Source organism: Paenibacillus solanacearum (assembly GCF_910593845.1).
In the GTDB taxonomy this organism is placed as follows: Bacteria; Bacillota; Bacilli; order Paenibacillales; family NBRC-103111; genus Paenibacillus_G; species Paenibacillus_G solanacearum.
This window is the reverse complement of sequence record NZ_CAJVAS010000003.1, coordinates 115,343-173,013: the sequence shown is the minus strand read 5'-3', so window position 1 is coordinate 173,013 and position 57,671 is coordinate 115,343. Positions and strand designations below refer to the sequence as shown.

The 57,671-nt window shown below is 53.2% G+C and carries 42 protein-coding genes (2 of these 42 running past the window's edge); 8 read left to right on the top strand and 34 right to left on the bottom strand.

Translation table 11 applies throughout. From position 1 onward, the window contains the following. A protein-coding gene (locus KXG62_RS05165) for a phytanoyl-CoA dioxygenase family protein (protein WP_218090861.1) crosses the window boundary here: on the bottom strand, positions 1-625 show its 5' portion. It extends 359 nt beyond the left edge of the window; 625 of the gene's 984 nt are visible here — the first part of the coding sequence; it begins with the start codon at positions 623-625; its stop codon lies off the left edge, out of view. 125 nt (positions 626-750) lie between these two features. Next, positions 751-1,641 carry a helix-turn-helix transcriptional regulator gene (locus KXG62_RS05160; protein ID WP_218090860.1) on the bottom strand — a complete coding sequence of 297 codons (891 nt, stop codon included), beginning with the start codon at positions 1,639-1,641 and terminating at the stop codon, positions 751-753. 236 nt (positions 1,642-1,877) lie between these two features. On the opposite strand from KXG62_RS05160, the gene KXG62_RS05155 reads away from it, so the two are divergent. Beyond that, positions 1,878-2,180, top strand: coding sequence for a hypothetical protein (locus KXG62_RS05155; protein WP_218090859.1), 303 nt, complete (start codon positions 1,878-1,880; stop codon positions 2,178-2,180). A gap of 210 nt (positions 2,181-2,390) precedes the next feature. Here the strand turns inward: KXG62_RS05155 and KXG62_RS05150 are convergent, their stop codons facing one another. Together KXG62_RS05150 and KXG62_RS05145 are read right to left on the bottom strand one after the other, a co-directional pair. Next, positions 2,391-5,405, bottom strand: coding sequence for an FAD-dependent oxidoreductase (locus KXG62_RS05150; protein WP_218090858.1), 3,015 nt, complete (start codon positions 5,403-5,405; stop codon positions 2,391-2,393). 21 nt (positions 5,406-5,426) lie between these two features. Further along, entirely contained in the window at positions 5,427-6,713 is a 1,287-nt protein-coding gene (locus KXG62_RS05145; RefSeq protein ID WP_218090857.1) for an ABC transporter substrate-binding protein, read from the bottom strand. 223 nt (positions 6,714-6,936) lie between these two features. Between KXG62_RS05145 and KXG62_RS05140 the strand changes: the two genes are divergently transcribed. Beyond that, a complete protein-coding gene (locus KXG62_RS05140; RefSeq protein WP_218090856.1) occupies positions 6,937-7,974 on the top strand; it encodes a LacI family DNA-binding transcriptional regulator in 1,038 nt (345 codons plus the stop codon). A 170-nt stretch (positions 7,975-8,144) separates the two neighbouring features. Here KXG62_RS05140 and KXG62_RS05135 read toward each other — a convergent pair whose 3' ends face one another. The 6 genes from KXG62_RS05135 to KXG62_RS05110 form a co-directional block, all read right to left on the bottom strand. Next, on the bottom strand, positions 8,145-9,101 hold the full coding sequence (locus KXG62_RS05135; RefSeq protein ID WP_218090855.1) for a 3'-5' exoribonuclease YhaM family protein: 957 nt from the start codon (positions 9,099-9,101) through the stop codon (positions 8,145-8,147). Between the two features lie 193 nt (positions 9,102-9,294). Then, a complete protein-coding gene (locus KXG62_RS05130) occupies positions 9,295-9,906 on the bottom strand; it encodes a uridine kinase family protein (RefSeq protein WP_246627310.1) in 612 nt (203 codons plus the stop codon). Positions 9,907-10,163: 257 nt separating this feature from the next. Continuing rightward, a complete protein-coding gene (locus KXG62_RS05125; RefSeq protein ID WP_218090853.1) occupies positions 10,164-11,279 on the bottom strand; it encodes a type I phosphomannose isomerase catalytic subunit in 1,116 nt (371 codons plus the stop codon). Between the two features lie 89 nt (positions 11,280-11,368). After that, positions 11,369-12,367 carry a hydroxyacid dehydrogenase gene (locus tag KXG62_RS05120; protein WP_218090852.1) on the bottom strand — a complete coding sequence of 333 codons (999 nt, stop codon included), beginning with the start codon at positions 12,365-12,367 and terminating at the stop codon, positions 11,369-11,371. A gap of 262 nt (positions 12,368-12,629) precedes the next feature. Further along, positions 12,630-13,244: a PH domain-containing protein gene (locus tag KXG62_RS05115; protein ID WP_218090851.1), complete on the bottom strand. Its 615-nt coding sequence runs from the start codon at positions 13,242-13,244 to the stop codon at positions 12,630-12,632. A gap of 180 nt (positions 13,245-13,424) precedes the next feature. Continuing rightward, positions 13,425-14,375 carry a LysR family transcriptional regulator gene (locus KXG62_RS05110; RefSeq protein WP_218090850.1) on the bottom strand — a complete coding sequence of 317 codons (951 nt, stop codon included), beginning with the start codon at positions 14,373-14,375 and terminating at the stop codon, positions 13,425-13,427. A 216-nt stretch (positions 14,376-14,591) separates the two neighbouring features. On the opposite strand from KXG62_RS05110, the gene KXG62_RS05105 reads away from it, so the two are divergent. Then, positions 14,592-15,896 carry an MFS transporter gene (locus KXG62_RS05105; RefSeq protein ID WP_218090849.1) on the top strand — a complete coding sequence of 435 codons (1,305 nt, stop codon included), beginning with the start codon at positions 14,592-14,594 and terminating at the stop codon, positions 15,894-15,896. A 93-nt stretch (positions 15,897-15,989) separates the two neighbouring features. On the opposite strand, the gene KXG62_RS05100 is transcribed toward KXG62_RS05105, so the two are convergent. Genes KXG62_RS05100 through KXG62_RS05090 form a run of 3 tightly spaced genes read right to left on the bottom strand, consistent with a single transcriptional unit; the run spans position 15,990 to position 19,145 of the window. Beyond that, positions 15,990-16,589, bottom strand: coding sequence for a hypothetical protein (locus KXG62_RS05100; protein WP_218090848.1), 600 nt, complete (start codon positions 16,587-16,589; stop codon positions 15,990-15,992). Next, positions 16,577-17,524 (bottom strand): serine hydrolase domain-containing protein, encoded by a 948-nt coding sequence (locus tag KXG62_RS05095; RefSeq protein ID WP_218090847.1) that lies wholly within the window; start codon positions 17,522-17,524, stop codon positions 16,577-16,579. Before KXG62_RS05095 ends, KXG62_RS05100 begins: the two co-directional genes overlap by 13 nt. A 31-nt stretch (positions 17,525-17,555) precedes the next feature. Beyond that, the gene (locus tag KXG62_RS05090; RefSeq protein ID WP_218090846.1) at positions 17,556-19,145 is read right to left on the bottom strand and encodes an MFS transporter; all 1,590 of its coding nucleotides are present in this window, start codon (positions 19,143-19,145) and stop codon (positions 17,556-17,558) included. Positions 19,146-19,240: 95 nt separating this feature from the next. On the opposite strand from KXG62_RS05090, the gene KXG62_RS05085 reads away from it, so the two are divergent. Continuing rightward, positions 19,241-19,873: a CGNR zinc finger domain-containing protein gene (locus tag KXG62_RS05085; protein WP_218090845.1), complete on the top strand. Its 633-nt coding sequence runs from the start codon at positions 19,241-19,243 to the stop codon at positions 19,871-19,873. A 150-nt stretch (positions 19,874-20,023) separates the two neighbouring features. Here KXG62_RS05085 and KXG62_RS05080 read toward each other — a convergent pair whose 3' ends face one another. The 9 genes from KXG62_RS05080 to KXG62_RS05040 form a co-directional block, all read right to left on the bottom strand. Then, positions 20,024-20,416, bottom strand: a complete 393-nt coding sequence (locus tag KXG62_RS05080; RefSeq protein ID WP_425517331.1) for a nuclear transport factor 2 family protein — start codon at positions 20,414-20,416, stop codon at positions 20,024-20,026. Between the two features lie 74 nt (positions 20,417-20,490). After that, positions 20,491-22,233 (bottom strand): ABC transporter ATP-binding protein, encoded by a 1,743-nt coding sequence (locus KXG62_RS05075; protein ID WP_218091031.1) that lies wholly within the window; start codon positions 22,231-22,233, stop codon positions 20,491-20,493. Next, positions 22,202-24,037 carry an ABC transporter ATP-binding protein gene (locus KXG62_RS05070; protein ID WP_218090843.1) on the bottom strand — a complete coding sequence of 612 codons (1,836 nt, stop codon included), beginning with the start codon at positions 24,035-24,037 and terminating at the stop codon, positions 22,202-22,204. The genes KXG62_RS05075 and KXG62_RS05070 overlap by 32 nt, the downstream gene beginning before the upstream one ends. Positions 24,038-24,121: 84 nt before the next feature. Continuing rightward, positions 24,122-25,609 (bottom strand): carboxylesterase/lipase family protein, encoded by a 1,488-nt coding sequence (locus tag KXG62_RS05065; RefSeq protein WP_218090842.1) that lies wholly within the window; start codon positions 25,607-25,609, stop codon positions 24,122-24,124. 203 nt (positions 25,610-25,812) lie between these two features. Next, entirely contained in the window at positions 25,813-27,165 is a 1,353-nt protein-coding gene (locus KXG62_RS05060) for a sensor histidine kinase (protein WP_218090841.1), read from the bottom strand. After that, a complete protein-coding gene (locus tag KXG62_RS05055) occupies positions 27,158-27,841 on the bottom strand; it encodes a response regulator transcription factor (protein ID WP_218090840.1) in 684 nt (227 codons plus the stop codon). Before KXG62_RS05055 ends, KXG62_RS05060 begins: the two co-directional genes overlap by 8 nt. Before the next feature lie 361 nt (positions 27,842-28,202). Then, positions 28,203-30,380, bottom strand: a complete 2,178-nt coding sequence (locus KXG62_RS05050; protein WP_218090839.1) for a glycoside hydrolase family 43 protein — start codon at positions 30,378-30,380, stop codon at positions 28,203-28,205. 179 nt (positions 30,381-30,559) lie between these two features. Continuing rightward, positions 30,560-31,549, bottom strand: a complete 990-nt coding sequence (locus tag KXG62_RS05045; protein ID WP_246627298.1) for a Gfo/Idh/MocA family protein — start codon at positions 31,547-31,549, stop codon at positions 30,560-30,562. Positions 31,550-31,581: 32 nt separating this feature from the next. Beyond that, entirely contained in the window at positions 31,582-33,654 is a 2,073-nt protein-coding gene (locus KXG62_RS05040; RefSeq protein WP_246627309.1) for a sulfatase-like hydrolase/transferase, read from the bottom strand. A 307-nt stretch (positions 33,655-33,961) separates the two neighbouring features. Between KXG62_RS05040 and KXG62_RS05035 the strand changes: the two genes are divergently transcribed. Then, positions 33,962-34,876, top strand: coding sequence for an AraC family transcriptional regulator (locus tag KXG62_RS05035; protein WP_218090836.1), 915 nt, complete (start codon positions 33,962-33,964; stop codon positions 34,874-34,876). 9 nt (positions 34,877-34,885) lie between these two features. Here KXG62_RS05035 and KXG62_RS05030 read toward each other — a convergent pair whose 3' ends face one another. Then, positions 34,886-36,217: an ABC transporter substrate-binding protein gene (locus KXG62_RS05030; RefSeq protein WP_218090835.1), complete on the bottom strand. Its 1,332-nt coding sequence runs from the start codon at positions 36,215-36,217 to the stop codon at positions 34,886-34,888. A gap of 447 nt (positions 36,218-36,664) precedes the next feature. Continuing rightward, positions 36,665-38,536 (bottom strand): bifunctional metallophosphatase/5'-nucleotidase, encoded by a 1,872-nt coding sequence (locus KXG62_RS05025; protein WP_218090834.1) that lies wholly within the window; start codon positions 38,534-38,536, stop codon positions 36,665-36,667. A gap of 226 nt (positions 38,537-38,762) precedes the next feature. On the opposite strand from KXG62_RS05025, the gene KXG62_RS05020 reads away from it, so the two are divergent. Further along, positions 38,763-39,746 carry a serine hydrolase domain-containing protein gene (locus tag KXG62_RS05020; RefSeq protein WP_246627297.1) on the top strand — a complete coding sequence of 328 codons (984 nt, stop codon included), beginning with the start codon at positions 38,763-38,765 and terminating at the stop codon, positions 39,744-39,746. Positions 39,747-39,868: 122 nt separating this feature from the next. Here the strand turns inward: KXG62_RS05020 and KXG62_RS05015 are convergent, their stop codons facing one another. The 6 genes from KXG62_RS05015 to KXG62_RS04990 all read right to left on the bottom strand — a co-directional run bounded on the left by KXG62_RS05015 (position 39,869) and on the right by KXG62_RS04990 (position 51,107). Continuing rightward, the gene (locus KXG62_RS05015; protein WP_425517332.1) at positions 39,869-40,831 is read right to left on the bottom strand and encodes a phage baseplate protein; all 963 of its coding nucleotides are present in this window, start codon (positions 40,829-40,831) and stop codon (positions 39,869-39,871) included. A 464-nt stretch (positions 40,832-41,295) separates the two neighbouring features. Then, positions 41,296-42,711 (bottom strand): sulfatase, encoded by a 1,416-nt coding sequence (locus KXG62_RS05010; protein ID WP_218090832.1) that lies wholly within the window; start codon positions 42,709-42,711, stop codon positions 41,296-41,298. Between the two features lie 212 nt (positions 42,712-42,923). Further along, entirely contained in the window at positions 42,924-43,916 is a 993-nt protein-coding gene (locus KXG62_RS05005; protein ID WP_218090831.1) for a phage baseplate protein, read from the bottom strand. Positions 43,917-44,444: 528 nt separating this feature from the next. Further along, a complete protein-coding gene (locus KXG62_RS05000; RefSeq protein ID WP_218090830.1) occupies positions 44,445-46,403 on the bottom strand; it encodes an FAD-dependent oxidoreductase in 1,959 nt (652 codons plus the stop codon). Between the two features lie 277 nt (positions 46,404-46,680). After that, entirely contained in the window at positions 46,681-47,733 is a 1,053-nt protein-coding gene (locus tag KXG62_RS04995) for a LacI family DNA-binding transcriptional regulator (protein WP_218090829.1), read from the bottom strand. A gap of 185 nt (positions 47,734-47,918) precedes the next feature. After that, positions 47,919-51,107 carry a bifunctional cytochrome P450/NADPH--P450 reductase gene (locus tag KXG62_RS04990; protein WP_218090828.1) on the bottom strand — a complete coding sequence of 1,063 codons (3,189 nt, stop codon included), beginning with the start codon at positions 51,105-51,107 and terminating at the stop codon, positions 47,919-47,921. A 189-nt stretch (positions 51,108-51,296) separates the two neighbouring features. On the opposite strand from KXG62_RS04990, the gene KXG62_RS04985 reads away from it, so the two are divergent. Beyond that, the gene (locus tag KXG62_RS04985) at positions 51,297-52,202 is read left to right on the top strand and encodes a LysR family transcriptional regulator (protein WP_218090827.1); all 906 of its coding nucleotides are present in this window, start codon (positions 51,297-51,299) and stop codon (positions 52,200-52,202) included. Positions 52,203-52,263: 61 nt separating this feature from the next. Here KXG62_RS04985 and KXG62_RS04980 read toward each other — a convergent pair whose 3' ends face one another. Further along, positions 52,264-53,538, bottom strand: coding sequence for an MFS transporter (locus KXG62_RS04980; protein WP_218090826.1), 1,275 nt, complete (start codon positions 53,536-53,538; stop codon positions 52,264-52,266). Between the two features lie 4 nt (positions 53,539-53,542). Further along, complete coding sequence (locus KXG62_RS04975) at positions 53,543-54,373, bottom strand: metallophosphoesterase family protein (protein WP_218090825.1); 831 nt, start codon at positions 54,371-54,373, stop codon at positions 53,543-53,545. Between the two features lie 303 nt (positions 54,374-54,676). On the opposite strand from KXG62_RS04975, the gene KXG62_RS04970 reads away from it, so the two are divergent. Then, entirely contained in the window at positions 54,677-55,444 is a 768-nt protein-coding gene (locus KXG62_RS04970) for a DeoR/GlpR family DNA-binding transcription regulator (RefSeq protein ID WP_218090824.1), read from the top strand. 58 nt (positions 55,445-55,502) lie between these two features. Here KXG62_RS04970 and KXG62_RS04965 read toward each other — a convergent pair whose 3' ends face one another. Then, complete coding sequence (locus KXG62_RS04965; RefSeq protein WP_218090823.1) at positions 55,503-56,825, bottom strand: ABC transporter substrate-binding protein; 1,323 nt, start codon at positions 56,823-56,825, stop codon at positions 55,503-55,505. 131 nt (positions 56,826-56,956) lie between these two features. Further along, positions 56,957-57,671 carry the final stretch of a hypothetical protein gene (locus KXG62_RS04960; RefSeq protein WP_218090822.1) on the bottom strand. Its footprint extends 1,586 nt past the window's final position, so 715 of the gene's 2,301 nt are visible here — the last part of the coding sequence; the start codon falls outside the window, past its right edge; it ends in the stop codon at positions 56,957-56,959.

Below are 57,671 nucleotides of genomic sequence, written 5' to 3'. Positions count from 1 at the left end.
TGTTCACCTCATCGTCCATGTTGCTGGCCGCGCTCGCGGCGAATAAGCCGTCGATTTGCTTTTGACCGGCATGCATATACGTTTTTCTTGGCTCCACGGGCGGGTAGATCGGTTCGGTATGAGAACCGGGCGCCACCCACAGGCAGCCATTCTCCGTGTCCGCCCGATCCAGCGCAATCCAGGCGCCGATGAGCGAATCCGGCTGCGTCTGAATGTAGAACGAATCCTGATGCCAGCCCTGCCCCCCTCTGCGAGGAGGATTAAAGAACAGCATCGATTGCAGCGCCAGCACATCCGGCCCGATCAATGCTTCAAGCACATCGAGCATGCCAGGATGCAGAAGTCCCCACTCGGCGGTTTCATCATGCTGGTGCGGCATATGCAATCGCGCCGACATTAAGCGGTTCGCTTGCTTCTGATCCTCCGACATCCAGGCGGGCGAAGGCGACAGATGGTCCAATTGAACGTTCCGGCCGGTGTAAATATCGTCGATCCACTGCTGAAGCCGCAAGGTATCTTCTTTGGATAGCATGCCTTTTACTACAAGGTACCCGTTTTTTTGATAACTTACATAATCATCGACAGAGACTTTGAATCTCTCTCTGGCTTCGGCTGCATGGGTCATGTTCATAGCTCCTCGTATCGTATTTCTTGAAGGTTTATAAAACTTTTTCTACCTTCATTTTGCCTTGAACGAGGCGTATCGACAATGAACGTAAGCAACCGAATGATGGACAAATTTGATATGCGTTATTTTTTTTGGCGGCTGTCCATCACGAATAAATGATTTCGCGGATAAAATCGTCCCAGGTCATTCAGCGGCGCAAGGTCGCTCATTCTGGAGTCGCCGTATTTGCGGCGGTATTCGGTTGCGGTGATGCCCATTTTTTGGCGGAACAGGCGGTGGAAGTAATATTCGTCGGAGAAGCCCGCGTTTCGGGCGACTTCTTTAATGCTGTAAGCGTTACGGAGCAGCAGCTGCGCCGCCAGATCGAGTCTGCGCTTCGTAATCCACATTTTTGGGGAAAAGCCGATGTACTGCTGGAACGTCCGCGTAAAATGCTCATGAGACCAGCCGGCCGATCGGGCGAGCTGCTCCACCTCGATTTTTTCCGTCACATGAAGATCGATGTATTGCAGGGCTTGGTCAATTTGCATCGGTATCGTCGCCTCGACGGCCGGCTTGGATCCGGGCAGCACCATGCTTTCCAGCTCTTCCAGCATCGCCAGCATAAGCGATTCCGTAAGCGGTCTCCAGCGTTCCGGACGACGATGAAAGTAGAACAGCAGCTGGTTTAACAGCTGCGGCACAAGCGAGTGGTCCTGAAGCGCAATAACCGTCGAATCGGTGGCCGTCAGTAAGGAATAGCGGCTCTGGATCGTTTCCGGATCGCAATCAAAATGAATAAATAAATGCCGCGTCGGCTTCATAGGATCAAAATGGTAAGAGTGCGGCTCCCCGGGCCTCGTCACAATGATACAGGGATCGTTCAGCTCCTCCCGGCTTCCGTCTGTCTTATAAACCGTCTGGGTGCCGATCGGAAAATACACAAGCTCATAATCGCTGAGTCTTCGTTCGGGGATGTGGTGGCCGGCTTTTACGGTCACATCACCGGCCGAATGAAATCGGAATGTATCCATTCCCTACGCCATCCTCCTTCATCGTTGATGACTGCAAGTAACCCCGGTACGGAGCGCTGCTCGCATCGCAATTCTACTACAGCTAAACAAAAAATAACAAAATTAGCAAGCGCAAATGTATAAAAAATAATCTCGGACGCAGCCCTGTCTGTGTCAAATGTCACAGATTTCAAACCGTTTTTACCATACAATGGAATAAACCACAACGAATCGAGTACTTCGCGGAGGGAAGCGTAATGAAAAAAGAACATATCGTCCATTTTAAAATCATCCACAAGACAGGAACAAAGCAGCTACGAGGACTTATTTTTTTGGAGGAAAATCAGGAGCCGACGTTGCAAGACTTTGAACAGTGCCTTAGAGACTGCGGTCACGATGTGCGTATAGAAAATAAAGAGCAGTTCATTTTCAAAGCGTACAAACCCGGAGAAGAGTATCTGATCGATGTTCTGGAAGATTACGAGGATGAGCATACGAGAGACCGGTACGTGGAAAGCTTGGCCAAGACGTTCATAAACGACCCCGGCAAACTTTTTTAGCAAGCTCGAATCATAGAGAGCTCCCCCGCCAAGGGGGGGCGGCACTTCCGAGGAGCACTCCATCCTTCTTCATTTCATTCCGTAGATCGAATCGTCAACGGCCAACTCGGGTTCAACACCAACAAAGCCCCCCATCTGATCGACCGTAATAAGCAAATGTTCGGTTTCATTGAAATCCGCCAATCGATAGTAACGGAATCGAAACGGTTATCATTGTTTCATATCGGTACGAAATCCGGCATCAAAGAGCGCCCTCCACTCCTCACTGCATTTACCAAGACGCTTTCCCGTGACAGACATGAGCTCCGAGTGAGCGTGATTGGAGAGCACGGCTTGAACATCATCCAAGTATTCGATCAATATGCGAACGCCTATCGCGCTCCCGCACTTGGCCATCGTTCTTGCAATGACCAGCTCCAGGTAAGCGGAAGCATAATTCCCCGCTCCATCTGCTCTATTCTTCGCCGTATAGCCGCTTAAATGAGGCTTCTTCATCATCGTCTCCAGCACTTCGGCGGCTTCGCGAACGGCAGGCGTCTTCCTTCCTGCGGCAAGCTGCTCCATGCTGTGGCATAGGCAAATGATCCGGTCGTAGTTCGGTATCCTCCTCCAATGCAGTCTTGCATGTTCACGCGGAGGACCTCCGGCATCCGTATCGTTAACAATAGCGCACAGGGCAGTCAGCGCCTTATCATCTCCCGCCCTTCCTAGCAGCGTAATCAACTGGTTCACCTGCCAATAAGGATTCGGCTGATCGATAAATCCGCCAACCGGTCTCCCGTGCCGATCGATCTTATCCTGCTGTTCCGTGTGCTTGATCCGCTCCAGGCCGGCGAGCATCTCATCGATGCCATCGTCAGCTCCAAACCATGCCATCGCCATAGCGATCGGGAGACGTACTCCCCGATATTCCGGCTCACTATAGCACTTCCGAAGCATCGGCAGTACAGTTTCCTTCGGCATACAGATTAACTGAAGGAATTCATTCGCATCATCCGCTGCAGCAATGTACGATTCCACCGACCGGTTCTGGCCTGTTGGCTCGATGTCCTCTTGCCGTAAAATACCTTTACGCAGTAAAAAGCTCTGCAGCGGTCCCAAATCCATGCCCCCCGGCGATTTTCCTTGATTCAAGGCGATGCTCGCCGCAGTACCAATCGCATAGCCCATATTTTGCAGGTCCGACTGCATTCGCATGAAGGAAAACGCATCCCGCTGAGCCGAGAACGCTTTGCCGGTAATCAGCAGATTATCGAACCCTTTTGGAATGCAGGCTCTTAAAGGAAATCTTAGCTCCTTGCAGTCCTGATGATAAGGCAAATATCCGAGCTTTGCGAATTCGGAGCTTTGCAGTCCATGCTGATCGAAATCCGTATGCCCAATGGCGATGACATCCGGGAACGTACGCTGTGTCAGTAGATCCTCTACCGTTAACGTATACTCGCATTCCATATGCCTGGATTCTCTCACCGACGGATACGCGCTGAAATCGTAGTCGCTGCCGTGATCATGTCCAATGACGATGCCCCTTGTCACATCGAACACGCTGCTGATGTCGATCACGCCGAGATCCAGATTGACGCCAGCCAGACTCGATTTGGCATTCCATGCACATAGGTTGAACGTCTGGAGATTGCCGCCTCTTTCGTCCCCCGTATGATAAGGAACTCCGGCAAAAGCCGCCACATCCCCGTCGCCCGTAGCGTCAATCACCATATCGGCATGGATGAGTCCGAGGCCGTCCGGCGTCAGCACGACAAGACCTTGTATCGTTCTGTCCTCTTGCAGTACGTCAACTGCAATCGTCCTGAACAACACGGCGCCATGATTCCCCTCGATCTCCTCCAGATAAGTCATCATTTTCGCTTCAATATTCCATATTTTTTCGCTGGAATGACCGCTGATCCGCTTCGTCATTGCCGTCGTTTTCGAATCAAGCTCCGCCGTGAATCCAGCCTTGTAACCGAACCAGTACACATTGATTCCGCCGACGGTCCCTGTCCCGCCAAGAGCGCTGCCGCCTTCAATCAAGGTAACCCGGACGCCTTCAGCTGCGGCACCGATCGCTGCCGGCGCGCCGGAGGTGCCTCCGCCCGCTACAAGAATGTCACAATCGCCCAAGGACGGAAGCGAAGACGAATGCTTCAGCTTCATCGAATAGTAAGAAATCCCCGACCACACGTCCTGGCACGGCGTGGGTAGAAGCTCGTTGAACGGCACTTCAAGCGGCCCCATACGAACTCGCAGCTCATCCTCATTGACGGACCACGTTTGACTGGAAATCCGTGCAAATGCTTGCTCCGCCGTTCGCCGAGCCTGTTGGCGCAACTTGCCCAGTGTCAGGAAGCTTTGGTTTTCAAACCATTGCGTGTCTGTGTTGAGTACGATCAAATTACGATCGGTAATCCTGTTTATATCGTCGGAGAAATGCCATAATTCGCTGGACGTTCGGAGCAGCACCGCATCCCGGAAGCAGGTCTCATGCTGTTTCAAGTACTCGCAGATTCGAACCGTTACGCGCCTGGCCTCCAGCTCCCACTGCATTTTTTCTGCGTGATCCCCTTCAACTGCATCCACTTCTAAAGCGAATTCGGCAAAGCAATGCCCCTCTCCCAAACTTCCGCGGTGAAGAACAAGCCGGTTGTCGGCAGCTCCTACGTACTCCGGCAAGCTGATCGCATCGCATACCGATGCGGACACTGCGCGGAACTCAATGGTTCGTTTCACCGTCAGTCTCCGGGGCGTAAAGTCGCTTTCGCCATTCAACCGGGCAACGGCACAGTTCTCCGTAGCATCGACGACGGTTTTCGCCAAAACAGCCTGCAAGCCGCTCTTGCTCGCGATTACAATGCCGCGAACGCCACCTGCCGAAGTGAGGATGCCCGCAGGTCCGGACATGAACAGAACTTGAACTCCTGCGCTTCTCAGCTTGGAAAGCAGACGTTTCTTCATTCGCCCCAAGCTAAGCGGAAACTCTCCTTCAGCAGCCACCGAATCGAACGATGCCTCGGATGCTAGCAGCTCCATAAGCTCCTGATCCGCATCCTCCCGTCCCAAGCAGCTGATCCAGGGGCGCAGCGTTGAGGTCACTTCTCTTCCGAGATAAGTTCTGGCTTCGATAAGCAACACCTTCAATCCCAGATTCGCTGCGGATTGTGCAGTAAAACAACCGGCTATGCTTCCGCCGACGACGATAACATCATACGTTCGAACGCTATTCTTCATTGTGAATTCGCTCTCCTTCCTTTACTTCGCATCCGATTTAGCAGTCTTTATCGCATTGTTCCGATCTTCCTCAAGCTGACGCAGAGCGGTATTCACGTCCAGTCCTTCCTTAACCAGCTTATTGAAGGTCGAGGTGAAATTGACGTCGACACTGGTCAATCCATCCGCTCGCGGTTCAGAAGCCGGGGCATCCTTGAGGAAATAGATCGCTTTCGTATTTTTCCCCTTCCACAACGGTACGTCTTGTCCGAATGCTTGTTTAACCTGCTGACTGGCAAGCGGCGAGCCGAAGCCTTGCTTCGTAATGTTTAACTGGATTTTTTCCGACACCAATTCTTGAATGACTTGAAATGCTTCATCCTTATGCTGCGACGTTTTGCCGATGAACAGCGCAAGCGTCGCCGGTTTGAAGCCGATGCCCGGCTTCTCTTTCATCACCGGAGCTGACACGATATCCCATTTCAGATCCGGACTGGAACTTTGCCAATTCGCGATCGGATTCGTATTATGCACCGTCATCGCGATGTGCCCCTTGGAGAAATCATCGATAGGCAAGACCGTGTTATTGGCAGGGATCTCGAAAAATCGCTTCAAGTTGTTCATCAGCTTAACCCAGTTATCCGTCAAGATCTCAGCCCGGTCTTCTTTGACATGTAATGGGCTGACCGATAATTGATTATTCAGCATCATCAAGTTCGGTGTAGTGTTAAACCCACGATAATCGGTACCGCCATCGGAAAGACTGAGCTTTTTCGTAAGCTCGTATGTCTCATCCCAAGTCATGCCGTCTTTAGGATACGGAACGCCAAACCGGTCAAAAACATCTTTGTTATAAATCATCACATACTTATTGACGAGAAACGGTAAGCCATAAATTTTTCTCCCGACATTGGAATTTTGAGATTGAGCCAGCACATTCGGTTCAAATTGATTCAAATCAAACTTGTGCTTCTTCATCAATTCGTCCAGATCATACTCCAATCCGTTTGTCATAATCTTGTCTACCGTAAATGCCGCCGATTCATAAATAATGTCGAGCGTCGTGCCTGTCGCGATCAGCTGTCCATAATCCGATCCCTTTTCATTCTTGATGAGATGAAGGGTAATGTGAGGATATTTCGCCTTAATCGGTTCAGCTATGAATTTCTCAAAGTCGACAAATACATTTTGACCGGCGAAAAAATTAAGCGTTACCGGCTCCTTGGCCTTTACCTCGTCATTTGCCGCCGGCGCACTCCCTCCGCAGCCGCCGATTATCGCACATACGAACAGAATGACGGCATTATTCGTCATAAGCTTTCTGGACATTGCCTTCTCCCCCCTCGATTTGTATCCGCTTACACTTTGATTTTATAACCGCTTGGATTTTGCGTTCTAGTTTCGTTTTTATTACGCATTACCGGAAACCTGTTATCAGACGATCATATGATCCGAATGCCGCCGTTGTGCTACAATTACAAATACAAATAGATTCAATCGCGTAGTTTCGTTTGTATTACGTATTACTTTTCGCTGCCGGAGGGATGCGTCGATGCCACGTAAAAAAACCGTCACGTTACATACCATTTCCGAGCGCCTGGGGCTGTCGGCCCATACGGTTTCCAAAGCGCTTCGAGGACTGCCCGGAATGTCGGAAGAAACCCGGAAAATCGTGCTCGACACCGCAAGAAAGCTTGGCTACATTACGAAACAGCAGCAAATAAGCTTGGCTGTCGACCGAATACCGGTGTTCCATACCAAGCCATTCCGCTTCGTATTCATTCAAGATTCGGACTCGCCGATGATGATTACGCAGCAGCTGCGCAATGGCATTCGCGAGCGAATGGAAGATTTCGGGCACCTACTGGAAACGCTGACCTTTTCAGGAACGGCTATCAAGGAGCTTTCAGCCTTTGCATGGGCAGAAAAGCATGGCCTTTTTTATGCAGACGGTATCTTTCTTCCTCCGGGACTGCCGTTTGCGTTCGAGCAGCAGCTGCTGGAATTGAGGCTGCCCAAGATGATGGTCAACTTCCCGCCTCCGGACGCCAAAGTCGACAGCGTCATATGGGACGTGACAAGCGCCATTTATCAGTCCGTACATTACTACTACTCCATGGGTCACCGGAACATCATGTATATCGGAAACATTGATCAGCAGAGAGGATTCAAGCAGCGTTGGAATGCGTTTAACGAAGCGATGCAGGAACATGGCCTGAAGCCGGATCCGGATATGCACATGAACCACTATGTCGGAAGCAAAGAAGAATGGATGCGCATATTTGCCGATAAGCTCGCAACGTACAAACCAACTGGATTTATGTGCGGCTTGATCGGCAACCTGTCTTTGGTGTTTAAGGTGTGCGGACAGCTCGGCAAAAAAATACCGGATGACTATTCGCTGATCGCCTTGGAAACGATCAAGAAAGAGATCATTACCGACCTGAGCAGGCCCGTATTGCCCGTTAAGGAAACGAGCGAGAGAGCCGTGGACAGGATGCTGTGGCGAATCGGAAATCCGAGCGTTCCGTACGAGCATATTCGTATACAAGGCGAATTTCATAAAGGAAAAACCGTTCGATTCATATAGACTGACACCTATTCTAAAGGCGGAATGATCCGTCATGCTTCACGGCAGACAGCGCAAAGAGGAGCTGCCCCTTATGAAGACAACTCCTCGCTCTATGGTACTGGTTACTGCGACGGAATCGATAGCACATGCAATCTAAGACGCCGGATACCATCGTATGCTTGCAAGATTTAGGTTCTCATCCGATAGATCGGCTTATTTTCAATAATTCTCAGTGGCGGCGTCCAGTCCTCCGAGTCCGGCGTCGAATCGATCGCATCCTCAACGGCTTGCAGCTTCGCATCCAGCGTATCGATATAATGCAGCGCTACGGCCTCGGGCGTTTGCGGCTGAACGGGGCTGCCCCATTCCCCGAGATTGTGATGCGAAAGAACCAAGTGCTGAAGGATGACGATTTTCTCATGCGAGGGATCCAGGCCCAGCGCAATAGCAGCTTCGATAATCCAATTTGCCGCTAATGAAATATGTCCGATCAGCTTCCCCTTCATGCTGTAATCCGTCACAATTCCATACTCTGCATTCATCTCCTCCGGTTTCGCGATGTCATGCAGAATAATGCCGGCTTTGATCAGATCACGATTAAGGAATGGACGCTGCTTGGCCACAAATTCGCCGAGCTCCAGCATCCGGCAAATGTGATAGGCCAGTCCGGCAAAGTACGCGTGATGCATTCCCTTCGCGGCCGGGTAATGCATCAGCCGGTCTTCTACTTTGCGGATACAGAATTCCACAATGCTTCTATACTCGCTGTCCTGAATACCCGCAGCGGTTTGTTTAATCATATTTACCAGATCTGCAGGTTGAATCGGCGCCGATCGGATAAAGTCGGTCAGCGCATACCCGTCCTCTTCGGTAGACTTCCGAATTCGGTTTATTCTCATCTGCGGCTTGTCGCGATACATCTGAACAAGCCCGCGTACCTTCACCAGCATCATCGGAAAGTAGGTTTCTTTATCAACAGCCGAAGCATCCCAGAGCTTCGCCGGAATCTCCCCGCTCGAATCGGCCAATACAAAATCAAAGTAATCCTTGGGCGGCGTCGTATTGGTCTGCTTCATCTCTGCCTTCTTCACTAAATAAAATCCTACGACTTCATCGCCTTCGGCAAACGTCTTAATCAAAGTCACTGTCCTGTCGCTCCTTACCATATGATTTATAAGTTATTCGACAGCGTACAGCTTATGCCTCCTGTCATGGTAAGAAATAACGCACAAAATAACGCCGCCCTCTTCCACCATGGAAGCGAGCGGCGACAACGGATTCCCCTTCGCTGAACTAGAACGAATCCGCCTCGCTGCCGTCCATCCGTTCTATTGAGCGCTAGGCGTTAACTACGATGACATCATAAGAATCCGGTGGACGCAAAGCTGAAAAATAGTAATCCTCGACAGGGTCCCATCTCAGATGCCAATCCGCATCGTCCGTCCCCTCTCGTATATTATGCCTATGGCGGCGAAACTCGGGCGATACATCTACAAGGATGGAGAAATCGACAAGGTCAGATATTTCAGGGAGACCACTATATATTCCATCAAGAATGATGACTTCTGAAGGCATTTTCTCAACCGAATGCAATGCCAATCCGTTCCCGGATGAAAATGAATAAGGGCGATATTGAGCTGCCTTACCTGCTAACAGCGGGAGCAATGCCTCGTTACGAACACGCTGCCAGTCAATGCAGCGATGACACTTCTGTACTACCGTGAATGAATCCCATTCCGCGTCCGTAACCGTTGCATCGAAAAAGTCGTCGCACGGGATGACTGCAGCACCGAGCCGCGATACGAGCGCCGCGGCCAACGTGGATTTGCCCGCTCCGCTTCCTCCATCCAGCGACACGACGAAAGGAGAAGTTCGTCCAATCCTACGCTGCTGAACAACGGAAACAACCGATTGAATGGCTTGTTTTAACCGATGTGATGACTGATTCATGTCCACGTCCTACCACGCTCCATACCTATGCGCTCGAGTGCATTCCGTATTTTTTATAACGCTCGCCTGCACACTTCATGTAAAGTAAACATAGAAACGGCGATGAAAAATAGAATGGCATAGCTAAGCTATTATATGTTTACATAATTTTAATTATGTTTACTATTGCTGTTTCACTAATCATTTATTGTACCCTCACCGGAGCAGCCGATCGACTACTGGCAGCAGGCGAATATAACGCCCTTCGCGTGACGGGCTTATGCCCTAGCGTCGGGAGGCAAGCATTGAAGCAGTTGAAGCGGTTCGCCTGGGGTCGCGCTGCACGAGAGCGACGTTACGCTTGCGGGCACAAAGATTTGATCCCCCTGCCGGATTTCCAGCTCCCCTTCTTCCCAAGCAAGCCGTCCGGAACCGGCGGCCGCGATCAGGATGCTGAAGCGATCCTCCTCCACGAAGCGGTAAGAACCAGAACGGATGTTGATGGCGCTTAAGGCAAAGTAAGCCGTCGTCCCGTAAGTAATCAGCGCCCGCTCGGTATAGCCATCGGAATGGTGCAGTACCTTCGGTTCCAGCCGATAATTCGTCAGCACTTCCTCCAGCGTGTACGTATTATATTTGAAGCAGTCGAACATCTTCTCGAAGCCCGCGCCTTGATGGCACATGAATTCCGGAATTTCCCGGCCGGCCGGGGTGGTGCGCTCAACCCGGATCGTATAGTCGGTCGGCTCCTGGATTTCGATCAGAAAGCAGCCCGAACCAATCGCATGCGGCATCCCGCCTTCGACAATAAACACTTGTCCGGGTTCAACCGGAATTTTATGAAGCGCCTCCATCATTCCCGGAATATCCTGATCCCAGAACAGCTTTTCCCATCGTTCTCGCGTCATTCCAGGCTTAAAGCCGTACAATATATAAGGAGCTTCTCCGTCGATTTCCCGTCCCCCAAGGATGTACCACGCTTCGGTCTTGCCGAATGGAGATCCGAAAATCGACTTTGCCGCAGCGCGATCCGGGTGAACCTGAATCGTCAGCCGTTCCGCCGAATCCAGCGCCTTCACGAGCACGCCGGGCTCGCCTCCGAACGCCGCCGCATGCTGCTCGCCGAGAAACTTCGCAGGCTCCGATTGAATCAGATCCTGCAGCAATGCCTTCCTGCCGTCAGACAGCTCCACCGTGCTCAAGCCCTCGACCAGATGCTCCCGCCCTGCATTTCTGGCCCGGACGACCGATGCGATCCATTCTTCCGGAAGCATGCTGTCTTGCCCTCGCTCCTGCCCTTGCCACTCTTCAATCAACCGGCCTCCGGTATAGGTACGCCAAACCCGGTTGGCCGACAGCTTCAGCGGCTGCCGGCTCCATGCAGACTGTTCCATAGAAGTACTCCTTCCGATCCTTTTGGCAGCTCATGCTGCGTAAAGCGATTTTATAACAAACTAACCTTACCATCGCTGGCCTCTACTATCTAATGAGATGTCATCCGTAAAAACCGTTCCAGCGTAATCTCTCGAAGCAAAGGGGCTCCCGAGGTAAACCGCAGCAATTCGTCGATCACCATGGCAGCGAGCTGAGACTTCCAATATGCCGAGAAGGCCCCGATATGCGGCATGCAAACGACATTCGGCAATCGAAGGAAGGGATCGTCGCCTGAGAGCGGTTCCCGATAATATACATCCAGCGCGGCGCGTATTCTCCCGGAAGCGAGCTCGTTGTATAATGCTTCTTCGTCAATCAATGCCGCTCTAGCCGTGTTCACCAGTAAAGCTCCCGTCTGCAGCTTTCGCAGCTCTTCCTTGCCCAGCATCCCTCGGGTCTCCGGCGTTAACGTATCGTGCAAAGACACGATAGAACTTTCCCGCAGCAGTTCATCCAGCCCGCATAACTGAACGCCCAGCTGTTCAGCCTCATCGGGCGTACAATATGGAGAGCATAGCCGGATCTTGGTGTGAAAAGGACGCAGCAGCGCAATGACTTCCCTAGCCACTTCCCCGATCCCAATAAGCCCGACGGATTGTCCGTACAATCCGCTTACCGTCCCCCCATTTCCGCCCCATATCCCAGATCGAAGCTCGTCTCGATACCCGCAAATATTCCATGCGCCTGCCAGCATTAAGGCGATGGCGAGTTCGGCTGTCGACTTGGCCAGCGCCGTATTGGCATTGACGACCTTAATATTCCGTTGAAACACATCAGGGTCGACATAAGGAATAAGCGTCCCTCCGGCATGACCGATAAACTTAAGATTCGCAGCTTGAGACAATACATTGGCAGTGATTTTCGGCGATCCCCAGGAGGTAAGTACGGCATCGTAACGGGAGATTTCCCGCTCCAGCTGCGTTTCCTCGTATCGAACGCCTTCCGGCACCCAATCGACTTCAAAGTGGTCGCGCAGCTTGGTCTGTACCTCTTCGCCAAAAAACAAATCCTTCAGCTCTTTTTTCCATACCGTTATTAAGATTCGCATGACAAACCTCCTGCCTGAGCTGTAACTTCAACCCTCAATATGGATCCTACGCCCGATACCCAGCTCATTGACTACATTTATCATACAAGAAAATGGTAAGATTCATTTGTGTTTTTTTGGGGATTTGGCTAGGCTCGCTGCATATTTCGGATCGTGATCATTGTTGTTGAAATTTCAGCCCCGGTTCCAGCCTATAACGAAAAGACCTGCTGCCCGGCAGGCAGCAGATCTCATGATTTCATTCATCATATCCACCAACCGATCAGTGGTTGATATACGTTTCGAATACCGAGCCAAAGTCCTTGATCTTATGCTCGGTGTGCTTGGATTTCATCCAGTTGTATGCAGCCTCGTTGATCGCGCTGAATTGCTCCGCGGGTGAAGCGTTCTGGATGGAGAAGCGGCCGACGCTCTCCTTGGCGATTTGTACGCTCTCCATGGCATATTCCAGCAGGCGGTCGTTCGTCGACACGATTTCCGATATTTTGATCAATGCTTTATACAAGTCTTTGATCTGCTCGATCTGCCTCTTGTCCACGTCGATCGAGAAGCTGGCTTCGCCGATATGGAACTTGATCTCAGCGTCCAGATCGACCGTCCCCGCCGTTTCCAGGTACACCTTCGAAATTTTATGGGCAGCGTAGCTGTAACGCTTCAGAACGCGCTTGCTGCTGATGGCGCTCTCTCCATCGAGATGGATCAAGGCCAGATTCGTAAAGCAGTATTCGTCCTTCTTCGACTTGATGATGAAGTAAATTTTCTCCCCGTCTTCATGCATGACATAATCATCCGCATCGACTTTATCGAAGTCCTTGCGATCGATAACTTTGCCGATATCGCTTAATCCCAGTGCATCCGCCGCCAGCTTTTTAAACACAATGCTCATCCTCCCATGTGAAAAAGATTACGAACACTTTCGTGCACAGCCTCTATTGTATAGGGCGATCATGGGAATGGCAATATGGGCTGCCCTGCGTATTGGCGTCGGCAATAACGAACGCCATGTTCTGTACGATCGACGCCGCGGCAACCCGCGCGCGTTCCGTGACATCTGCAATTACGATGTACATGTGTCGGTGAAGCTCTCTCCATCCCCGCTATTATCGGAACCGACCGGCTCGTTAATCTCCATCTGCTGTTCGACATGCCTCATAAACAGACGATCCAGACTGTTCAGATGCTCCTCCCGGTACACGAGAAAGATTTGATTCAGCGGAAACGGATTGCTCTCGATCGGAATCGCCACCATGTCGCCCGACTCGATCTCAGGCTGCATATACAGCGGGCAAGAAAGAAAAATGCCCATTGTGCTTTTGATCCAGCATTTGATCAGCTGCAAATTATTCGTTTCGTAATGTGGATCGTACAGCATATTCAGATCTTTGAAGGTGAGGTCGATTTTTTGCCGGTACAGGCTGTCGGCTTCGTACAGGATCAGCTTTTCTTTCAATATGTCCTGCAGGCTGAGCGCATCGCGTGCCGCATAAGGATGTTCCCGGGAAAGAACGGCATAAGCCGGGTGCGCGTAGAGCAGCTCGAACGTAATTCCGGGGTCATTGGCGGTATAGCGGGTAATGCCGATCTGGATCTGCTTGGTTTTGAGCATCTTGATCTGCTCCTCCGTCGAGTAGCAGTGGACCTTCAGCGCGATGCCTGGGTGCGCGGCCATGAAGCTCTCCAGAATCGAAGGCAGAATTGTGCCGGCAAACGAATTGTTGCAGCCCAGCGACAGCGTCCCCTTCAGCCCCTGATTCACCTGCTCGACGGCTTCGCGTCCTTGATCGAGCGCCGACAGCGCGCTTAGCGCATAAGGCAGGAACGCATGGCCCTCCTGCGACAAGCGGACGGTGCCGTTCGCGCGTATGAGCAGCGGCTTGCCGAGCTCCCTCTCCAGCTGCTTGATCCGGTGCGACACGGTAGGCTGCGGCAGGAACAGCTTCTCCGCCGCTTTGGATATGCTGCCGAGACGGTAGATGGTCACGAAGGTCAAGATTTGATCGAAGGTCATCTCGCGTCTCCTTTTCCAGAATAATGAACGCTTCGGCTTACAGCCAATGCGGAGTATACGATATTCAAAAAATGAATAAGCTTATTCATTTTCCCTCATTTACTTGTCTTGCCAATCTCCATAGTATAAATACTGCAAGCAGGCTTCCTCTGTAGGATATACCTGCGCGCTCGCCAATACAAGTGCTCGCACAAGAAAAAGAGAAGGTGACCTGCTATGAATATGGAAAAGGCGGTGCGGGCCGTCGGCATTTACGGCGGGGGCATTTTCTTCGGGGTCATGTCCGTAGCCCAGCCGTTTTTTACGTTATACGCCGAAGCGCTGGGCGCTTCCACCGCATTAATCGGCTTCATTGTGACGCTTCGGGGGCTGGTTCCGATGTTTATCGCGATGCCGATCGGGCAAATGATCGATACGCTCGGTCCGATGAAGATGACGAAGATCGGCTGTCTGCTGCTGATTCTCTCCCTCGCGATGACGTCCTTCAGCACCACACTGCCGATCCTTGCGATCTCGCAAGTGCTGCTGGGCACCAGCATGATCATTATGGCTTCATCGCTTCAAGTGCTGGCATCGGACGGAGAACAGGACAAGGAACGCCGCAACAAAAACATTAACCGGTTCTCCATGTGGAACTCCGCCGGCAATATGGTAGGTCCGCTAATTGGCGGACTGGTTGTCACGCAGACCGGCTCATCCTTGTGGAGTTACCGTTCCGCCTTTCTGGCCTCGCTTATCGTCTGTGCCGTCTGCTACGTCCTCATTTTGCTGATCCGCGCACCGGGCGATGCCAGACAGCTTGGCAAAACCAGGGACTTGTTCCAGCCCAAAGAGATGCTGAACAGCTATGTCAGCGGTCTTCATCTGACCCGTCATCGAGGCGTTCAGTTCGGACTGGTCGGCACATTCCTGATCATGTTCATCCAGGCGTTGTACGCCAGCTTCATTCCGCTGTATTTGAACAGTCACGGCTACACCGCCATGGTCATTTCTTCGGTCATCTCGCTGATGGGCTTGTCCGGGTTCGTCTCCCGCTTCATGCTGGGGAGGCTGATGAAGCTCGCGGCGCTGGAGACGATTCTGCTCATCGCTGGCTGCATTGCTTCCGCCTGCCTGCTTTTCATCCCTATGGCGTCCCTGCATTTGCTCGGCATCGCCATGCTGACGTTCCTGCTCGGCAGCTCCATCGGCATGAACTTGCCGGTTACGATCATGATTATGGTGGAGGAAACGAAGGAAACCGAGCGCGGTAAAGTGATGGGACTGCGGCTGCTGACCAACCGACTGTCGCAAATGACCGCACCGGCCATGTTCGGACTGCTCGGGCAAGCATTCGGACTGACGGCCGCCTTCTATACGGGCGGCGGCATCCTGCTGGCTACCATGCTCGGCTTCGCGGTGTACAGCACGCATCGGGCTCCCTTGGCAAGTACCGAGACTGCCGCCGCTGCTGCTGAAGCACCTTCCGCCCCGCCGCCGCTGGACTCGGGAGCATCGCAGAAGCAAGCAGGTTCGGGCTGACGCAGACGCCCGATAACGACACGCTTCATGTGCGTTAATGCCATTAAATGAGAGGACCCCGATTTCCGATATACAGCGGAAATCGGGGTCCTTTCATTTGTAATTCGTGTCAATGCCTATTGTTCGAACCAACCGGGTCATTTCCACGCTTCCCTTCAGTGCCATAAGTACAGTCATTATCTTCAGCCAAAGGATTAGGTCCGGCTGATAAATTGTGGCAATATGCCATACCGGAACGACTTGAGTCATACTCAACATTAGGACAAGAAACAGACCCGCAAAATTCAGAATAATTCTTGACATAACTTTGATAGATATTTTAGTATGGTTGGAATTGTCAGGACTCCACGGCCCAAGGCAGCGCTTCGCAGTTCTAAAGGTCGTATATAATAACCATACGCTGAGTATGAATAATAGTCCATTTACGACCCAGTATTTCTGCGAGATGCTTAGACCCGACCCTCCAATAGGTTGTTCATCCAGTATGTTTATGATCCCGGAGGCGATATGGGTAGTCGTAATGAGGTGTGTTTTGTTGGGCCACGCGGCATCGATCGCATCCAGTACATTAGCGAACACGATAACTCCCAACTGCTGTTCCGGAACAATATAAGTTTGCGCCTGAAATCCTATTGAGCCGCCCGGCTGACCGATAACCGGTAAACCGTTAATATGATCAGTCATCCAACCCATGGCATACGTTCCCGGAACAGGTTCGGTATGCATAAGGCGGGTGCTTTCTGGGAGAGAACGGAATCATCCTCGAATCGGCCTCCGTTCATCTGGGCAACCAAGTAATGGCTCATGTCCTTAGCACTCGAATAGAGGTAGCCTGCCGGCGCATCTCCTGGAATATAAATATAGGGGCCTTCATAGGGAACGTTGTATCCAAATATTCGACGATGGGGCTTAGCCAGTCCGTGTGCAGTCGCTTCATCAAGCGTAACGTAGCTGTCTTGCATAGATAGAGGGTTGAAAATGTGTTCCTTCACGTAGTCCCCATAGGACTGGCCGGATACTTGTTGCACAATATAACCGAGCAGTACATAGTTTGCGTTCGAATACCTGAAGGGTTGCACGGTTTGAATGGATCTCTTTAAAAACTTTTTCGCATAAGATAAGGCATTTTTCTCTAGAGCATCTTGATCCTGAACGGTGATACTTGACAACGTGTTGCTAAAAGTTGAGATTTGGGAGAACCCGCTTGTTTGATTAAGTAATTGACGTACAGTAATGAACTTCGCACCATTATATTGGGTGGGGATATAGCGCTGTATAGGCGCGTCCAAGTCGATCTTCCCTTCTTCGGCAAGCTGCAGAACGGCCATAGCCGTAATCGACTTGCCGATCGATCCTATTCCAAAAGGAGTTTCAGGTGTTACCGGCCGACCGGATGAATCGGCCTGACCATATCCCCTAAGGTAAAGAATGCGATCCCCCTGCACAATCCCGAGAGCCAGCCCCGGAAGACGTTGTCGTGTCATCTCATGAGCAATATACGCATCCACTTCGGTGAAGACTGATGTTCCAGATCCCTCAACTTGCATACTTCCATCACTTCGCGCTGAACTGAATAGAGGGAAGATGAACAGTCCACACAAGATTGTTGCTATCATTCTCATTCTCATTTTATTTCACCTGTTCTTGGTCCTTTTTATATTAATGCCGCAAATCCTTCTTGCGAATCAAAACAAGACAAAGCACGGCACCGATGGCCAGAATCACAGCGGCGATCTTGATAATGTCAATCGTTCCGTCCACGAAAGATGCGCGGGCAATCTCACGGTAGGAGTCAAACAGCGGATCGTTTTGAAATATCATATCATGTTCCATGCCTGCCAGACCGTTGCTGCCTACAAGCGGGCCTGCCGACTCAATCGCTTGAATCACTTGCCCCTTCGCCGATTCGGAAAGCTGGTCGTCTTGCAATGACTGGATTCTATCCGTGACAAGCGAGGTGAAGCGGCTGGACAGTATGGCCCCATAGAGGGCAACTCCGAATGCGCCTCCCATCTGACGAGCCACATTGCTCATGCCGGATGCCATACCCGCTCGTTGCACCGGTACCGTTCCGATTGCCAGATTAGAGATAGGCGGGTTGATCAAGCCGCTGCCAATTCCAGCAATAATAAATCCTGGTAATAGAACAATCCATTCAGCAGGATCGTTATGTTTCGATAGGAAGGACATGGAATAAACCCCGATCGCCAGCAACGCCATAGATACAACGACGAGCCCTTTGGGGCTTACTTTGCCCATTAATGCACCGGACAGCGGACTGAATAGCAGAGCCATTGCGGTAAACGCGATGAGCTTGACGCCTGTCTCCAGTGCATCCAAGCCGAGAAAGCTTTGCATGTAAATACTGAGATTGAACAGCAACGCATACATTCCCGCGCTCAGACAAAAGGCGGCAATCGCAGAACCGGTAAAGCTGGGAATCTTGAATAAGCGAGGATCGACCATCGGGTGCTTCAACCGCAGCTCACCTACGATGAATACGAAGAGAGCAAGAATGGAAATGCCAAGCATCCACCACACCTCCGGAGAGGTCCAGCCGTTGCCTTCATGGTTGACCTGAATCAATCCGTAGATGAGACAGAACATGAAGACGGTGAATGCGATGAACCCGAACAGATCGATTCGGCGAGCCGCAGACTCGTCCTTGGACTGCTTGATCGCCCATAACGACAGTAGAATCGCGACGATTCCGACGGGTATATTCACATAGAAGATGGATTCCCACCCAATATGCTTAACCAGAATACCGCCGATGACCGGGCCGATCCCCGTAGCCAATCCACTTACGCCGCCCCATATCCCGATTGCGATCCCGCGCTGCTTCCCGCTGAATGTCGCCGAGATTATAGCCAGCGATAAAGGCGTCATTGCAGACGCACCTAGACCCTGAATGCCTCTGGACAAATTCAGCATCGTAATATCGCCGGACAATCCGCATAACAGCGATCCGATTGTAAATACCGCTATTCCCAACATAAACAGCGTCTTTCGCCCGAATATATCGCCCAACCGGCTTGTTGTAACCAGCGCCACGGCAAATACTAAGGTATAAGCGTTGAGTACCCATTCCAATCCGGAGAAATCCGTTTGAAGATCACTTTGTATCGTTGGCAAAGCGACATTCACAATCGTAACATCCAGTAAAGCCATAAATAATCCGAGACATACGGCGACGAGCGCCCACCATTTTCTCTCCGCAGCCTTCTCCGCCTTATCGATCGCCGACATAGCCATTCCCCCATCAACCGCTTTTAATTAAAGATGTAACATGCTAAAATACTATTGTATGTAACGATTATAAATAGATGGTGGTGACATGTCAAATGAATTTTACCTATTACGAGTCGTTATCCGTTCGCCTCGCGGTTGACCTCATTAATACGCTCTGCCCCGTCACGGAGACGGACAGCTTGTCGACGCCTGAAGAATTGAAGCAATTTCTCGTCGTGAGCGAGAAGCATGTCCTAGATTTGGTATCGGAGTCAAATGGAGGATTAGATGGAGATGCCGTGATCGACGTTCATCGGAAAACCGTTCAGTCGTGGCCTGTTCGTTCAGAGGATGTTGAGATCGTCCATTCTCTCAGAAATTCTTTGCGCACGGTGTTCGAGCTGGCAAGAGAACAGAAAGCACAGGATATGGCGGAGCTCTTGAACAAGCAACTGCGCATTAGCGGGGCGACACCAAGAATAAGCTGGCACCATAGACCCTACCATCTGCATTTTGAATCGGAGGAGGACGGATGCGCTCATTGGCTGGCTACAACGACTGCAATGGGGCTCGCTTTTGTACTGATTGAGTTCGGAACGGCAAGATTCGGAATTTGCGCTTCTGCTTCTTGTCAGAAAGTTTTTATCGACACATCCAAGAATAAATCCAAACGTTACTGTTCCGAGGTATGCGCTCATCGCGAAAGTGTGGCGGCTTTCCGCAAACGCCAACGTTCCAAAAGCTAAACATGGCCCGATTGCCTTTCGATGGCTGGCCTCCATTTGCCTCCCCCACTTCTGTGGGCCAGCTGTTGACCGAAACCCAAAGAGGACCGCAACAGGGGACCATCGACAGCCTGTTCAGTCCTCCGAGTGTTCCTATGGGGACCTTGTTAATCAACTGTAGTCTTCAATTAGTGATATTTTTCCTTCTTCAAATTTAAATACTGACTTCCCTTTGAGTTGCACCTTGTTTCCCGTTTTTAATCCGTTCGGCAAATCAACGGCCAGTATCCCTTCATAATCAATGAATACTTCTATTTTGTCGTCTGTAACATTATAATCCGTTATGTTCTGACGACGGCTAGAGAAAGTCATAGTCGACTTTTCGGCCAGCTCTCTAAACGCTTGGATACCCTTGGTCTCCGTGTTAACTTCACCATTCGCATAATTTCTGAACAGGATGTTCTGATGTAAGAGCTTAATCATCCCCGAGACATCAAACGAGTTATACGCTTCAACATAGTTTTCAATGATTTCTTTTGCCTCTGAACTAATCAAATGAATCATCGCCCCTTAAAAAAAGATGATAAAGATTCTCCCCAAAACTCCAGCCGATGTCAAGAGTTTTGGGGTTGTTACCATCATATCTTCACAGAGTCGCACCCCTCGCCCGCACCATGTTGGCGTTGCCATAGCCGGGCATACAAGCCATTTGACGAGAGTAATTCGTCATGGCAGCCTAGCTCTACAATCCGACCATGATCCAGTACAACAATTTGGTCTGCATGCTGTACGGTCTTGAGTCGGTGAGCGACTACGATGAGGGTTCGGCCTTGCACCAGTCGATCGATCGCTTTCTGAATCTCGGCTTCGTTCACAGGATCGAGCGAAGCCGTTGCTTCATCGAGCAGAATGATCGGCGCGTTTTTCAATATCGCCCTGGCAATGGAAATTCGCTGTTTTTCACCGCCCGACAGCGTGCTTCCGCCTTCGCCTACCATCGTGTCGTAACCGTTTGGCAGCTTCAGGATAAAATCATGACAACAAGCAAGGCGCGCTGCTTCCTCGATCTCCTCGCGCGTTGCGTCGCTCCGCCCGAACCGGATATTGCCTGCAATCGTATCCTGAAAGAGGTACACATCTTGAAAGACCATAGATACTTTTCTGAGCAATGCTTCGGGATCCATGGCACGAACATCCTCCCCGCCCATCGTTACCATTCCCTGTTCCGGGTCGTAAAACCGGGCGATGAGCCGAAGAATGGTACTTTTGCCACTGCCCGAAGGGCCGACCAATGCGGTGAAGGAGCCTGCCGGCATGCTTACGCTCACATCTCGCAAGATCGGTTGATCATTATAGCTAAACGTAACCTGCTTCAATACGACATCATGAATCGCAGGAGGCTGCCTCTCTCCTCGCATAACCGGTTCCCGCAAAAGCTGCACGATGCGTTCGCCCGCCTGTTCAAGATAGCGAAACTCCGCGTAACCGGCGAGCGCTGTCGTCAATGGATCGAAAATACGAGTTCCGATGATCAGGAAAGCTACGAATGTGATAACGTCCAAGTTTCCGCCTGTCAGCAGATAAACGCCAGCCATGATCATCAGGGTAAGACCGGCACGAACACAGGCAATCGCGCTCAGCACAATCGGCCCTATCGTCCCTTCGAGACGGATGCTCTGCCGCATCAACTCCTTGAATGACCGTTCCAGCCGGACAAAACGTTCTCCGGTCAAATTATAAGCTTTAATCACCCGGATTCCGTTCAAATATTCTTGCAGTCTGCTGGAAGCATCCATCTTGGCCCTTATATGCTTCGAGCCGAGTTTACGTTGGATGCCCGACGTCAAGAGCACCAGCAAGATAGCTACCGGCAGCGTCGCGAACAGGGAAAGCGCCAGACGCCAGTCGAGGAAAGACAAGCCAATCAGGGCGACAACCGGCATGACGGCGGCACCGATCATCTGCGGAATCAAGTGGGAAATGCCGTGTTCCAGCATCGAAAAATCGCCCACCATTCTATTGGCCAGATCGCCCGGATCCCGTTTGTTCAGGTACCCAAGCGACAACTTGCGCAAATGTTCGGCCAGCCGCGATCGTCCGTCCGCAGCCGCGCTGTATGCATCGCGGTATTGTGCACGATAGGCGGGGACTTCGCAAGCCATCAAGAGAACGAGAGAAACCGCCAGAGCACCGCACACGAACCAGAGCCGAACTGAATCGAGTGGCGTATCGGGATAAATAAATGGAATAAAGATCAATCTCGCCGCTTCCACCAACAGCGCAAAAGGGATTAAGCCAACCAGATTGGCCAAGGTCGTGTACAAAACCGGTTTGACAAGAGATCGCGGATTATCTGCCGTGATGTTGCGCAGCATGCTCATGTTCATTGGCCGCCCCCCCTTTGCCCAAATGCCATTGTGTCGCATGACAGTAGGAACGCCACATGCCTCCATACAAGCCATTAGCTGAAAGGAGAGCTTCATGACTTCCCCGCTCGACGATTCTCCCGCTTTCCATCACGAGAATTTGCTGCGCATCCTGAATGGTGGACAGGCGATGAGCGATGACGATGACCGTCTTGTTGTTCATCAGTGCTTTCAACGCCAGCTGCATCTCGTGCTCGTTCTCCGGATCGGCAAATGCCGTCGCTTCATCAAGTACGAGGATGGGGGCGTTTTTCAGGATTGCCCTGGCTACAGAAATTCGCTGTTCTTCCCCGCCGGACAAATAAACGCCCCCTTCTCCTATCAACGTGTTATACCCAAAAGGAAGGGTCTCGTCGATGAACGCATGACACTGCGCTGCCTTCGCCGCGGCATACACTTCTTCCGGCGACGCATCCGGGCGTCCGACCGCAATATTGTTATACACAGTATCGTAAAACAGAAACGATTCCTGAAACACGAACGCGACGATGTTCATCAGATCAGCGGTCGCGATTTCACGGATATCCACTCCACCAATGCGGACCGCTCCCGTGTTCACATCCCAAAAACGAGGCACCAGATTAGCAATGGTCGATTTGCCCGCTCCAGACGGACCGACGAGCGCTGTCACTTCCCCTTGGCGAGCGGTAAAGGTAATGTCAGCAAGGACATCCGTATCCGCAGGCTCCGTTCCATAAGAAAAAAATACGTGATCGAATGAAACATCAAATGAAGTTGGCCGTATCGGGTGTTCAGGCTCCGACACATTTCCTTCCACTAGTATACGATCTATACGCCGGACCCCCTCATCAATATCTCTGAGCGTTTCAGCCAAAAACATGATTTTAAACATCGGGGTAGATATCCCTGGAGCCATGACAAGGAAAAACAGCAGAACGGAGGCGAAGGCGATGTTGCCCGGATCCCGGCTCAATAAAAACACGCCAACAGGTAGAATAAATGCGGCAAGTGAACCGAGAATCACCTTGAAAATCAAGGATCCGTATTGAAATTGATCCGTTAATTTCACACCGTAGTCACGGTAGCGAAGCATGTCCTGATAAAACTGACGAAACGACTGCACGGTTTGCCCAAATACCTTAACGGCCGGCATTCCCCGAACATACTGGACGGCAGAAGCATTCATCCGTTCCAGCGAATCATGGCAAAGCTTTAGATTTTCTTTCGTCTTCGGTCCGCTGATCAGCGCGATCTGAACCGCAAACGCGAGAACAATCGGCACGAAGCACGCTAGAGCCAACCAAACATTCAGCGTAAACATCACAGCGATCATCAGAACCGTGGTCACAGCAGCATGAACGAGATCGGGCAAATGGTGAGCAATGAACATTTCCACTTTCTCCACGTTTTGTTCCAGCGTTTTCTTGACGGCCCCCGTCGACGTACCATTCAGCCAGCCAAGCGGAAGCTTGCCGATATGGCTTGCAAGCTTGACCCTGAGACCGTAAAGAATACGAAAGGCGGCGATATGAGAAACCATTCCCCCTGCATACATCGTGGCCAAGCCGGCTACCAGGCCGATTAAAGCGATAAAGCTAAAACGGATCATTTTCGCTCCGTCTGCCGAAGCAGGGGACGCTGCGTGCTCCAATAACTCTTTTAAAATGACAAAGACGGAAGCGTAAGGCACCAGCATGCAAACGGCGCTAAGCGAAGATAACAGGACCGAGACGATCATCAGTCCGCGCTTCTCTCCGGCGATTTCCAATAGTCGAGCCATCCCCGTTTTATTTGTCATTGATCTCTCCCCCCTTCGAACTGTTTGGTGAAAATCAACCTGTCACTCGAATTATTTCATCGAGTGACAGATTGCATATCTCTATCATGTATGGAAGCGAGCTATCTCCGCTAAGTCACCTACAGTACCGACAATAGAAGCATATCGCATGGTTTGTCTCTGAACCGGCTCATAAGCTGGCCATGGGACGTAAACACCGGGATTGCCTGTTTGAATAAATCCAATCCATGCCTTGCGCATAACAGTTGTTAAATCACTAACAATTGTTGGATCTGCCCCTTGCAATATCGGTACATCCTTGTACGATTCGAAATTTCCGAATATAAATGGCAGTTCTAAGCCGTGACACGCTTTAAAAGGAGATCCGAGCGGTGCCCAATCGAACTGATATACCCAAGCACGTGAGCCGGCTTTATGAACTGCGTATGCTAGCCTTAGAGTGGGGAGCAGGAACATATAGTCCGTAATCAAGTCAGATACTAGAGCGATTGCCGCACTACCGGGCCGCCGCCAGCGGTAACGCTCGATTGCATTTTCTTTCCCGGTCAAGGCAACGAAACGTTCGTTAACCAAAGCCGGATCGAGAGTCTTTACGTTTCCTAAAAGAATATTTGCTTCCTCTCTATTGGTACCCATAATGAGATCAATGCCTGCTTCGCCGGCACCTTTTGCAGCCATCTCAATAAACCGATCCGTCGTGGAAAGAGAATCAAAAACAGGCATAAAAGGGAGAGCAATTTGACCAAAGCGCGCAATTTCCTGAGCCAATTTTTCCGATGCTTGAATGATTTGAGCAGGTGATAAGGTATTCAATTGGGCGGTAATTTCTTGTGGATCCCTCTGATTCACATTCAAGATTTCCAATAGCCGGCTTCCACGTTCAAATGCTTTTTCTTCTGACAATGGAGCAAGACTTGCGGGCGCGCTTTGTAGAATTGCTCTGCGGAAGAGACCTCGTGCCTCTCCTATGGCCAATAAGCACATAATGGCATGGGCCCCCGCGGATTGCCCCATGATGGTGACATGGTCAGGATCGCCGCCAAAATGAGCAATATGATCTTGAACCCATTTTAGAGCTTCGAGAATATCGAAAATCCCCATGTTCCCATCGCTAACTCCCGGATAATGCAAGAATCCAAAAGCTCCAAGCCGGTAATTGACGCCTACGGTAACGAGATTACCGTCCTTGGAAAGCTCCGCTCCATCGTACCAGTCCAGCGATCCAGATCCAGTCATATAATGTCCGCCATGCACCCAAACAACAACAGGGCGTTTTTCCTGGTCGATGGCAGGGGTTGAGATTGTGAGCGATAGGCAATCTTCCCCTTGAGGCGGTTCAGAAGCTTCTCCGATGGCTTGACGTAATGGAGAAGGCGGTTGTGGTGCAATAAAGCCATGACGGCTTGCATCCCGAATTCCGGTCCAAGCAGAAACGCGGCGTGGATGAGAAAAGCGATGCTCCCCCTCGGGCGCGTCGGCATATGGAACACCACGAAACTGAATGACATCATTCCTTCGAACCCCTTGAAGGGAACCAAGAGAGGTTTGTACGATACAAGATTCCTTTGTCATAGAAGTCAACTCCTTTTAATTAAATTGATTTGATATAGACGTTTCGGCGATTTCCAGTACGTTATCGTGGTTTGAAGTCTCCTTTCACAACCGATACTACGTATCCTTTATGAACGCAATATGAATGAATTGGTTGAAAATGTAAAAAAAGGCGAACGAAATCGTTCCCCTCTTTTGTCCATGTTTTCGATTGTTTGACTGAGTTACATAGCTGGCAGAATAACGGTTACCGCCGTTCCTTTTCCTGGAGCGCTGTCTATCTCGACCCGGCCGCCGTGCAATTCGACAACTCGTTTTACGATTGCGAGTCCAAGCCCGCTTCCCCCGGCTTCACGGTTATGCGATTTATCGGCCATAAAAAAGCGTTCGAAAATGCGTTTGCGATCTTCCTCGGCCATACCAATTCCGTTATCGCGTACAATGACTTCGATTTCACCATTTCCGGCCCGAAGCTCGATGGAGATGTCACCGCGCTCGGGTGTGAATTTGATGCTATTGCTGATAACATTGAGCCATACCTGGCTCAGCAGGTCTTCGTCTGCATGAATCGCCGTTTTTGAAAGCTCAAGGTGAATATTTAAGTGTTTGGGCGCCCATTGCGGCTCCAAGGCTACGACAATACGGCGCAGTTGACTATCAAGTCGAACGAGCGATGGATGGAAGGGCAGATGGTTAGAATCCATCGTCGCCAGTCGGAGCATGTTCTCGCTGAGTCGGGACAGTCGCATGCTTTCGTGCCGGATTATGTTCAGATAGCGCTGTTGCTCGGCTTCATCCAGACCGCCCCTTTGCAAGATGGAGACAAAACCCGAAATGGACGCCAGCGGTGTTTGAAGTTCGTGGGATACGTTGGAAACAAACTCCTGACGCATCTTTTCGACTTGGCTCATCTCGTTGGCCATTTGTTGAAATTGCTCCGACAAGACACCCAATTCATCTTTGTTCTTTGTTTGAAGTTGGATGCTATAGTCCCCTTTGGCAATTTTTTTGGTTGCGGCGGTCAATGCTTTTAAGGGTTTCACCACTACGCTAGTAAAAAGGATAAATTTGGTGTTAGCAATCGCAATTGCAATCACAATCAAAACACCCAAAATTATAAACAGCTGAGAAATATTAGAAACTTCCGGATGGATTACAAGTGCCAACTGTTCGTCCGCAGTTTGTAAAGGGAAACCCATGTGCAAGCTCGTCGGTAGAGGCAGAACGGATGTGCGCCTCACGACTTCGGCCCCGTTCTGGATGCGGTGGATATCCTCGCCAGTAAGGTTGGGCTTGCCTATCTGGCCATAAGCGTAGCGAAGCCCGTTCCGATCGTATACCCAAAGGCTTATCTTTTGCTTTTCAGACAACTGTTTTAGAAAAGGATCACGTTCGTCTGGCGCCAATCGGGAAAAAGCTTCGGATATCAACCCGGTTCGCACCGCATACTCTTGTTGGATGGATTGCGTGATCTGATCTTTAAACAAATAAATGGTTATCGGAATGGCCCCTCCGATACCTATCACCACAGCTACGAAAAAGAGCAATACAATTTTTAAATATAAGCTCTTAATCATAGCTTTCCGTCATTAACCTGTAACCGAGACCACGAACCGTTACAATGCGAAAAAGGTGAGTATAGGCGGCAAATCGCTCCCGCAGCCGCTTAATATGAACATCGACCGTCCGCTCATCCCCTTCGTGGTCGAAGCCCCATACCGCTTCAATTAGCTGGTCTCGCATAAAGATTTGGCCGGGATAACTCGCAAGTTGATATAATAGTTCGAATTCCTTAAGCGGCAAGTTCCAATTCACGTTTCCGTCGGAAACAGTCCCCCGAAGCCGATCCAGCTTGAAGCTGCCCAATCTAACCATCTTATCGGCCGCAATCCGGTACCGGCGCAGCACCGCTTTGATTCGGGCCACCAGCTCCTGCGGGTCAAAAGGCTTTACCAGGTAATCATCTGCGCCTAGGCCGAATCCCTTCACCTTTTGACTTGTCTCGTGCTTAGCCGTAATCATGATAATCGGCAGTTCGGGGTTCAAGAGCCGCAGTTCCTGGCACAAATCCCACCCATCCATGATTGGCATCATGACATCAAGCAAAACCAAATCCGTAGGAGAGCTCACCATTTCAGCAAGCGCCTCCTTGCCGTTGACCGCTCCCCGGACACGAAATCCTTCATGGTTCAACACAATTGAAATCATTTCCGACATATGCGTATCATCTTCGACTACGAGAACGCTTGTCATAGCGTATACCTCCTTAATCATGTGCAAAGAAAATATAGTGTTAGACTGTAGTTGCTGATTTAACGCGGTTTTGAATTTGAAAATCGGCTGAAAACGAAGGTCGGGTTAAACATAGAAAAACATCTGCAAATCCTGTATTGTTGTAAGGCCTACCAAACAACAAAAGGATCTGACAGATGCCCTCCAGTATATCAACGAAAAGCTCGGATTACCAGAGCTGCGCCTGCTAACGGGCAGGAGCATGGAGCAACTGGGATACTTGGAAAAAGAAATTAGCGCCAAAAAAACCAACATCTCAGCGTTAAATCTTGCGCAATTACATCACCAGCAATTGTTCCTTTACGTCCCTTATCCGTTGTTATTACTTCCCGGAATACACCCGCATCCAGTCGATATACACTTCCGATGGATCTGCCGTCGTTCCCTTCGTCCATAGATGAATTCCCGGATGCACTTGAGCTTCATTACTCGGATTCCAGCCGAATTCTTCCATCGTCCAGGACGCGAGTTCCACACCGTCCTTGAACGCCTTCGCTTGCCCTGTGCCATGGTTCGCTTCCACCCGCCACACATGCCACTGATGATCCGGATCTCCCGTGAGGCTGTATACCTTCACCCAGTTGCCGCCGCTGGTGGCGGTTTTGACATACAGGCCGTCCGACTCGATGTGCAGCATCATCCGCTTGTTGTCGCTGACGATCTTCGTCGCGAGCGATTCCGTCGTAGCGCTGGAGGAATAGTCGGTGATTTGAGCCTTGAACTCATAGACATACGGACCTGCGGGAGCCGCGTCCTTCCGCTCATTCTTGATGCTGCTGGCGACGCCGGTCGCATTGGCCATATGCAGCAGTCCGCCCGGGTTAATCTCGATCGTCCCTTGGCTGTTCGCCTCCCAATCGGCGGTAATGCTATCCCAATGGTCGCTGTAAAACTCGGAGCGCACAATCGTATGGTCCACATAGGCCTCGGCGGCATCGGCCGACGTTCCGGCTACCCAATGGGCGATCCGTGGAGACTCCGCATTGACCGGAAGCGGCCAATTGGCTGCTTTCGCCGCCGCTCCGTCGATATACAGGTTGGCAATATCGGACTTGCCTACCCGAATGTAATAGTCATGCCAGTTCGAATCGATTGCCATGTTGTACACTTTGACCCAATCCCCGTTCGAATTGGCCGTAATCGCATAGATACCATCCGATTGAACGGATACCATCAGGCGTACGTAACCTGTCGACACCTTCGTTCCGAGGCTGTTCTTGTCGTTCTGCGGAACGCCGGAGCCGGCGAAGTCCGTAACCCGTGCTCTGAAATCGAGCGAGAACCCGCCGGAAGGTGCAATGTTCTTCATCATATTGGAGTGCGAGCCGTTATTGCTGGCCAGATGAAGCTGGCCGCCGCTAACAGCCGCCGTTCCGCCTGCCGGATCAAGCGTCCAGCCGATCGCGCTGTCCCAGTACCGTTCCACCGCGCCATAAGCATCATCCGTTTCACCGGAAGGCAGCGCCAGATTCGTCGAAGTCGAGACCGGCACGCCGAAGCTCGGAAATCCGTTCGCGTCCCAAGTGAATTTCTGGGTTCGTCCGTTGCGGTACCACTGGCTTCCCGAAACGATCGCCGCATGATAGACGATATAATCCTCCGTACCGTCGGGTGACGTCGTGAAGGAATGGGAGCCCGGGCCGTACACGCCGTTGGCCGCATTTTTCGAGAAAACCGGCTGCGGGCTGGAAGCCCCGGCAGGCGTATATTTTTGCCAATTCGATGCCACCAGAGGATCTTGATTATTGGCCGTGCTCATCCAGATCATGCCCAGCTTGTAGTCGTCGGTGAGGCTGTGATTGGACGAGTATACGACAAAGATTTTGTTATTCCGGATCAGTACCTCGTGCGACTCCTGCACGCCTTTTCCGTTCTGGCAGTTCGGATGAATGTCGTAGTTGATTTCCCATGGCTGATTGGGGGTTGAGATTTGGACTCTGGACTTGTTCGGGTTCACGGTCCACGGATTCGTCAGCTCCGCGATGTACGTGTTTTGCTTGACGCAAACGCTCGTCGAGCCGTCGGCATGCCCCGACCAGATCAAATACAATTTGCCGTTATATTGAAACATGTTCGGGCCGATCGCCCAATAATCGTTGTTCGCGTCATATACGCGGCCTTTCAACGTATACGGCCCCATCGGGTCGCTGCCTTCCGACTCCAGCACAAAGATGCGGTGGTTCACGTTCTGCCCGTTGTCCGCTGTGTAATAGATGTACCATTTGTTATTGTACGGAATCAGCTCCGCGCCCCAGACGGCGTTATTGTACGGCGATTGCGGTGTATAGACGGGCCTTTGCGTGCTCAGGCCTATGCCGGTCAACGTCTTCGATTTGTTAATAAAAATCTTGTTGCCCGTCGCGTGCGTCCAGTAATAGAACCCGTTGTGATACCGAACGTTCGGATCGGCCGCCCACGACATGATGACGTTATAATAGGCCTGCGTCGGCAGCGCCGGAAGCAGGAGCGCCAGCAAGAGCGTCCATAACAATAATTTCATCGTCATACTCCGAACCCTATTCAATCGGTTTTCCTTCGTTTTCACTGTCCCATCAACCTCCGGCTTAAGATACAAACCAAATCCGACTCGGGCAGATCATCAGGCATGTTTATCTGCGCCCGTTACGTTTCTCCGAAATGCAGGCTAATCCAGCACTCTGTTCTGGAGCGTATTGCCAATTAGCCGTTAACGGTCACACGGACGCCTTGCTCGAACGAGCGGATCGCCGCCTCCGCGAGCAATAGTGCGCGGTAGCCCGCTTCGGCAGGCACGGGCGGCCGCTCTCCCGCCCGGAATGCTTGAAGCAGCGCGTCAAAGTGTGTATCGAACGTTCGGTGAAAAGCCCGGTCCCGATCGTTGAAATACCCGGCTTCCCATACTTCGCCCAGCTCACTCTCTGCCGGATGATACACGAATCGCTTGACGGTATCGTGGATGACGACCCTTCCTTTCGTGCCGTCCAGCTCCATACGGTGAGTATCCGGATACGCATACGACGAATCGTTCGTTCCGAGCAAGCTTCCTACGGCGCCGCTGGCGAATCGCAGCGACAGCGACAAGGTACGGAAGCCGCCACCTGTCTTGTCGGTCATCTCCGCCATCACGGATTCGATCGGGCCGCCCAAATACTCCAGCATGTCCAGCCCGTGGCACTGCGTTGCGATCAGATTCGTATACGGGTGATCACATACTCCCTTGCCCCCGAACCGCCATGACGCCAGCGTCATTTCCCCGAGCTTCCCCTCTTCGATGGCTTTGACCGCCAATTCAACAGGCTTGGCATAACGATGATTGAAGTTGATTGCAAAAAACAAGCCTCGCCGGGATGCCTCATTGAGGAGGAGATCGGCTTCTTGCAGCGTGTAAACAAGCGGCTTTTCGACCAGTAGCGGGACGCCCGCACGTATGACCTGCAGTGTCGGCTCGAAATGCTCCCGGTTCGGCAAACATAAGCTGACCAGATCCGGCTGCTCCCGATCCAGCATTTGAGCGATATCCGTGTAGGCGCGGACACCGAATTCGCCGGCCCGCTTCATCGTTCTGTCCGGGCTCCGCCCGACAACAGCGCAAAAGTCGACTCCCTCATGCGCTTGGAATATTCTAGCGTGCTGCCGGCCCCAGCCGCCCGCTCCGATGAGTGCCACCTTTAGTTTCTTGTGCGAATTCACTAAGCATGACCGCCTTTCCCGATCCAAACCGATTATTGAGGTTGAACGACGATATTGTCGAAGACGCCGGTGGCAGGGGTCGTTTGATTCGGACTGCCAACCCTCAGACCGACCAGACCTCCGCTATAGTTGCTGTCTGTCGCAGAGAGCGTCGACAGCACGGTGCCGTTGTCCGTCTTCAGCGTAGCTGTGATGGCATTGCCAACCGCGGCGATATGCATATGGTACATTTGGTTTGTTTGGAAGGACAGTTGTGTCGTTTGCTCATCCAGCACGGTGCCCGATGTCCCGTCCGCATCCATCCGAATGAGCCGGAACGCCCCGCCCATCTCCATCTGCGCCATGTAGCCTTTGAACATGAAGGAGCTGTCCGCGTGGTCGGAGCTGCGGAAGATGACGCCAGCCTTGCCGGAAGTCGTCAGCATGACATCGGTATCGTAGATGAAATTATTGAAGTACGATCCGGCTTGGACGGAACGGATCCCCCCCTTGCCAGTGCCCTCGAACTGATTGCCGGCATTCACTTTCCAATCGGGATTCGGCGCATCCGAATCCTTGTTGTAAGCGAACCAGCCTTGCGCATACCCGTACGGCGGATCCGCATCGCCTGCACCAGTATCGTCATCGTTGAAATTCTCATGCAGCGGATTTTTGGCGTTCCAATCGTTCAAGGCCGCGATAAGCACGGATTTGGTGGCGGCCAAGCTGCTGTCGTTGATCTTGTTATCGCCGCTCTCCTCCGGCTTCGCCTCGGTAATATCGAACAAATATTCATTCACCGACGTGTCGGGGTTAATCGTTCGCATATACTTGTACGTTCCGTTGCTGACGGCAAGCTGAACCTGATTCGTTCGATGATCGCCGTCTTCGTTAATGTATCTCCAGTACAAATAGTCATGCGGATTCGACGAGTCTGCTCCCGTAATCAGCGGGGATAAGTCTTTGCTTGCCGGCGCCAGCAGGCTGGCGTTGGCCCCGGCTGCTCGCAGAATCGTGTTCAGCAGGTCCTGCGTGCTGACCATTTGGTGATGGACCGCGCCAGCCTGAGTATATTGGGCCGGCCATTGGATAGCGAACGGCGAGCGAATGCCGCCTTCGAACAGATCATGCTTTCCTCCTTGAAGATTGCCGGTAGATCCGATCTCCGGCCCGTTGTCGGATACGAAGATGACCATCGTATTATTCCACTTGTATCCGGTGCGCGGGCCTAACGCATCCAGCACCTGGCCAACATTATGGTCCAGATTATCGATCATGGCATAGTATACCTTTTGCTTGTTGGTCAGATCGGTCCGACCGGCATACGCCGAATAATAACTGGAAGGCACTTGCAGCGGGACGTGCGGCGAATTGTAGGCCAGGTAAAGGAAGAACGGATCTTGGGAAGGGCCGCCGTTATTTTGTATGTAGTCCACCGCTTTGTTCGTAAACACATCCGTCAAGTATTGCTGCGGCGTGCGTTTCACATACGAGGCCGTAGCGGAATCGTATTCCTTGACATTCTGATTCTGATTGGAGGCGACCGCCGAACCGGTGATGACGCTGCCGGTGCTTTTATCCCAGTACGTCGCATCGCTCGGCGCCGTTGCGTTCGTCGGATAGTAGCTGCTGATCCCGCCCGGAATTCCGTAGAAGCCGTCGAAGCCGCGGTTCACCGGCATCAGTGCGTTCGTGTTGCCCAGGTCCCACTTTCCGAACATCATCGTTTTGTAGGTCACGGCAGCATTGTTCTTTAATAAGCTGGCAATCGAGTACGACGGATTTTTTGACGCATATGTCCGCGCAAGAAAATTGCTGTCGAAGCCAAGCCGCGACGGATACCGGCCCGTCATCAGCGCCGCCCGGGAGGCGGAGCAGACGGGAGAAGCGACATAGCCTTCCGCGAATGTTACGCCGTGCTCTGCAATCGATTTGATGTTCGGCGTCGAAGAGACCGAATTCGTGCTGGTCAGCCTCGTATCGCCGTAGCCCAGATCGTCTGCGTAGATCAGAATCACGTTCGGCGCAGCCTCCGCCTCCTTCGTGCCCGACAAGCCTAGACATACGGCCGCCGCAGCGGCGACAAAAACGAACCTGGCCATTACGTTCCACTGCGATTTCATCATATTCACCTCATTCTCCTTGATACGGGATGACGATAACATTCTCCCGTACACCCCATCATCGGTTTCGTTTCGCTTGATACGGCAAGGCCCGCTTGCCGGCCCTCACCTCCTTTCCGAAGCGATGAATCCATGTATCCGGCGATCCTGCACCCTCACCTCCTTCTGTAATTCATATCCACAGCCGCTACCTCGGTGTTCACCGTAATGATTTTGCAAAAGCAATCTTTTTCCCGAATATTGATTGCGCTTTCAAATCTTTTTTATATATACTAGTCTATATCTGTGTTACTGGAGGCTGTGACCCGTTATGGGAAATTTGGTCAAGATCAAGCTCCTCGGCGATCTGCGCTTAACGCTCAGGTGGATCTATGAATGGAACATACCGCCCGACCGGCCGTTGAGGAAAGCAAGCTTTCCGTTTACAATCATCTGGATCGTTCTGGATGGACATAAGAAGGTGGATATCGGAGGAAATCCATACGAGCTGAGCAAGGGAGATATTGTCATCATTCCCCCATCCGTGGCGCGTACCGGATTTCAGGAAAAGGATAGCTACGGCTTCTTTCATTACATTACGCTGGCCGCCGACATCCGGATCGGCTCGCTGGAGTTCGTCCGCATTTATCAGCTGCCGCAGCGGGTTAGCATTCCGGATACGGGACGCTGGGAGCCTTTTGTCGTCAAATCCCGGGAGCTGGTGCACCATGCCGATCAAATGCTGGCGCATTTGCAGCTCGACAGCGCCTGGAGAAAGGACGAGACGGAGACAGTGCACGAGCTGAACACCGCGCAGACGCTGGAGCTCATCGATGTCCAGCGAAGCTTTTACGAGTGGTTCGGCCAGCTCTGCGGCCTGATCAAGGACGATATTCCGGAACAGCCGGAGCAGACGGACAAGCGCATTCAAGAAATATGCACGTATATCAAAAGCAATATCAGCGAGGAGCTGACACCGACGAGCCTAGCCGCCGTCGCCTTCATTAGCGAGAGCCATCTGCGCCTTCTGTTCAGAAAAACGTTCGGCGTCTCGCCGACGGAATACGTGCGCCGGGCAAGGATGCAGTACGCCCGCGAGCTGATCTTGAACAGCGATTACCGGCTGTCGGATATCGCAAGAATGGTCGGCTACGAGGATGTGAACCGGTTCAGCCGCACCTTCTCGAAATTCGAAGGCATCAGCGCCATGGCGTACCGCAAGCAGTTTCAGTCCGGTATCAAGTAACCGACCCCCTCATGAGGAGGGGGTCAAATTGGCCTCGACCTGCTTATTGGCCAGTTCCTCGGCTTCCCGCAGCATGGTATTGATATCCTTGTTCTGAACGAGCGATTCGGCGAACTTGTCGGTCAGCACCCCGACCACGATATTGTCGTACTGTGTGAGCGGACTGCGGGTGTCCGCCGCCGCCATTTTGAACAGCGCCGCAATGTTTTTATCCGCGAGCAGCGGAATGTTTTTGCCAAATTCCTGCTTGACCGCATCGGATTGAATGACCGGGATCGTTCCTTCCCTCGACGTATTCAGCTGCATTTCCTCGGAAACCAGGTAAGCCAGCACCTTGAACGAGGCGTCAGCATGCTTCGTCGTGGACGAGATGGAGCCGAACGGCGTGTTCAGCTGGACGCCCTGTCCGGGTTTGTCTTTGAAGGAAGGAAGCGTCACGAGATCCCAATGGAACGCAGCCTTGTCCGGATGAATGAGCACATTGGTCATCATATCCGTAATGTTGGCGAACATGGCGACCTCGCCCTTCAGGAACGGATTGTTGTTCGCGAGCTGGTTTTTTTGCGCCGGAATGTTGCCCGTCACGTCGTACACGCTCTTGATCGTATTCAGCCATTCGATCCAGCCGTCCTTATAGATGGACGCTTTGTTCGTTTTCGCATCGACAAGGGACAACGAGCGCTGATTGTTGTTTATGGAGTAGTTCAGATTCGCATCGAAGCCCCGGTATTGAATACCGCCCTCGTTATGGGTCATGGCCGCCACGATTTTGCGCGTGTCATCCCAGGTCATGCCGTCCTTCGGATAGGCGACGCCAAGCTTGTCGAACAGATCTTTATTATAATAAAGCACCTGTCCGTTAATGCTGATCGGCATAATATTCATTTGCCCTTCATATGAATACGCTTTCATACTTTTCACAACATTAGGCTGCAGTTTGTCCAGCTTGAAATCGTATTTTTGGATCAGCGGCGTCATATCGGCGAATACGTTATACATTTTCCACTGTCCGATCCAGCCCGGCAGACCGAAGATCAAGTCCGGAACGTTGCCGCTCGTGGAGAATGTTTTGATCGCTTCGATCGGGCCTTGCGGCACTTCGACTCTTTCCAGCGTAACACTCGGAAATTTCTTCTTGAGCGGCTCCACAAGCTGAGCGTTAAAGGCCTCCACCGTTTTGCCGGGAGCAAACACGGTCAACGTAACGGCTTCTTGAATCGTTTCAAGCGATCCCCCGTTTTTTGCATGCTCCGTTGCCGATTGGCTCTCCTTCTTGTCGCAGGATGTCAACAGCGTTCCCAATAGTGCCGATACAGATAATAACAATGGCAGCTTTGTCATCGTAGCCCCCCCTTTTTATTGTTCGCGCCAACAAAATGCCGTTCAACAACAACTTGCAGCGCAGCGGCAAGCCTCATGCGCTTACCTGCTATGCCTTCTTTGGCCGTACCCTGAAGTGTACGATCATAAGCTTGGATTTTGTGATCCCGGCATCCCTCGCTTTCCACAATGCACCGCTTGCTGTAACCACGCTAGGCGTCCCCGCTGAAGACGTCATCTCATATTCGTTATTTCCGGTTTCCGGCGCTCACAGCGCGGCGCATTGCATCCTTTGCTTGCTCAAATCGTAGCAAAAAACGCAATCGGCTGAATATACACTGCGTGATTATTTTTGTGTCGTTTTCGATTATGAGGCATTCGGCCGTTCAAAAAATAACGGATCAGCGTCATCCGGAGACAACGGCTGATCCGTATGGGGTTAAAAATGCTCCGATAAGGAGTATTTTGTTACTTTACTTCCGTAATGCGTCCTTCCACCTTAGGCGCGATCGTCTGCTGCCGGGAGATCGTCTCTTCCATCAGCTCATAGAGCGTAATTCCCGTGTTGTACGCTTTCTTATCCTTGAACATGTCGTATCCGTCGCCGCCGGCGGCTACGAAATCATTGGTTGCGATGCGGTAGGTTTTGTTCATGTCAAGTAGTTGACCTCCGACCTTCACCTCAACGATGCGGGAGCCGGCCGGATTCGACGGGTTCCATGCAACCGTCAAGCCGCTCACTTGCGGGAACCTTCCTGCGCCGCTCTCCGCCTGCGAAACGCCATTCTCCAGCGCCGCCTTCAGCTCGCTGCCTCTCGCCTCCAGCACGACAACCGTGTTCGGGAACGGGAGCATGTCGTACAGCGCTTTTTTCGTAATGTCTCCCGGACGGATCTCCGTACGGATGCCCCCGCCGTTCGTGATCGCCGCATCGGCTTCATAGCCTTGAATGGACTTGGTCCGGTTCAGCATCGCATCGGCCACGAAGTTGCCGAGATTCGATTCCCGCTGGCGTACGATCGTCCGGTCGCCCTCGAGCAGCACATCCGTATGTCCGATCGTCACGTGCAGCGCCTCGTCAATGCTGTCGCTGATCTGCTTGACCCGCGTCGCCATCTCCGGATCCTCGGGTACCTCGGCGTCATACGCCTTCAGCATATCGGTCAAAGCCACAAGTTCCCCGTTCAAATAATACATATCTACGCGGCCAAGCGACTTGAAATATTCCCAGTCCTGTACAATATACGTTCCGTTCACGACCTCCGGCTCCGTTAACTTCGTGTGGGAATGTCCGCCGATGATCAGCTCAATCCCGGGAACCTGCTTCGCGATTTCCCGGTCTTCCTCGATCCCGCAATGGGATAGAAGAATGATGTGCTCCCCTTTCCCCTGCAGCTCCGCAACCATCGCTTTCGCCGTCTCGATAGGATCCTTGAACGCGATGCCTTTGACATTGTCGGGATGCGTCAAAATCGCCGTCTCCGGCGTAACGAGACCGAACACGACAAAGCGCTGGCCGCCCGCTTCGAAACGATAGGTCAAATCCAGCAGCGGCTCTCCGTCTTCCTTCACGACATTAGCGCCAAGCATCGGGTATGGCAGCATGCTGCGCAGCTTTACGGCTTGCTCGGCTCCGAAATCGAACTCGTGGTTCCCCGCTTCCATCACGTTGATGCCCAGTTCCTTAAGCAGCGGCGGCAGCGATTCGCCCTGGAACAGGTTGACGAATACGGTTCCCTGGAACGTATCACCTGCATCAAACAATTGAAAATTCGGGTTTTCGGAGCGCCACTGCTTCAAGATGGAGGCGATGCGGGCGTAGCCGAATTCTCCGCCGGAAGCATTCTCAGTTATATGGCCATGTGTGTCGTTCATATGGGCAATCGTGACATGGACCGTCATGCTTTGACCGATCGCATCGAAGAGCCCCGCACGGGTCACCGTGTCCGAGACCGGCAATGCAATGGGGTAACCGGCTTGGCCGAACAGCCGATTCAGCTGCTCGGCGGTTAACGCCGCATCGGGGGATTTCGCTTCTTCCGCCGTCAACAAGCTTTGGCTGACGGCCCAGGAAAGCGCAGCCGAAGCCCAATGTTCGCCAAGCGGGACCGCCGGAAGCTTCTCTTGCTGCAGCCGGGCGAGAAGCGTCACTGCTTCCGCTGCCGTGATTCGGCGGTCCAGCGCCAATTGGCCGGCGGCTTCGCCTTCGAGCAGTCCTTTACCCGTCATCCAGCTTGCATGCGTAGAGGCTTGCGACGGCTCCGCATGCGCCCCGCCTGCCAGCAAGCTGAGCGACAGCACCCCGGCAGCCAACAAAGCTCGTGTCCGATATTTGATCATGTCTCTTCCTCCTTGGCATCGTCTTTCTATTACGATAGCAAACTTATCGCCGCAAAGTGTCAAGAGAATGTAAGCGCAATGCGAAATTCATATAAAATCATGATCCGTCGCCGGCAGGATGCATGCCTTCAGGGAATCATCCGCATGATTGCAAAGAACGCTTGTAAATATCCACGGATTTCCACTTCCATCTTCCATTCTATGACATATGAATATACTAGAACACATGACAAAGGAGGCGTTCCCGATCATTGCTGACGCATTACCGCGCGCAAGCTATTTTAAGCAAATTTATATGTCCATGGCGCTCGATCGATTTGTCCGGTCCGTCGAAACGGCGCAGCTAAACCTGCACAGCCTGATGATCGTTCATCATGGCGAAGTAGTGGCCGAGAAGTGGTGGCCGCCGCATCAGTCGCATGAACCGCATGAACTGTTCTCGATAAGCAAATGCTTCTGTTCAACGGCTGTGGGCATGGCTGTCGAGGATGGACTGCTGTCCGTCCATGACCGTGTCATTTCCTTCTTTCCTTCCTGCCAATCCCCGGCGATCGAGCAAAACATGGGGTCACTGCGTATAAGCCATCTGCTGACGATGTCGATCGGCCATGCGAAAGATCCGACAAACCAGATCGTCAGGCACACGGAAGACGGGGATTGGGTCAAAGCGTTCCTGGAGACGCCGCTCAAGGACCCTCCCGGATCGAAATTCGTTTACAACAATGCGGCGGGTTACATGTTATCCGCCATCCTCCAGACGGTAACGGGCGAATCGCTGCTTGATTATTTGCGCCCCCGGCTGTTCGAGCCGCTCGGCATGGAGCGTGTCAGCTGGGATACATGCCCGAAGGGCATAAACACGGGGGGCTGGGGACTCAGCCTGACAACGGAGGATATCGCCAAATTCGGACAGCTGTATTTATGTAAGGGGAACTGGAACGGCCGGCAGCTGCTTTCGGAGAAGTGGATCGACACCGCGACTTCACAGCAGATTTCAACGTTAACGATGAACGGCTTGGACAAGCGGCTAGGATACGGGTATATGTTTTGGCGCTGCCGGCATGGCGGGTTTTGCGGCCGAGGCGCGGAAGGTCAATTTTGCATCGTTTTGCCCAAAAAGGATGCGGTCATTGTCATCATGGCGGAAGAAAAACGAATGCAGGCGATCCTCGATCTGGTATGGGTGCAGCTCCTCCCGGCGCTCGTATGAATCGGTTAGCGCCGCAACGAATAAGCCGGCACGGCCGCTTCGGGAACATGCTCCCGGGCGGCAATGCCGGCTTTCGCTTGGATTACTGACGCAATTTCTCGCTCGAACCTGCTGAATATAGCTTAAAAGATGCTATCAGGTACGTAATAAATTTTTTGCGTATCTTTTTTATTGACCGGGTCCGTCACGATCGTGAAGTACACGTTATTGTTTTTGGTCTGCACGCCTTCGATTTCATGCGTCCCTACATTCGTAATGCTCGCCAGCGTTTTGTAAGATCCCGTGCCCGACATCATCGCGATTTGCGGCGTGTCGCCTTCCGCTCCGCCCGATGTGTAAATTTCCGTGTTGCTGAGCATATCCAGGCCTTGGAACGATCCGTTCGGTCTGACGATCGCACTGCCCGACTGAGTAAAGCTGGTCACGCAAGCGCTTTTGGCAGCTGCACTGTCCAGGCGCACCTGTTCATTACTGTCAAGCAGCTGGTTGAGCGCAACCGTGTCGTAGATCGACCACGTTACATCGCCATTGGTCGTCTGTACGCGGAAGATCGTATGGGTGCTGTTGCCTCCGCCGTCGACCCGGTATGTAGTCCCCAGACTTGTGCCGGTCGGATTGGCGTAATTCATGTACGTGAATCGGTGAAGATCCGTGTAATCGACGGTCGTACCTGCGGAATATTGCAGTCTTGCCACCTGGAGCGACCAGTAATAAGACGTCGAGGAATCGGCCTTGGAGCTGAAGTAAAAGTAATTGATGCCATTGTATGTATACATGTCAAGCGTCTGGCAATGACCGGCGTTGGTGATCGTCATTTCGTCAACATACGTTGCGTTGCTTCCGCTGATAAGCAATCTCGACAAATAGCATGTGCCCCCGGACCGCTGAGTGACGTATACGTACGTCGAAGCGATGTAGGCTTTCTGGACCGCTACATTATGATTCAAGCCCTTGAGATTGTAAGCGAGCGTTGCCGATGCACTGACCGTTTTGGCAGGCGTGGCTGCATAGACGGGCAAGACGGACCATACCGAAATCAACATCGAAAGAACAACGGCCGCAATGGTTTTAAGCTGTCTTTTCATTAAGCCCGGCAATAGAACTTGCATCATATAACAATCCCTCCATTAACAAAAATGAATTGCAGGAACCAGCCGTACTGCAGACCGAATGACCCGATTCAGGTATTGCAACCCTCCCCTCTGCGGTCAACGAGCCGGATGAAAACAAAAAAACCGGACATTAGCATTCACATCGCAAGGAGAGAATGTAACATCCGGGTTTTCTCATCGACTCTACCCGTTACATAGTGGTAACGCATTCAGTTGTAGGAAATCGCTTACACGCCTACTTTACCGTCCATTTAGTGCAAGTGTCAAGTTAAAATTTGGTAAAAGGCGATACACGCCGCCCTGACCGCCGCTTATCGGATTGGAGCGAGCTGCAGCATCGCTTCCGCGAAATCCGCTCTTGCCGCGTTCGCTCATTCGCAAGGAACTCGGTTACATCGGCTGCGCTATAGAGCGGACGCGATGGAAGCTGCAGCGGGCTACTCGTCCGCCGTACCTTGCGAAGGCGGGATAATCCCGCGGACCTCCTCGAGCCATTCTTTGATCAGCGCGTGCTGCTTCCTCCGTTGTTCGGGCTCCTGTTCGGCCAGGTTCACCGACTCCGTCTCATCGGTCAGCAGGTTGTACAACTCTGCGGAACGGTCGTCCAGGAACTCGATCAGCTTCCATTCGCCCGTCCGATTCGCAACCGAAGACCGGCCGCCCAAAAAATGATTCTGGTCCAGCGGATAATGCCAGTAAAATTGCCGCTCGCGCTGGTGCTCCTCCGGTTCCTCCCCTTGGAGCAACGAGTGGATCGATACCCCGTCGATCAATTGATGCGCCGGAATGTCATACCCGATCACGTCGGCGAAGGTAGGGTAAAAATCCAGATTGATCGTCGGCTCGCTGCGGACCATTCCTCCGGGTATGCCCTCAGGCCAGGAAACGACCAGCGGTACGCGCAGCCCTCCCTCGTAGGTCATCGACTTGCCCCCGCGAAGGTGGCCGTTCACGGTAATTTTTGTCTCGCCGCCGTTATCGCTAGTAAATACGATCAGCGTATTCCGATCCAGACCGAGCGCTTCCAGCGTCTGACGGATCATCCCCACGCCTTCATCGACGCTTTTCAGCATGGCAGCCAGGACAGGATTGTCCCGTTTCGTCCGGTTAAGCGGCTCGCCCAGTTCCTCTCTCCCGCTTTCTTTTCGCATGAAATGCTCCACCATGTCCGGTTTGCCGGCCAGCGCGGTATGAACGGCATAATGGCTCAAGTATAAAAAGAACGGCTCGCTCTGATTCCGTCTGATGAATTCAACCGCTTCGTAGTTCATGCGGTCGACCAAGTACTCGTTCTCGCCCAGCACCGGCTCGATCGAAGGATCCACCCGAACGTACGGGTGGAAATAACTTCCTCCCGCAATGCCGACTTGCTCCGAAAGGATCACTTCATCGAACCCGTATTGATCCGGACCGAATTTCACCCCCTGCTCGTCATAGCCGGACAGATGCCACTTGCCGATAATCCCGGTATGATACGATGCCTTCTGGAACATTTGCGCCATTGTCACGCTATTCGGGTCCAAGCGGAAACCCGTGTCGTCGGGCAGCTCGTGATCGGCGAAGGAAGTGAGCTCGGGATTGAGCGGAAGATACCACTCGCTGTCCGGTCTCAAATAGTCGGTTATCCCGTTGCGCGGAGGCACTTGACCTGTCAGCAGCCCGGCACGCGACGGACTGCATACCGGAGCGCTGGCATAGGCTGTCGTAAATCGCATGCCTTGGCGGGCCATTTCGTCGAGATACGGCGTCTCATTGTACAGGTTTCCGTAACAGCCCAGTTCGCCCCAGCCCAGGTCGTCGACGAGGATGAAAATAATATTGGGCTTGTTTGTTTCAAAGTTAACAATATTCATAGTCGAGCTCCTTTTCGTATAATGCCATCATAATTAGCTTAGCATAGGAACACCGGTTACCCAATACTGGAAAATATCCGTTCCTCCTAATTCCGTAAACCGAAGCCATTCCAAAAATAATAAAAACCCAAATGCCGTCATTCTTTTCGCGAAAAAAAATGAGCAGCACTTGGGCTATTGCCATTGGCTTTGTTAGCGGATTCGTTTTGCGGTTATTTGAATATGCTCTCAGGAACGTAATAAATTTTCTGAGAAGTTTGTTTATTGCTTGGGTCTGCAATGATAATAAAATATACGTTATTGTCTCTTGTTGCCATCCCTTCGATTTCGTGGGTGCCTACATTTGAAATTTTCACAAGCGTTTTGTATACCCCTGTGTTGGTCATATAAGCAATCGACGGCGTATCGCCTTCCACGCCCCCTGATGTATAGATTGCCGACTGGCCGATCATATCAACGCCTTGGAACGAATTGTTCGGTCTAACGATATTGCTGCCCGACTGCGTGAATCCCTTGATCCATGCAGCTTTAGCGCCCGCACTGTTCATTTGGACCTGCACATTGTTGTCGAGAAGCTGGTTCAATTTAACTGTGTCATAAATAGACCAGGTTACGGGTCCTTCTTCCGTTTGTATACGGAAAAGCGTGTAGTTGCTGTTGCCGCCGGCATTCACGCGGTAAGTCGTGCCTAATGAGGTGCCGTTCTGATTGGCATAATTCATATAGGTGAACCGGTGAAGATCCGTATAATCATATGTCACGCCGGGTGTGTACTTCACTCTTGCAACCTGGAGCGACCAGCGATAGTCTGTCGAAGTATTCGCTTTGGAACCGATATACAGATAATCGACGCCATTGTAATTATACATATCCAAGGTTTCGCCATGACCTGCATTCGTGATAGTCATTTCATCCACGTAGGTTGCGTTGTTTCCGTTAATGAGCAATCTTGAAAGATGCGTTGTTCCCAGAGACTTCTGCGTTATATAAATATACGTTGTACCGATGTGAAATTGATTAACGCCCCCGACGTGAGTAAGTCCCAAGAGGTTGTATGCGAGTGTCGCTGAAGTGGTTTTCGTCTGCTGAGGCGTTGCCGCAAATGCGGGAAAAACAGACATTCCCCAAAGAAGTACGGACAGAACAACCGTTGTGAATACCTTCAACTGCTTTCTCATAAGGTGCAACGCTTGAACTTGAGACATATTACATTCCTCCTTTGTTATGCAAACCTTTCCATCTTGATCCAATACTCGATGCTGCTTGGACCTTAGCCCGCGTCACCTCCGTCTCGTCGGATGAGCCCAGTCAACAACATAAAAACCCCAACAATAAGAAACGCTCGCAAGCGAGTGAATCAAATTGTTCGGGTTTTCTCAAGGACTCCAACCGTCACATTCATATTCATATAAAAAAGTCAATAGTAAACGCTTTCAAAGCGTTTACATGATTACTTTAACCGTTTGTTTTCCGAAAGTCAAGATGTATTTAACATTTTTAGAAGTAATTTCCGCAATGGAGCAGGTCCAATTCCCTGCTGCGAACCAACAACCGTTCGGTCGGATTCGCTTACTGGAACCCCGTTCTTGATGCGCAGCTTGCCTTCCGCTTCGACCTACAGGCAGTAGGCCCCAAGCTTCAGCAGCCCTGCGTTCCAGGCCGCCGCCAGCGGACAGACGGCCGCTCGCCGCGAGGACCAGCTCTCTGTCCGCTTATGGCGCAAGCGCAGACTTTTAGCGCTGCCCGCCTGCCTGTCTTCGCATCCGCAGCCGTTCGTACAGGCTTGCCAGCAGCGTTCCGCGGATGACATAGGCTTCGTCTTCCCGCGGCCATACCGTCCCGGCTACGCCCCAGGCGCGCTCGACCGCCGCCAGCCATACACGGGCGAGCCGGCTCGGCACATGCGGCTGAGCTTGCCATTGATCGGCCGGCGGCACTTCCGTCTTCGGCAAGCGAGGCCCCATGTCGACGCCTGCCGGGAGCAAGTCGGGCGAGGCCGGCAACACCGGCAAGCCGCTACCGCCGTCAAGAGAGCGGGCGATCGCGATAAGAGCGGACGCCTCCTTGACCGTGACCCGCTCTTCCAGGGAGGCGGTGTAGCCGTCAAACCAGCCTTTCGCTCCGAAATATTCGGCCCCCTTCTGCGCGAGCGCATCGACGCCCGGAACCGTGTAGGCCGACGCGTCATGGAAGTAGGTAATGCGATGGCCGATGGCAAGCAGTTCATCCTGAAGCCGGTCGACGGACAGCGTTCTCGGCTCGCAGCCTCCGTCGAGGCACAAGGCGGCGGCAATGCCGGCCGCATAGCCGAGCTGCAGCCACACCGGCTCCATCCGGATCGTGCCGAAGCCCATATGGGTAGCCGATACCGCGGTCGGCACCAGCAGCCGGTCAACCCGCTTCGGCACGATGCAGCCGTACGGAATCTGGTAGACGGCAGTGAGCCACGGCAGCGCGAGAAATCCTTCCAGCGCGAGATTGCGCCCGGCCTCCTCGCGCTTTTGCGTCGCGTGGGAATCGATCGGATAATCGCCGATCGCGACGCTATCTGCATGGAGTGGCGCCCGAGCCATGCCTGGCGCGAGCCTCGCGTCGTTTTCCGTGAACACATACTCCCCTTCGATCCGTCTCGCCTCGCGCACGTACAGCTGCGGAGGAAAATGCCCGTTGCCCGCGAACTCGTCGGCCGCGTGCCCCCAGCGGGACGCATCCTCGCGGAAGCTTTCGGGCAGCTCCGCGTCATGCTGCAAAAACCAGAGCAAGCCTTCCACGTAGCCCCGGTGCCGCTTCACGATTTCTTCCCGCGCTTCGGGATCCGCTTCGATATAATCATCGTTCTCCTCCGGCCAATCGCTGGAGCACATGCAATAATGATGGTTGTTCGAATCGGTCTTCTGGTTGGGAACTGGCAGGATATTCAGCACATCGCGGATACTGCGGACGCGTCCTTCCTTCACGTCGTCCAGCAGGCTCACATACCGCTCGCGCTCGTACGCTTCGGGCTTCGAGAAGGCAATCCGGTTGTCGGGCCGATCCGTCAGGCATAACCGGAAGTTGTAGGCTTGAATCCGCTCGTCTCCCTCGCCCGTGCTTCCCGGGAACACCTCCTTGGAAGGGTGAAAATCCATATACAGCTTGCCGGCGTATTCCTCCCCCCACTCGTCCCGGGATTCCCGGCCTGTTCGGTAAGGAACGCCCGCCTTGGCGGCCAGGTCGCCCTCATACGTGGCGTCGATAAACTGCCGCCCCTCGTAGACAAGCCGCTCCCCCTCGTTCCGGTGCACAATCGTAATGCGCCGAAGCGACGTCCCTTCCGTTTCGGCTTGCTCCAGCACCGCCTGCGAGCGGAACGTGAGATGCCGCTCCCGCTCTAGCATCTCCATCAGCACCTTCATGGCCGCATGCGGCTCGAACCACAGCCCGCGGTTGCACGCCTTCGCCTGATCGGAGTCGGGACCATATTTCTCCGTGTAATGCTTCACGATCCCTTCCGCAAACTCGCGAAAGATGCCTCCTGACGACTCCAGCGAGCGGATATCGGTGCGGCCGAGCCCTCCGGTCATCATGCCGCCCATATGCGATGAAGGCTCCAGTAGCAGCGTTCGCTTGCCGCTGCGGGACGCGGCGATGGCGGCAGCCATCCCGGAAGGCGTTCCGCCGTAAACGATAAGATCAAACGTATGTATGCCCATCGACAATAAAGCCCCCTTGAGTGCAATTTCGTAAAGTTAACCTTTCGTTAACTTTTCGTTAACTAGATCATACACCGCCGTTTGTCTGGTTTCAACCCTTTTTTCGGCGCTTTATTTCAGCGCGACAAGCATGGCCGCTGCCTGCTTGCCGGATCGTCCCGCTGCGGGCCGGGACTTTTCAAAGCACCAAAAAAGCCCGTCCCGGCAAGGACGGACTGGCATAGCCGATGATATGATTGCATGTTATCCCAGCGACACAGCGGCATCGCCGGATGTATTACTTTCCCTGCGCGCCGGCTTGTACGGCTGACGTACAGGAGGACCGCTCGATCAAGCAGGTCGGAATGAGAATTTGCCGCGGGGGCTGATCCGGGTTGTCGATCAGGTCGGTCAGCATTTTGACGGACAGCGTCCCTAACGCTTCCATATCCTGCTTGACCACTGTTACCGGGGGATTTTCCAGCGGAAAAAAAGCCGTATCGTCAAACGCGATCAGGGACACGTCTTCCGGCACCCGTCGATCGGTGATCCAGATATGCCGCAGCGCCATATGTCCGAGCATGGAATTCGTTGTGAACACGGCGGTCGCCCCCAGGTCGTCCAGCGCGGCCCAGCCCTCGTCCGCAGGATTCGCCGGATTCGCGATGCGAATGATCGCCTCTTCGCCGGCGTAGATGCCTGCTGCGCGAAGCGCTGAGAAAAAACCGTTCAGCCGGTCCGTCTGCCACGGCAGCGGCTGTGCTCCGGTCACAACGGCAAGCTTCCGATGACCGAGCCGTACCATATGCTCGGTCGCGATGACGCCGCCTTCGAAATTGTCCGACGACACGGAATTCAGCGGGCGGTCCGAGTCGGCGAGCCGGCGGCTGCCCACGAACACCATCGGAAACCCGCGGGCGGCAAGCCCGCTCAATCCGTACAGCTTGGCCGTGCTGGAAATCACAATAATCCCGCTCGCGCCCGACTCCATCACCTTGTCGTATACCTCTTCCGCTTCGGCCTCGTCGCCCGTGTTTTTCATGCCGATCATAACCACATGCGCCTGACGCATAGAGCCTTCGTTGCAAATACCCGTCAGCGTATCGCGGAAAAAGCCATGCGTGCTCGATTGGTTGGCGCCTACATACAGCACGCCGATCGTCAACCGTTCCTTCCGGTGCTCGCCCGGAACCGCCGCTTGGGGCGGCGCGCTTCCATAGCCGATTTGCAGGGCTGCCTCCTTGACTTTGGCTTTCGTTTCCTCGGATATTCGCGGATGGCCGGCGAGCGCCAGCGACACGGTCGCCTTCGAGACCCCTACGATTTTTGCGATGTCGTTCATGGATGGCATACGTTTTACCCCTATCGGTTTTGCATTTCCCCTTATTGTACGCAATTCCGATACGTAATTCAACACATCCGGTTATCGTTAACCTAACTCGGTCATCCCTCCGACCTCACGTCCTGACTCGCGTTCGTATTCACGTCCTGACTCACGACTCACGTCCGTTCACGCAAATACGCCCGCTTCCGGCATCACAATCCCGCCCACACGTCCTTCGCGTAGCTTCCCTTCGCTTGAAGCTCGTTCAACCAAGCTTCCGCTTCCGGTCTGGCTGCCCCATGAACCCGGACATAGGCCCCGATCAGCTCGTTTTCAACGTCCGGTGCCATTTTGCTGCCGTCGCCGCACACGTAGAGCCGTCCGCCGCGATCGAGGATGCTGATCAGCTCCGCGGCGTCGTCCGCCATCAGATGCTGCACATAGGTTTTCGCCGCGCCTTCCGTTCGGGAAGTCGCCGTATGCAGCGTGACGATGCCGTCGCTTGCGAATTTCTCCAATTCCTCGCGATAAATGTAGTCCGCATCGCCACGGCAGCCGAAATACAGATGAGCTTCGCCCAGCGCCTTGCCTTCCTGCTTCATCGCCGCGCGGGCCTGCAAAAATCCGCGGAACGGCGCAACGCCTGTCCCTGGCCCTACCATAATGATCGGGATTTGCGGATCCTCCGGCAGCTGGAAGCCGGATTCCGGCGAGCGGATGAACATGACGATGTCGTCGCCCGCCTTGCGCTCGGCCAAATAATTCGAAGCGACGCCACGGTATTCGCCTTGTCCGCTGCGCGCAGCACTGCGAACGACCGCCACGGTAATGCTGGCGCGTTCGGCATTCGCGAGCGGGGAGCTGGAGATCGAGTAATATCGCGGCTTCAGCGGCGGCAGCAGCTCCAGAAACTTCTCGAACGGCATTTCGCACGCTTCGTATGTTTCGATGAGGTCGAGCATCGAGATCCGCAATGCCCGCACCCGCTGCTCGTACGTTTCTTCCGCCAGCATGGCCTCCAGCTCCCGTTTATGCGGCGGACAAACCGTATAAGCGGCGGTCTCGCGAATTTGCGCCCGGGTGGCGGGCTCCTGCAGCTCTACGCTGTGGCGAAGCAGCTCGGCCAGCGCGACCGGACGATCCAGCGGCAGATGGGATGCGCTGACCCCGCTCGCCATCAATATGACCTGATCCTCCCCGTTCAAGCGAAACCGGCGAATGACCCGGCTGACGTTCTCCTCGCTGTTAACCGGAAAGACGCCGAGATGATCGCCTTCCCGGTACGCCGCCCCCGCCGGCAATTCAATCTCGATATGCCGCGTGCTCCGATCGCTGCCCGGCTGCTGCAGCTCGCGATTGTCCGCGACCGTCGCGTGAACCGCTTCGTAGGACTGGGCAAGCGGCGTTTCCGCCAGCCCGCTCACGTATTGAATGTTCAAGGTGCTCCGCTCTTTCTCCGCATTGTCGTTCAGCTTCAAATCGAACGTCTTCATCGCGTCGGCCCACATTTGGCCTTTCCACGCTTCCAGCTGCTTTTCGAAGTCCCCGCCGGCATCGGCTTCGCCGCGCTTGGAGAACCGGGTCGCTCCTTTTTCGGCCAGCTTCTCGTCGATGAGCCGCGGCACCTCCTGATACGTCGCAGCCCAGTTGCGGTCCCCGCAGCCGAAGACCGAATAATGAACGCCGGCCAGTTCCCCCGCTTCCGCCTGCTCCAGCCACTGCACGAACTGCCGCGCGTTGCCCGGCGGCTTGCCGTTATACGAGGAGGTAACAATCAATAATGCTCCTTCTTTGGGCAGCCGGCCCAGCCGGTCGTTCAGCGCCGCCGCTTCGCTCCGAATGCCGTGCTGACGCGCCAAATCCGCCAGCTCCTTGGCGATCCGCTCTGCCGTGCCCATATTGGAGCCGTACAGCACCAGCAGCGGCCTGTTGTTCACCCCGATCACGGGTGTGACCTGCCCCTGTTCCAGCTGTACTTGCACAGGTTCCGCGGCGGAAGCGCGCTCAGGCTTCGCCGTCATCGCCGCAACAGGCCCTTGATCCCGCAGCTGCACGCGAATCTTGAAGCCGTCCGGCTTCAAGGTCAGCGTCTGCTTAACTTTTAGCTGGTAGTTCATCGCGTCGACCAGCTGAAACTGTTTGAGAATCATGCCCAGCACCAGCGTGGCTTCGTGAAGGGCGAACTGCATGCCGATGCAAGCGCGCTGTCCGTTGCCGAACGGCTTGTACGCATGCGCCGGAACGTTCTTCGGGTTCTCGAACCGCTCGGGGCGGAACTGCTCCGCATCCGCTCCCCAAACGCCTTTGTCCCGATGCAGCTGCGGGATAAGGACGGAGACGCCTCCCCCCTTGGCGATCGGGTACTTCCCGGCAATCGTCGTGTCTTGCTTGGCGAACAAATTAAATTGCGGCGCCGTAGGCCACAAGCGTAACGATTCGTTCAAGATCATTCGTATATATTTCAGCCTCAGCACCTGTTCATACGTCGGTAGCGGATCGGTTAACACTTCATCCGCTTCCGCATAAGCTTTGCTCAGCACGTCCGGATGTTTTAACAAATAATACGTGGCAAACGACAGCAAGCCGCTTGTTGTTTCATGGCCGGCAATGAGAAACGTAATGATCTGGTAGCGAATATTTTCATCGTCCAGCCGTTCCCCGGTTTCCGGGTCTTTCGCATGCAGCATCCGGGAAAGCAGATCGGTCTCCCCTTGGTCGCCGCTCGCTTTGCGGTCTGCGATAATTTTGTCCACGACGGAGAACATCGATTGAATGTCGCGTTCATATTGCCGCTTCGTCTTGATCATCAGCTTATTTTGGATCGGCAGCCGGTTCCCGTAATGCATCGCTTCGTCCAAAGCACGAACCATGCTCACAATGAACGGGTTCGGCGTTTCCCGGTAGTAGCTGTTGAAGCGGTAGTTAAACCCGCATAAGCCGATCGTATCCAGCGTTAACCGCGTCATGTCCTCGGGAACGTCGATGGTTTCGTCGGGATTCAGCCGCGCCCATTTTTGCACGAGCTGGAGGGCGATGTCCAGCATCATGCCGTGGTACCCTTTCATTGCTTGCTGACTGAAGGCTGGCATCAGGATTTGATGCGCCTTTCTCCAGTTTGGCTCTTTCGTCAAGCTGGTGAACAAGCCGTCGCCGGCAAAATCACGCACTTTCCGAATGTGGCCGATGCCTTTGTCAAAACGCGACTCGTCGCATACATCGGCCACCAGATCGGGGCCGGAGACGATGAGCACCGATCTTCCGAAGCTTTCGAATCGAAAGATAGGACCGAATTCATCGGCCAGCTTGCAAAAGGACAAGGTAGGCGAGTCTTTATCGATTAAAGGAATATTGCCTAGAACGCCATACGTTTTCGGCTGGGGAATCGTCATGTTCTGTTCCATCCGTGAGCCACTCCTCTCCAATGATCGTCAACCGTTACCTGTGCGGAGACCGCAGGTCGAGCCGGTTCGTTAGCTGCAAATAAGATCAATAAATTGCCTTATGTTTATTTTATCCGGGAACATTGATACTATCCAATATATAATAGAACATGAATTCATTACATTGAGTTAATCTGTGAGGTGCAGCGCATGGAATTGCAGCAGCTTCAATATTTTCGAACCGTCGCTCGCTTGGAGCATATGACGCAAGCCGCCAAGGAATTGAATATTACGCAGCCGGCGCTCAGCCGAACGATCTCCCGATTGGAAGACGATATCGGCGTCCCGCTGTTCGAACGAACCGGACGCCAAATTCGGCTCAATCGATACGGCGAAATTTTTCTGGCGCATCTGGAGCGTTCGTTTCTGGAGCTCGATCAGGCGAAGAAAAAAATTAACGACCTCGCCCAGCTGGAGACGGGGTCTGTCTCCATCGCGACAACCAACGTCAGCATTTTTCCGAGTCTCGTTTCATCTTTTTTGCGGCAGTACCCCGATGTGCGAATCCGCCAGTATTTGCGCAGCGATATCAATATGTACCGCCTGCTGGAAACGGGCGAAATCGACTTCTGCATCTCGGCCGAACCGGTTGAAGGCCCCGACATCGAATGGGCTCCGCTCTACTCGGAGCCGCTGCTGCTGCTCGTGCCGCGCGAGGAGCGGTTCATTCGCCGCCATGAGGTCCGGCTCAGCGAGATGGCCGATGAGAAATTCATCCATGCCAGCGCCAACAACGATTCGGCGAGCGCGCTGGAGCATCTGTGCCGGCAAGCCGGCTTCACCCCCAAAATATCATTCGAGGGGAATGATTCCGCGGTCATCGGAGAGATGGTAAGCCTCGGTCTCGGGATTTCGTTTATCCCGAGCCTGCTGTGGGAGAAATTTTCCGACATCATTAAGGACCGGCTCCACGTTCTCGCCGTTACGGACCCGATCTGCACCGTCACGACCGGGATCTCGCGAATCAAGGACCGGTACATGTCCGCGGCGGCGAATACGTTCTACCTCTATGCCATACAGAAAACGCGGGAGCGTAAAGGGCATCGCGCGAATTAAACGCAAAAAACAGCAGCCAGCCCGGGGGAACATTCCCTCCGGGCCGCTGCCTCGTATAATTTTATGAGATTTCTGCCGTTTTCCGCTCCTGATCTTTTCCATGCGAAGCCGATACTCTGCTCGAACGATCGCGGGATGCCCCCTTTTCGAACCAGAGCAAGCACAATGCGAGGAAGATGGCGGCACCGCCCCAATACGTATAGATCAAGCCGTGCTTCAGCGATAAGAGCAAGAAAGCCAGCATCGGACCCGCGGCGGCGCCAAAGTCGAGCGCAACGGAATACAGCGTCATGATCGAGATGGAATTCGTGTCTCTGGACGTGTCCGTAGCCAGCGTATCCATCAATGTCGTCAATGCCGTTGCCGCGATCATCACCGTCAAGATGACAACAATCCACCAATAGATGCCGATCCCTAATGGCGCGCACGCAAAGCCGACAGCGGCAACAAGCAGAAAGCCGCAAAACCACGGCATCCGGCCATAAGGACCGTCCGACCAGTGGCCGAACTTTACGGCAAGGAACGGCTCCCACGCCCACCGGCTCCCCTGGATGATGCCCGACAATGTCGCCGCGGCCAAGGTAGCCTCGCCTATACTGACTTCTTCCGTGAAGAGATCATTGATAAGAAAGCTCAGCGTAGACGTCAGCACGCCTTGAATCAGCAAGGAGACCAGGAAGCCGCTGCTCATCACCTTCCACAGCCCAAGCGACCTCCATCGCACCGCTCCGGCCCGCGCCTTCGCGGAGCGAGATGCGTCCGCCGCCGTCCCGGGCCGGACAAACAGCAGAATCAGCGGTATGCCGAGCAAGGAAGCGGCTCCCATGAGGAACGCTACCCATTCGATGCCGATCAGGGTCGCCCCGCCGCCTCCAAGAAGCATGCCGAACAAGCTCCCCAGCCGGTACAGCCCGTTGTAGGTTCCCATCAAATAACCGCGATTATGGTCTTCCGCCGCCGTGACGACCGTCATTAGCCCGCCTAGCCGCAATAACGACCAAGCGAACCCCCAAATGCATCGGAGAATCAGCCAGACCCATAAGCCTTGAGCAAACCCGTAACCGGTAGTGGTCAAGGCGGATAAGACAACCGCTACAAGCAGCCCCGTTCGCAGCGATATTTTCGAATACAGCCAGCCCATGATCGGATTAAGCGGCAATCGGACGAACCGGTTAATGGATAAGATCAGACCCACTTCCCATAAAGACAATAGACCGGTTTGATGCCAATAGACCGGAAGGGCGACGTACAGCATCGAATCGCCGAGCAAGCAGATCGCCGTGACCAGCGAAACGGCGATGACTTTGTTCTTTCCTTCGTTCGGAATCGCAGACATCCGTCTAGCCGTGTGCGACCGTTAAGGCTTGATCCGTTTCCGATCCGGCTGCTTCTGCTTTCGGTTTGAAGCGTTTCATGTTGACGCGGATCAGAGCCGCCAGCTCCAGAAGCCGTTGGTCCTCGACCGGAACCATCGATACGGACAGCTTGCCGTTCTCGATTTCGATCATACGGAATGCGGGAATATCGAGGCACGCCGCCGTTTGCACGAAATGCCACTGATCGCGCTTCACAATCGATTGGACATGATTATGTCCGCAGAAGTAGTAGCCGGGGCCGGATTTGGCCTGCATGACGGACCATACGTCGAACTCGGGATGAATGCGCAGCATATGCTTTTCCGAATAGGTGGTCGTATCCGGAAGCGGGTGATGGCCGAACAGGAACACCGGCTTGTCGCCGGACTGGCGCAGCTCGTTTTCCAGCCAAGCCATTTGCTCGGGGTCGATTTCACCGCCGTAATCCTTCGGACTCATCTCTTTGGTCGTGTCCAGGAACACGAGCACCGCTTCTGCTGTATCGATCTTATGATAGCGCTGTTGACCGGAAATCGACAAAATTTCCGTCTTCGGGATATGATACGTATCGTGATTGCCCAACACATGGATAAACTGACGGGCTTGACCGAATGTGCGGACTTGATCGAACACGAACCCGAATTCAACCGGGAACCCTTCGTTCGTAAAGTCGCCCAGCGATATGTGGTAATCGGCCTCCACTCGCAAAAACGCTTCAATCATGCCGCCAAAAAATTGCTCCCGCGCCTCCAGCAGCTCCGGTGTCCCGTGCTCCATGACGGGATAATGAAAATCACCCATTAACAAAAGCTTCATTCAAGACCCTCTCCTCACGATATCGTCGTCGCCTCACATGACGGTAAAGGAATGGCATGCGAACCTCTCGGCTCCCGTTTCCGTATCCGTCTGCTTGCAGGTCTCATTATAGTACAGAGTGACGCATCATTCAATCATTTTCTGCGCTGTTTTGCATTTATTTGCTGTTTTATTCGAGATTTTTCGTGCAAAATCCGTTTATAAGCGGCAAATTCACGCAATACGATGGAAACGTCATTTACTTTACGGCGATGACTTTGATACACTGGATACAATTCTAAGAACAGGTTAAAAGGTGATTGTATGTTGGCTCCCGAACGTTACAAACGAATCATGACGGAAATCGAACAGAACGGACATGCTTCGATTGCCGATTTGAAGCAGCTTCTTGGCGTTTCCATCGATACGGTGCGCAGAGATTTGGACGCATTGGAAAAAGCGGGCAAGCTGAGCCGCGTTCATGGCGGCGCCGTGTTGAAGGAAGAAAAAGTGACGAACGAGACGTTCTCCCGGAGAACAACCGCGAACATCCAGGAAAAGCAGGAGCTCGCCGCCGTTGCGGCGCAGATGATCAAGGAAAATCAGGCGATCGCCATGAACGCCGGCACGACCAATATGGAGCTGGCCAGGCAGCTGGTTGCCCGTTTCGCCAAGCTGACCGTCGTGACGAACTGTTTGAAAGTGGCGGAAATATTAGCAGCCAACAAAAATTTCACGATCATCATTCTTGGCGGGATATTAAACAACGAGGAGTTTGCCTTATACGGCGATTCCGTCGAGGATGAAATTCGCCGCTACAATCCCGATGTCGCCTTTATCAGCGTGAACGCCGTATCGCTGGAGAAGGGGCTTACCGACTTCCGGCAAGGTCAGCCCTCCGTCATACGAGCGATGATCCGCAGCAGCAAGCAAGCGATTGCCGTCGTCGACTCCAGCAAGTTCGAGACCGTCTCCTTCATGAAGGTGTGCGACATTCAAGAGATCCGCTCTTTCGTCACGAACCGCTCCCTCGACCCGGATACGGTGCACAAGTACGAGCAGAGCGGCGTTACCATCGTTCAGCACGAATAAAAGCCCCCGCTTTCCCAAAAGCGATGCTTCGGGAAAAACGAGGGCTGTCTCGGCCCGGCTATTTGACTCTCAACGCCTCAATGCCTTTGGCGGCTTCGTCCTCCGCCTCGCGCAGCAGCGTGTTTACATCGATTTTGCCCAGCGTAAGATCGGTAATCTTGCTGCTGTATGCCGTCGTAACGGGACCGTCGTAGATCGTTTTGACGGAAATCGGGGCGAACGAGCTGTACAGCGCCGACTTGACGTTTTTGTCTTTAAATTTCGTATCTTGTGCAAAGCCGTTGACGACCGCGGCGGTTTTCACTACCGGGAGCGTGCCCCCGCGTGACACCCACGCCTGATATTCCTCGGACAGCAAATATTTGATAATTTGCATCCCCTGATCCTGGTATTTGCTGCTCGCCGTCACGCCAAAATAAGTCGGATACGACTGCGGGTGCACGTTCGGCGCTTCCTTAAATGTCGGATACGCGACGACGTCCCAGTTCAGCTCAGACACGTCCTGCGTCATGTGCATATTGGCCAGGCCGGCCAGCATCGCCGTATCCTTCGTCTTGACGAATTGGGTTACGCCTGGAATGCCCTTCAGCTCCTGCACCTTCTCCTTATAGCCGGACGCTTCCCCCAATCTGGAGTACGTGCCGAGCAGCACCTTCCATTTGTCGTTGTTAATGATCGGCTTGAATGTCTTCGGGTCTACCTTGGCCAGCGAGAGCGGATTGATGTCGAAATAGTGGCTCTGCGATAAGCCGAGTCCGACGTAACTCGTCGATCCGTCCACGCGGGTCAGCTTCTTGTTCAATTCGAAGACGTCGTCCCACGTCATGCCGTCTTTCGGGTACGGCACGCCGAATTTATCGAAAATATCTTTGTTGTAATAGAGTGAAAGCGTGTTGTTGACGACGGGAAGCGCATACATTTTGCCGTCGGACATGACCTTTACCGCCTCGAGCATCGTCGGCTCGATCGGACTCGTATCGATATTGTGCTTCTTGATGAGCGCCGTCATATCCGTCTGGATGTTATACTGCAGCATATTGGCGAAGTTGCCGATCGATTCCCAGATGATGTCAATCGGCTGACCGGCCGTGATCAAATCCTGGTAATCCGTTCCTTTGGCGCGTTGAATGTATTTGATCGTATGCTGCGGAAATTTTTTGCGGATCGCATCGCCGAACTTCTCGTTGAACGCTTCCTCCGTCCAGCCGCTTCCGGAATAAATGACCAGCTGAGCCGCTTCGGCCCCGGCCGCCTTACCGTCAACCGGCTGATTAGCAGCAGGTTCGGCCGCCGGACGATCCCCCGAACAGCCATTCAGCATCACAATGGCGGTCAGCCCGATCAGAGCGCAGCCATACTTGGTTCTCTTTCTCTTTATCATTCGATCCCCTCCGTTATTGTCGGATCATGCGTCGGATAAAGCAGTCGAAAACAAGTTCTTCATGACTGTAAGCGCATACACAAATCGTGTAAGGAAGCGGCGCCGCTCGCCGCCTCCCTCCTTCCCCCGGCTTACGAGATCCGGACCAGCCGGGCTGTGCCGGGCGCGAGCTCCAGCTGCGCCTTGCCTTGGCGTCCGCAAGGGACCGGCAGTCCGGTCGCCACATCGATGGCATGGTCCGCCTCGAGCGCCAACGTCGCGTCGCCGCTCCCGAAATTCGCGGCGAGCACGTACGTGTGCGCATCTGCGCCCTTCGCGCGAACCGCCCGGACTTCGCCCGTCTCGCACTGTATGGCCGCTGCGCAGCTGCTCTCCGGCCCGGCGTAAGCGCAGGTCGACTGGTGTCCTTCTCCCGCCTGAAGCACATAGGCGGCATCGACCAGCACTTCCCCCGCTTCCACCGCTCGCAGTCCGGTCAAGCACGGTCCGCACAGCTCGTCGGCATACAGCATCCCGGCTGAACCCGCCGTCGCGAGCTTCTCCTTCAGACCGATCTGCCGCCGTCCCGGCCGGTATATGGACAATGCGTCCGTACCGTATACGGCGATGACGCCAAGCCGGTCGTCCACATTGAGCCAGCGGGAACCGGTGCGCAGCGTTTCCTCCGCGCTGCCTGCCCCTTGCAGCGACGCTTGCCCGCCTTCCCAATAATACGTACGCGCGCCGCCGTTGAACAGGTCGTTGGGCATCAGCAGGTTCAGTCCCTTTACTTCGTGCACGTACGTTCTGCGCGCCGCTGCCATGTATTGAACCACGATCATGTGCGTCGCATCCGGCAGCGCCGCG

Excerpts from the sequence above, each read along its gene's own strand:
- KXG62_RS05120 (WP_218090852.1), bottom strand. The coding sequence starts at position 12,367 with ATGCGAATCTTAATAACGGTATGGAAAAAAGAGCTGAAGGATTTGTTT.
- KXG62_RS05160 (WP_218090860.1), bottom strand. The coding sequence starts at position 1,641 with ATGGATACATTCCGATTTCATTCGGCCGGTGATGTGACCGTAAAAGCC.
- KXG62_RS05095 (WP_218090847.1), bottom strand. The coding sequence starts at position 17,524 with ATGAGAATGAGAATGATAGCAACAATCTTGTGTGGACTGTTCATCTTC.
- KXG62_RS05065 (WP_218090842.1), bottom strand. The coding sequence starts at position 25,609 with ATGACAAAGGAATCTTGTATCGTACAAACCTCTCTTGGTTCCCTTCAA.
- KXG62_RS05005 (WP_218090831.1), bottom strand. The coding sequence starts at position 43,916 with ATGTCTCAAGTTCAAGCGTTGCACCTTATGAGAAAGCAGTTGAAGGTA.
- KXG62_RS05060 (WP_218090841.1), bottom strand. The coding sequence starts at position 27,165 with ATGATTAAGAGCTTATATTTAAAAATTGTATTGCTCTTTTTCGTAGCT.
- KXG62_RS05080 (WP_425517331.1), bottom strand. The coding sequence starts at position 20,416 with ATGATTCATTTGATTAGTTCAGAGGCAAAAGAAATCATTGAAAACTAT.
- KXG62_RS05015 (WP_425517332.1), bottom strand. The coding sequence starts at position 40,831 with ATGAAAAGACAGCTTAAAACCATTGCGGCCGTTGTTCTTTCGATGTTG.
- KXG62_RS05140 (WP_218090856.1), top strand. The coding sequence starts at position 6,937 with ATGCCACGTAAAAAAACCGTCACGTTACATACCATTTCCGAGCGCCTG.
- KXG62_RS05035 (WP_218090836.1), top strand. The coding sequence starts at position 33,962 with ATGGGAAATTTGGTCAAGATCAAGCTCCTCGGCGATCTGCGCTTAACG.
- KXG62_RS04965 (WP_218090823.1), bottom strand. The coding sequence starts at position 56,825 with ATGATAAAGAGAAAGAGAACCAAGTATGGCTGCGCTCTGATCGGGCTG.
- KXG62_RS05100 (WP_218090848.1), bottom strand. The coding sequence starts at position 16,589 with ATGGGTTGGATGACTGATCATATTAACGGTTTACCGGTTATCGGTCAG.
- KXG62_RS05040 (WP_246627309.1), bottom strand. The coding sequence starts at position 33,654 with ATGATGAAATCGCAGTGGAACGTAATGGCCAGGTTCGTTTTTGTCGCC.
- KXG62_RS05070 (WP_218090843.1), bottom strand. The coding sequence starts at position 24,037 with ATGACAAATAAAACGGGGATGGCTCGACTATTGGAAATCGCCGGAGAG.
- KXG62_RS05010 (WP_218090832.1), bottom strand. The coding sequence starts at position 42,711 with ATGAATATTGTTAACTTTGAAACAAACAAGCCCAATATTATTTTCATC.
- KXG62_RS05090 (WP_218090846.1), bottom strand. The coding sequence starts at position 19,145 with ATGTCGGCGATCGATAAGGCGGAGAAGGCTGCGGAGAGAAAATGGTGG.
- KXG62_RS05150 (WP_218090858.1), bottom strand. The coding sequence starts at position 5,405 with ATGAAGAATAGCGTTCGAACGTATGATGTTATCGTCGTCGGCGGAAGC.
- KXG62_RS05085 (WP_218090845.1), top strand. The coding sequence starts at position 19,241 with ATGAATTTTACCTATTACGAGTCGTTATCCGTTCGCCTCGCGGTTGAC.
- KXG62_RS04980 (WP_218090826.1), bottom strand. The coding sequence starts at position 53,538 with ATGTCTGCGATTCCGAACGAAGGAAAGAACAAAGTCATCGCCGTTTCG.
- KXG62_RS04975 (WP_218090825.1), bottom strand. The coding sequence starts at position 54,373 with ATGAAGCTTTTGTTAATGGGTGATTTTCATTATCCCGTCATGGAGCAC.
- KXG62_RS04995 (WP_218090829.1), bottom strand. The coding sequence starts at position 47,733 with ATGCCATCCATGAACGACATCGCAAAAATCGTAGGGGTCTCGAAGGCG.
- KXG62_RS04985 (WP_218090827.1), top strand. The coding sequence starts at position 51,297 with ATGGAATTGCAGCAGCTTCAATATTTTCGAACCGTCGCTCGCTTGGAG.
- KXG62_RS05055 (WP_218090840.1), bottom strand. The coding sequence starts at position 27,841 with ATGACAAGCGTTCTCGTAGTCGAAGATGATACGCATATGTCGGAAATG.
- KXG62_RS05030 (WP_218090835.1), bottom strand. The coding sequence starts at position 36,217 with ATGACAAAGCTGCCATTGTTATTATCTGTATCGGCACTATTGGGAACG.
- KXG62_RS05000 (WP_218090830.1), bottom strand. The coding sequence starts at position 46,403 with ATGGGCATACATACGTTTGATCTTATCGTTTACGGCGGAACGCCTTCC.
- KXG62_RS05020 (WP_246627297.1), top strand. The coding sequence starts at position 38,763 with ATGACAAAGGAGGCGTTCCCGATCATTGCTGACGCATTACCGCGCGCA.
- KXG62_RS05105 (WP_218090849.1), top strand. The coding sequence starts at position 14,592 with ATGAATATGGAAAAGGCGGTGCGGGCCGTCGGCATTTACGGCGGGGGC.
- KXG62_RS04990 (WP_218090828.1), bottom strand. The coding sequence starts at position 51,107 with ATGGAACAGAACATGACGATTCCCCAGCCGAAAACGTATGGCGTTCTA.
- KXG62_RS05145 (WP_218090857.1), bottom strand. The coding sequence starts at position 6,713 with ATGTCCAGAAAGCTTATGACGAATAATGCCGTCATTCTGTTCGTATGT.
- KXG62_RS04970 (WP_218090824.1), top strand. The coding sequence starts at position 54,677 with ATGTTGGCTCCCGAACGTTACAAACGAATCATGACGGAAATCGAACAG.
- KXG62_RS05050 (WP_218090839.1), bottom strand. The coding sequence starts at position 30,380 with ATGAAATTATTGTTATGGACGCTCTTGCTGGCGCTCCTGCTTCCGGCG.
- KXG62_RS05075 (WP_218091031.1), bottom strand. The coding sequence starts at position 22,233 with ATGAGCATGCTGCGCAACATCACGGCAGATAATCCGCGATCTCTTGTC.
- KXG62_RS05025 (WP_218090834.1), bottom strand. The coding sequence starts at position 38,536 with ATGATCAAATATCGGACACGAGCTTTGTTGGCTGCCGGGGTGCTGTCG.
- KXG62_RS05155 (WP_218090859.1), top strand. The coding sequence starts at position 1,878 with ATGAAAAAAGAACATATCGTCCATTTTAAAATCATCCACAAGACAGGA.
- KXG62_RS05130 (WP_246627310.1), bottom strand. The coding sequence starts at position 9,906 with ATGAATCAGTCATCACATCGGTTAAAACAAGCCATTCAATCGGTTGTT.
- KXG62_RS05125 (WP_218090853.1), bottom strand. The coding sequence starts at position 11,279 with ATGGAACAGTCTGCATGGAGCCGGCAGCCGCTGAAGCTGTCGGCCAAC.
- KXG62_RS05110 (WP_218090850.1), bottom strand. The coding sequence starts at position 14,375 with ATGACCTTCGATCAAATCTTGACCTTCGTGACCATCTACCGTCTCGGC.